This window comes from Arthrobacter sp. NPDC090010 (assembly GCF_044748305.1).
Lineage (GTDB): Bacteria > Actinomycetota > Actinomycetes > Actinomycetales > Micrococcaceae > Arthrobacter_E.
In genome coordinates, this window is the sequence record NZ_JBIVFT010000003.1 from 165926 (window position 1) to 221912 (window position 55987).

Here is a 55987-nt window from a genome sequence, read left to right on the forward strand (position 1 = left end):
CAGCACGGCCTTGAGTCGTTCCAGCTGCTGGACCTCTTGCGCCAGGAGCTTGTGGGAGTCGCGCCAGTACAGGCGGCGGAAGCCCCGAGGGGTGAAATCAAGGGCGTACCTGACCCTTGTCGACTCGCCCTCCGTGCTCAGGTAATAGCCGCCCCGGGTCCCGATCGGACCGTACAGCACGGCGAACTCGAGCTCTGCACCGCTGCGGGAGGCGGTGATCCGATAGGTTCCCGGAATGCCACTGACCTGGTTCGAATGGTACGACTGCTGATACACGGCGCCCACCTTGCCTGCGGCACCGCTGCGCAGCACCACCGAGCGGAGGCCATCGCGCCAGAGGCTGTTGTTGATCCCGTCCGCGAGGAAGTCGAAGACGGTCAGTGCATCACAGTGGATCAGCACATCGTGCGAAGCATGTACCACCGTCGTCCTCCTTCCATTCCGATTCGCGCCCGAATACGTGTTCTGCATCCAGGACCCCAAAAAGAATACGATTCACTTGCAGCTACAACCAGGGCGCGGCGCGAGCTTTTACCGAATGGTTATCCTTCGCGGCCGTCCAGAGACCTCCGTCACTCTCAGAGTGAGCTCCCAGCCTGAGCGGCACGAGATAGTTACCGGATCGTTCCCTGCAAATCCCGGGCATCGCGCGATCATGGCCTTGACACGCATCTTCAGGGGGTCCGTCATGCCAACACCTCGCCGGTCCACGCCCATCGCCCGGTGGCTCGGATGCCTCTTCGCGGCCTTCTTGCCCCTCACGATGCTTCTCGGGGCCGGGAACCCTGCACAAGCGACGGGCAATCCGCTTCCATCGGTGGATCCGGTCAGCACGGCCTCCAGCATCACCGTGCTGGTCAACAAGCAAAGGCCGCTGAACCCGCTCCAGTACTATCCCTCAGACCTGGTGAACTTCCGCGGCACAGGGCAGTATCTCCGGGCCGAGGCGGCGACCGCGCTGAACAATCTTTTCAATGCCGCCGGGGCTGCAGGCCGGCCCCTCACAGTCGTCAGCGCGTTCCGGAGCTATCAGACCCAGGTGAGCACATACAACTACTACGTGAGCCTGTACGGCGAAGCCTATGCCTCGACCATCTCCGCCCGCCCCGGCTACAGCGAACATCAGACCGGGCTGGCCGTCGACGTCGGCAACACCTACAACTGCGGACTGTCCACCTGCTTCGGCAGCACGCCGGAAGGCCAGTGGGTCGCGGCGAATGCCTGGCGTTTCGGCTTCGTGATCCGATACCCCAACGGATACACCGGCACCACCGGGTACGCCTACGAACCCTGGCATCTGCGCTACGTCGGCGGGGATCTGTCCACCGATCTCCGTGCCCGGCGGATCCCCACCCTTGAGCAGTACTTCGCCGGAAACCCCGCACGCTCAGCGACGGTGAAGAACGGCGGGGACATCCTCGCCGTCGACAGCGGCGGCGCCCTGCGGATCTACCGGGGCGCCAACGGCTCCCTGGCTCTCGCCGGAACGGTGGGCGGCAACTGGTCCGGACTGCGCGAAGGTCACCTGGTCGACTGGACCGGCGACGGCGTGTACGACGTCGTCGGGGTCCATCGCGACGGCCGTCTGCTCCTGTACCGCGGGCTCAGCGGCGGCGGATTCGCGGCACCACAGGTGATCGGGAACGGCTGGGGACCCATGACCCTGGCGATCGGCGCACTGAAATCGGGGCAACGGTCGGGCATTCTTGCGTACAACGCGGCAGGCAATCTCTACTACTACGCGAACACCGCGGGCGGGGCACCATCCGCTGCCGGCTATGTCGGCACCGGATGGAAGGGCACCATGCTCATGCTCAGTGACTTCACCAGCGATGGACAGACCGATGTCCTGGCCAAATTCCCGAATGGCGCACTGCGCATGTACACCGGCAACGGCACCGCGACCCTGCGCGGCTACACCACGATCGGCACCGCCTGGCAGGCCTTCAGTACCGCCTTCCCCGACTACGGATTCGCTGGCCCCGGGACCCGCGGCATCATGGCCAGAAAAGGGGACGGGAGCCTGGTCTACTACGGTTTCCGGAACGGACAGTGGCTTGCCCCGAGGACCGTCGGCTGGGGCTGGTCTCCGCTGAACATCTTCCGCTGAAGCTTCCCGGGCCCGGCCCCAGGACGGATTAGCACCGGCGCTCACGCTGCGCTAAGCTGGGGCGTGCTGCCGCAGGACTCTGCGGCTTCCGGGGCTGTAGCTCAATGGTAGAGCACCTGCTTCCCAAGCAGGTGACGCGGGTTCGATTCCCGTCAGCCCCTCCGACGAAGGCCCAGGCGGGGATCCGTCCGAAGGGTTCTGCGGAGCAGAAACCGCTGGCGATGAGCGAAGCGTCTCTCTAGTCTTCGACCATGACCTCTATTCTCTCTCCCGGCACCTATCCCTTGGCTGGCAGAAACGTTCTGCGAGTCGGCTTCGGCGCCATGCGCTTGCACGCCACTCCTCCACACTTCCAGGAGGCAAGGACTCTCCTGCAACGCGCCATGGAACTCGGCATCGACCACCTCGATACGAGTGATTACTATGGTCCTCACCTCGTGAACCAGGCGATCAGACATTCGCTCCACCCATACCCGACGCCACTACGGCTTATCACCAAGCTGGGTTGGCGTATCGATAAGGGTCGTTTCATTCCAGCCGCCGATCCCGAAGACCTACGACGTGGCGTGGAAGACAATCTCCGGAATCTGGGGCTCGATACCCTGGACGGCGCCTATCTGCGTCTCGATGAGCAAACACACGCGCGCCCGGGCAGCTTTGATGCCGCACTGGAAGAGCTGCGAAAGATGCAGGAGAGCGGTCTGATCCGACATCTCGGGATCAGCAACGCCTCGGCAGAACAGGTCCGCCACGCGCAGCGTCTGATCAAGGTGGAGATGGTTCAGAATCTGCACCATCTCTCCGCACTTCAGGACGACCAATTGATCGAAGAGCTCGCCGAACAAGAAATTCCGTACATAGCGTTTTTCCCATTGCACGGCGTCCCAGTCACTATGCGGCCGCAGATCGCGACGCTCGCACAGCAGCACTCCGTAAGTCCCTCAGCTGCTGTGCTAGCCCTACTGTTACGCCGTCACCCGAACCTTCTGGTCATTCCCGGGACCTCGAACCCTCAGCATCTGGAAGAAAACCTGCAAGCGCTACGGCTCCTCGATCCACCAGCGACTCAAGCGAAATCTACGCGCGCCCCTGCTCCGTGAGCGATCTCGATCGGTACGCATCGCGTGCATGTTGCGCGCTGCGATGCGGGCATGGAAAAGGCCGGCCATCCGTGCGGATGACCGGCCCTTCAGTCTCAGGTGGAAGCGACCCTCAGAGGGTCACGGACCTACCAGGAAGACTTGGTGATGCCCGGCAGCTCGCCCTTGTGGGCCATGTCGCGGAAGCGGACACGGGAGATGCCGAACTTCTGGAAGGTGCCACGGGGGCGGCCGTCGATGGCGTCGCGGTTGCGGACGCGGACGGGGGAAGCGTTGCGGGGCAGCTTCTGCAGACCCAGGCGGGCCTCCTCGCGTGCCTCGTCGGTCGCGTTCGGGTCGACCAGGGTCTTCTTGAGCTCGAGGCGCTTGGCAGCGTAGCGCTCAACGATGACCTTGCGCTGCTCGTTGCGAGCAATCTTGGACTTCTTAGCCATGTGTTTAGCGCTCCTCTCGGAATTCAACGTGCTGGCGGACAACCGGGTCGTACTTCTTCAGGACCAGGCGGTCCGGGTCGTTACGACGGTTCTTGCGCGTCACGTAGGTGTAGCCGGTGCCCGCGGTGGACTTCAGCTTGATGATCGGACGTACGTCCTTGTCCTTCTTTGCCATTAGAGCTTCACCCCACGAGCCAGAATCTCGGCGACAACAGCGTCGATACCGCGTTGGTCGATGACCTTGATGCCCTTGGCAGAAACCTGCAGGGTCACGTTACGGCGCAGGGACGGAACCCAGTAGCGCTTCTTCTGGATGTTCGGGTCGAACCGACGCTTGTTGCGGCGGTGCGAGTGCGAAATGCTGTGCCCGAAGCCCGGCTCGGCCCCAGTCACCTGGCAGTGTGCTGCCATGATCGACTCCTCGATGTTCAGTGATACCGGGACGGTTTTCCTTCCCGGGCGCTGCCGTCGCGTCCACGCACGTCACCCCTGAAAGGATGAGCACGGGAAACAGAAATGGCTGACTTGAGCCCCTAACTACCGGCGAGCTTGACCGCGAGGTCCGCTGCAAGCCGGAGCAATCAGGCACACTTCACACAACTGAGCGCTTATCAAGTCTAGCGACGTCCGTCAATTAAGGCGAATCGGCGCCGTTCAGGGACCGTGCTGCTCACAGGTGGGACGCCTCCGGGCTACGGCTCCTCCGGCCGAGTTCGTGGGTTCTGTCCGAGTTCGTCGGCTTAATCCACGAACTCGGACAGAACCCACGAACTCGGCCGGATCACTCAGACTCAATCTCCCAGCATGGCAGCATCCACCAGGTGCGGATAGCGCGGGCTGAGCGAATCACCGGACGAGGTCCCCGTCAGACGACGGCGGATCCACGGCAACGCGGCATCGCGGGTCCATTCCGCATTGGCTTTCAACGCATCGGCGGCCGGCAGAGGTGCGACGACGGGCAGGACAGGCGCTTGGAAAGCACCCGCCGGAGCGACAGGGGTCTGGCGTCCATTCAGGCGGTGAAACACCCGCTCAGCCATGTTCCGGTGACCGAGGGCCGACATGTGCATCCGGTCCTCACCCCAGAAGCGCCAGTCGTTGTACTCATCGAAGCGCCAGTAATCGACCACGGTGGCCCCGAAGTCCTCGGCGATGCCCCGCACCAGCTCGTTGTAGATGGCGGTACGCCCGCGCATGGCCCCGAAAACCTTTGAGGAACGCGCGTCGAAGCCGGTGAACATCAGTACCTGTGCGCCGGATTCACGGAGCCGCACCACTGCCTTGCCGTACTCGGCGAGCAGCGCGTCGATGTCGACCTTCGGACGCAGGATGTCGTTGGCCCCCGCGTAGATGGTGACCAACGTGGGGCGCAGCGCAAGCGCCGCGTCAACCTGTTCCGTCAGAATGCCTCGCAGTTTGCGCCCGCGGATCGCCAGATTCGCGTAGCCGACGACGCCGTCGCCCGCGTCCTGCGCGAGCATCAGTGCCAGCCGATCCGCCCAGCCCCGCACACCATTGGGGCGAGCGGCGTCGACGTCACCGACGCCTTCCGTGAAGGAATCCCCCAGGGCGACATATCGTGTGGTGAATTCAGGCATCGTGTTCCTCTCCGCAAGATTCCTTCAGCGCCTGGTTCTCCCGCAGGATCCAGTGCTCGCAATTCAGACGGGCGACGATTCTCTCCCCCACCCGGGCCAGATCCTCCACGTCACGCTCATCCAGGGCGTCGAAAACGAGTTCCCGGACCACCTCGACGTGTTCGGGGGCGAGGCGCACCAGGGTCGTGTAGCCGTCTTCGGTGAGGTGAGCCACCGTGACACGCGCGTCCTGGGGATGCGACTGCCGCTCCACCCAGCCCCGTCCCTGCAATTTGGTGACCACATGGGACAGCCTCGAAAGGGAGGCGGAGGTCCGGGCCGCCAGCTCACTCATCGGAAGGAACCGGCCTTCCGTCTCGGAGAGCATGGCCAGCACGTTGTAGTCGAAGAGCGAAAGCCTGCCCCGGTTGTTCAGATCGGTGTCCAGTGCCGCCGGCAGGAGCGTGCTCACGCTCACCACGGCGAGCCAAGCACGCCGCTCTGAAGGATTGAGCCACTGCACGTCCGTCATAGAGGAAATTCTAGTTCTCCTTCCGGGCGAGGTCAGCGCGGGGTTACGGAACATCGGGACAGTTAGACTCTCAGCCCATGGGGACCGGAGGACAAGTGAAGAGCTCACGCACCGTTTCGCATCTGCGGCGGCTGGGAACGACATGTCTGGTGCTTGCAATAGCGTCGGCCCTGGCGCACCTTGCCGGGCTGCTCGTGGTCATCGGGACGAACGTCCTGCCTTTCTGGACGATCAGCGGCATATTGCTGATCGCCTACCTGACGCTTCTCGTGGTCGCCTACCTGGCGGCGCGCGGCAGTACCGTCCCTCCAGTCGCTCGGAGCGTACTGGTGTTCCGCACCATCTCGATCTCTGCGCTGTGCCTCCTGTGCCTGAGCGGCGCGTTCAATGACTTCGGCGCCAGCTACAGGGTTCTCGATCCCCCGGCGGCCAACGGCTGCCGGGCCGTCGTACGAGAAGTCTCCTTCCTCTTCGCCGGCAGCGGCGAGGTGTACTCCGCCTGGCCTTTCGGAATCGCATCGCGCACGGGCTCCTGGACCGCGGATGACGGATACAAGCCGGTCGCTCATGGCTCCTACACCCTGAACTGGCACGGAAACGAAGGCGTCCTCCATCTCGTCGGAGACCACGACCCGGTATGGCCCGCACTCCAGACCGTTCGCTGCGGTCTGGTCTGATCCAGGCGCCTTACGAGCTCAGCAGTCCGTCGCATCCTGATCCGCCGGCTGGCGGCTCACCGCTGCGCGGAACGCCCGATTACCCTGGAAGCATGATCGTGGTCTCCCTCAGCTACAAGGTTTCGCTCGATGTGGTGGAATTCCACATCCCCGCCCACCTGGAATGGCTCGACGCCTGCTACAGCGAAGGTCTCTTCGTCGCATCCGGCCGCAAATCACCCCGGACCGGTGGCATCCTGCTCTCCACCGCCCCTCTCGACGAGGTGACGGCCGCGGTGCAGCGCGATCCGTTCTACGTCAATGGTGTGGCCGACTTCGACATCGAAGAATTCGTACCGAACCGGGTGGCGGAAGGCTACGAAGCGCTGCTTCCGGAATCCGGCACGACGACGGCGTAGGAGTCTCCGCCCCGAACCAGGAAGTCAGCCGACCAGAGCGTCGGCCTCATTGGCGTGGGCGGCTGCGGGTGCGGACCGTGCGAAGAACGGCCCGGACACCTCAGGGACCACCGGCTCAGGAGTCACAAGCGGAAGGCCCGTCACAGCGTCCACACGGCTGAGCCGAGGCCATCGGGCGGCGAGCGCATCGCCGCTGGAGACACCCCGGATCTTGCGGGACAGCCAGGGTGAGAAATCGCGGCGCAGCCACGCGACGTCGTCGGCGATCCGTTCCCGCAGACTCCACTCAGGAGAGTCCGATGACGTTCCGGGCTCTCCCGCCGGGCCCGTGCCGAGGCCGAGCAGTTCAAGCACCTTGTCCGCCATGTACTCGTGGCCGGCCACCGACATGTGCAGCCGGTCCGGTGCCCAGAGGGTCCGGTCCTGGAAGCGCTCGAAACACCAATAGTCGACCAGCACACAGTCCAGTTCCCGGGCGATCCGCCGGACGCGCGTGTTGTAGACGGCGTTGCGGAGCTTGAACGGCTCGAGCAAAGGGGACAGGGGAACGTTGTACCCCGTGAAGAGCAGGACCTGAGCCCCGCTCCGGCGCAGGGTCAGCACCGCCTGTTCGAGCCGGCGCAGCAGATCGTCCAGATCCAGCCGTGCCATGAGCAGATCGTTGCCGCCGGCGTACAGGCTGACCAGGGTCGGCTGCATGTCGAGCGCCTGACTCAACTGCTCCTCGACGATCCGGTCCAGACGACGCCCGCGGACGGCGAGGTTGGCGTAGCGGGTCTCCGGGTTGAGCCCGCTCAACCTCTGAGCCACCCGGTCAGCCCAGCCGCGGCAGCCGTGCGGGAAAGACGGCGCAACATCCCCGACGCCCTCCGTGAACGAATCGCCCAGCGCCACGAAACGGACCGGGCCGGTGAGTTCCAGCGTCATGAGACCTCCCTAGCCTTTCTCCGGGGATCCGGCGTGCGACGTCGCGGACTCCGCCAGCCGCCGTCGTACGAACTTGCGCAGCCCACCCTTGCGCGGCACCTTCACCGGTTCCGGGAAGCGCGGTTGCAGCGTGTCTCCGAGCGTGACCCCGCGGAGCTTGCGCCCGAACAGAGGAACCACCCAGTCATGGACCCAACGCCGCTGCTCCGCCTCCCACTCGCGCAGGCCTCGCCGTTGCATGGGTTCCCAGTTCTTCTCCTTGATGGCATGAGGAACGCCCAACTGCTCCAGGACCCGGGCTGCCAGATACTTGTGCCCCGCTTTGGACATGTGCAGCCGGTCCGAATCCCACATCCGGGGGTCGCCGTAAGCATCGAAGCACCAGTAGTCGATCAAGACCGCGTCGAACTCGGCGGCGATCTCGCGGACCCGGTGGTTGTAGAGGGTGTTGCGTTTCTTCAGCGGCTCCAGGAGGGCGGACACCTTCACGTCGTAGCCGGTGAAGAGGACTAGACGCGCACCCGTCGAGGCGAGGCGCTCCACGAGGCTCCGGTACTCCTCCATGAGACGGTCCATATCGGTGCCGAGGTCCAGGATGTCGTTGCCGCCGGCGTACAGCGTGATGAGCGAGGGGCGCATGGCCAAGGCGGGTTCCAGCTGCTCATCGATAATGTGGCGGAGCCGCTTGCTGCGGATCGCGAGGTTGGCGTACTCCCAGCCAGGCTGCGCTTTGGCCAGGCGCTCAGCCACCCGGTCCGCCCATCCCCTGACCCCGTTGGGCATGAGGGGGTGCCAATCGCCCACGCCCTCGGTGAAGGAGTCCCCCAGGGCGAGATACCTGCGCACCCCGTTCCTCTCGGTCACACTGGCAGGCTAGGCCCTCCGGGGAACGGCCATGGAACGGCTGCGGAACGAGATGGTGAACTCGCGACTTTGGTTCCAGGCATTCTCACGGCCGGTCTCGCGGTTCGCGTTGAACCCGTGAGCCCGCTGAACCCGCCCCGCCCGTGAGTTCGCTAGTTCTGTGCGAAACCGCTTCCGGAATGAGCGGTTTCGCACCGAACTAGCGGGCTCGGCGAAGCATCAACCCCTGGCGGACCTTCGTTGAACCAAGGGCGGCCGGGAAGCGCCGGACATGATTAAGGAGAACGAATTCATCGAAGAACATCATCGCGCCTCTAGACCGCGGACCTTCAGAGCGCAATCACCTGATGCCGCCGCTCGCACTTCCGAAGAATTTCTACCTGAGCAAGGCTGCCTACTCGTCGTATTCCGGCCTCCAACTGTCACTTTCTCAAAAATTTCCGGCTGGAACCCGTCTTCCAACCAGCCGTGCGATACTTTAGCAATGGCGATCGTTCAGTTCTCAAAGTTCGAGTAGATCGCAGCCGAAAACTGAAGCTTTATTGGAGCAGTTCATGACGGCGCTCGTGTGAATCATCTGACGTGCCAAGGGAAGTTGGGGAAGTCGTGCCTCGAGCCGTTCAAGTATCTGGCGGAGACAACGCGAAGCAATCGCATTTTCGGCGCGATATTCAAGGCCTCCGCGCCGTCGCCGTGCTCGTCGTGTTCTGCGATCACATGTTCGGATGGCCTACGGGTGGCTTTCTCGGCGTTGACGTTTTCTTCGTGATCTCAGGCTTCCTGATCACAGGGCTCCTGTTGCGCGAACACGAACGGACCGGGCACATCTCCTTCCGGAAGTTCTACGCAGGGCGCCTCAAGCGAATCGTCCCGTCCGCGACGGCTGTCCTGCTTTTCTCGGTCGCATTCACCTTTGTCTTCTCCACGAGACAACGTGCAGTATCGGTTTCGTGGGACGCGTTCTGGGCCTTCGTCTTCGGAGCCAACTGGAACTTCGCGGCGGCCGGCACCGACTACTTTCAGCAAGGTTCCTCGGTGTCGCCGCTGCAGCATTACTGGTCCCTCTCGGTTGAAGAGCAATTTTATTTTGTTTGGCCGTGGCTCCTGCTGGGATTGCTGGTCCTCGCAGCGCGATTCATGACAATGACCGCACGCAGAACTCGACTCATCGCCGGAGCGACCATCGGGCTCGTTTCCGTTGCGTCCTTCGGGTGGGCGCTCTTCCAGTCCACCAGCAGTCCGACCATCGCCTACTTCTCGACATTCACTCGAGGCTGGGAACTCGGCGTGGGCGCGCTGATCGCCATCGCCGCACCTGTTTTCACACGGATCCCGGCTACATTTCGGACGATTCTCGGATATGCAGGGCTGGTGGGCATTTTCGCTTCGTGTTTCATGATCACCCCGGAGTCAACCTGGCCTGCTCCATGGGCACTGCTGCCCGTCGCGGCGACCGGGATTGTGATCATCTCAGGAATAGGGGAGGCCGCACCCCGGATGGCTCCTCTCACCAACCGGGTATCTGTCTTCATCGGGGACATCTCTTACAGTCTCTACCTGTGGCACTTCCCCGTTATCGTGTTCGGCCACGCTCTGTACCCCGATGCAGGAGTGCTTGCATACATTGGATTCGTCATCGTGGGATTCGCTCTGGCGATAGGTCAGTACTACGCCCTCGAACTGCCAATCTGGAAGAGTCCTCTGTGGGGCAAATCTCAACGAGGCGCATGGATGCACTGGCGCCACGATTACAGCGAAAGCATCAAGTACGGCGCGGTGGCCTCTCTCATCACGGTGACCGCATCCGTGGTCGGAATCGCGTTCGTACCAGTTCCCGAGCCAAACTACGTGCCCACAGCTCACACGTCGATTTCGCCGAGTGATCGGCCAACCAGCACCACCCCGGCGGTTGACGCTGTCGGGGCTGCCGTGGCCACTTCGCTGGGCGCCACGACCTGGCCGTCATCTCTCACTCCCAGCATCGACACCGTCGGCAACGGCTCCAAAGCCAGCGCCTGGGTGAAAGACGGCTGTCTCGCCCTGGAACACTCAGGCGAAAGCGACCCCCAAGCCACTGCAGAACGTTGCGTCTACGGCACGCCCGGTTCCAGCGAACGGATCGCACTCATCGGCGACTCTATTGCCATCAGTTGGCTCCCGGCAATCCAGAAGGCATTCCCCAAAGCTGAGATCCACGTCATCACGATGCAGCAATGTCCATTCGCCGCCGTGTCGGTGAAGAAGGGCGATGGGACCACGTTCCCGGAATGCGATGACTACCACCGCTTCACCCAAAGCAAAGTGAAAGCGCTGTCACCGACACTCACTCTGCTCTCTCAGGCCGAGAATTCCTGGGAACGCCGCACCGGCGACACCGCAATGCCGGCCGGTTTGGACGCGACCCTCAAGGTGGTCACACAGTCATCTCGGCGTGTCGCCGTTCTGACACCCCCACCGCCCGGCCGGAGTATCACCGACTGCTACAGCACGCAGGGCCGCCCGAGTGATTGCGCGGGCAATCTCAGCAGCAAAGAACGTTCTCAGAGCATCGATGATCTGAGCTCGGCCATTGCGCAGTATCCAAAGGCACGACTCATCGACACGGCGCCCCTGTTCTGTCAGTCGGGACGCTGCACCGGAACAGCAGGTGGTTTCATCGTTCGCGCCGACACATCCCATCTGACACAAGACTATTCCGCGTATCTCGGCCCTGCGATCGGCGAACTGCTCAAGACTCAGAGTTGAGGGGCACACCGTGGCCTGAAACGGCTAGGCCATCCTCCCACTGAAACAGTGAGACGAACTCAGCCTGGGGAACGCGTCAGTCCAGGACCCTGCCGTGGCGCCAGTAACCCATGAAGGCCACCTGCTTGCGGTCCAGGCCGACGTCGCGCACCAGGTAGCGACGGACCTCCTTCACCACACCGGCCTCGCCCGCCACCCAGGCGTAGAACGGCAGGGCGCCGGACGGGGAATCCGGCACACGAGTGGCCTTGACCTCGGCGGGGTCCAGAAGCTGCGGCGTGTCCCAGAGGATCTGGGCGTCCACATCCACCTCACCGGGCTCGGTCCCCACCCCTGCTCCGGTCGCACCCCCCAAGCGTGTGTGACCGGGCAGGGGAATCGCGCGCCGGACGGCCTCCTGCAGAACCTCACCGTGCGGCCGGGACCGCCCGATCGAGGCCCCGCGGGCCAACCAGGTGATCTCGACGTCGGCCGCCGTACGGATGTCCTGGAAGTCGCCCGCCTCGGGCACCTCCAGGAAGGCGTGCCCGCTCAGGTAGGCCGGGAGGGACTCCAGGATGGCGCAGATCGCGGGAACGGCGGTCTCATCCCCGGCGAGCAGGACCCGCTGCGCCAGACCGGGCCGCCATTCGATGCCCCCATAGGTCTGGGCCGTGATGCAGTGCGCGGCACGGTTGTTCGGACCGATGATCGTCAACCGGTCCCCCACTTTCGCCTCGGCAGCCCACGACGCCGCAGGGCCGGCACCGTGGCCGGCCGGCCGGAGGCGCCCGTCGACGTCCGCTGCGGTGTCCGTGTCCGACGGCGCGCCGTCGTCGTCCACACCGTGCAGCACGAAGTCGACGTCGATCTCCGGGTAGGCGGCATCCAGCCGAGCCTGCCGCACCGAATAAGTGCGCATGAAGCCCCGGACCTCCTGCGGCAGGGCGAGCCATTGCTGGTACCAGCCCTCGTCGTGCGCATCGAACTCGGGCAGCTCAGCCCAGCCGCCGTCGATGCGGGGCGGGATGATCATCTTGATCCGGGCGTCCAGAAGTTCGCCGTGCACACCGAACTGCCGCAGGCTGTAACCCCCGAAGGTGATCCGACGGTAATTCGCGCCCACCTCCCGCACGGCGGTCACCTGGACCGGGAACGCGATGGCCATGGGCTCGACGGCGGACACTCCTGCGGCTGACGGGGTGCGGCTCATGCGTGGGCCTCCTGAGGTCGTACGCTGTGGTGCCGGCCGATCGGGACGATCAACGGGGTGCCGGACACGGGATCGGTGAGTACCTGGGATTCGAGGCCGAAGACCTCGGACACCAGCTCCTGGGTGAAGACTTCGCGGGACGGGCCCTGCGCCACGATCGCGCCTTGTTTCATGGCCACCACGTAGTGCGCGTAGCGGGCGGCGAGGTTCAGATCGTGCAGCACGATCGCCACGGTGGTTCCGCGCCGCTGGTTCAGCTCGGTGACCACGTCCAGCACCTCCACCTGGTGGGCCAGATCGAGGTAAGTGGTCGGCTCGTCCAGCAACAGCACCTCGGTCTCCTGCGCCAGGGCCATGGCGATCCAGACCCGCTGACGCTGCCCGCCGGACAGTTCGCTGACCGGGCGCTCGGCCAGTTCGAGGGTGCCGGTGACCTCGAGCGCCTCCTGCACGGCCGCCTCGTCCTCCGGGCCGGCTCCCCGGAAGAAACCCTGATGCGGATAGCGTCCGCGGCCCACCAGCTCGCGAACCGTGATCGCATCCGGCGCCAGCGGGTGCTGCGGCAGGAGACCCAATTCACGGGCCAGTTCACGGGCCGGACGGTGATGGATGTCCTTGCCGTCCAGACTGACCGCACCGCCGGCCGGCTTCAGGAGCCGGGACAGACCGCGCAGCAGAGTCGACTTTCCGCAGGCGTTGGCGCCCACGATCATGGTGATCCGCCCCTCCGGCAGGCTCAGGGACAGGTCCTCCACGATGGCCTTGTCCTGATACTGCAGGGTGATGTTCCGGGCGTCGAGCTGCGGCATCACGCCACCTTTCTTCCGGGGCGGCCCGCCGGGTTCACCAGGAGCCAGAGAAGGAACGGCGCACCGAGGGCGCCTGTCACGATGCCCACGGGCAGCACGGAACCGCCCAGAAGCATCGGCGCGACATTGGCGCCCACGAAGTCCGCCAGGACCACGATGGCCGCACCGCTCAGCGCGGCTGCGGGCAGCCCGGCTCGGGGGTCGAGTTGCCGGGCGAGCGGCAGAGCGAGGAAGGCCACGAACGCCAGCGGACCGGCTGCCGCCGTCCCGAAAGCGGCCAGCGCCACCGCGGTCAGCAGCAGGCCCATCCGCACCCGAGGGACGGAGACGCCCAGCCCGGCGGCGGCGTCGTCGCCCAGTTCGAGGATCCGCAGTGGCCTGGAGAGCCAGATGATGGCCGGGATCAGCACCAGCAGGGCCAGACCGAGCACGGTGATCCGCTCCTCAGAGGCCGGGTTGAGCGAACCGGAGACCCACAGCAGGGCGTCGGCGGCCGTCCGGATGTCCGTGCGCGCCATGAGGAACTGGACCAGCGCCTGCAGGGCCGCGCCCACGCCGATACCCGCCAGGATGAGCCGGAGACCGGCGTTGCCGCCGCCCAGGCTTCCGCGGGACAGGGTGTGGATGAGCAGAGCCACCAGCAGTGCGCCGATGAGTGCGGCTATGGAGACTGTGGCGCCGCTGGCCCCGAACAGCACGATCGCAGCGACGGCACTGGCGCTCGCCCCGGAACTCACCCCGATCACATCGGGGCTGGCCAGAGGGTTGCGCAGCATGGTCTGGAAGGTCGCGCCGGAGAGACCGAATGCGACGCCGGCCAGGGCTCCGAGGACGGCCCGCGGGATCTTGTTCTCCAGCACGATGAAGCTCGCCCCGGGGATGCCGGGCTCGCCCTGGACGTTCCTGCTGATGATGGTCACGAGGTCCGGGAACGTCACGGTGTAGCTGCCAAGCAGCACGTAGCCGAGCACGAGCAACGGGACCAGAACGGCCAGGACCAGCGTGAGAGGCCGGATCAGGGTGAGAGGCCTGAGCCGCGGACGACGGACGGCGGACGCGGTCCGCGGGTTCCGCCCGCCGGGCGCTGGAGCCGACTGGGCGGCGTCCGGCCGGCTCGTGATGGTCCGGCTCATACACCCACTCCTTTGCCCCGGCGCAGCAACGCCACGAAGACAGGAGCCCCGAGCAGGGCGGTCAGCACACCGGCCGGAACCTCCCCGGGCAGCATGACCACGCGGCCCACGACATCTGCCGCGAGCACCAGCGCCGGCGCCGCGAGCAGGCTGCCGGTCAGCAGCCAGCGGTGGTCGGGACCGGTGAAGCGGCGCAAAGCGTGAGGGACGACGAGCCCTACGAAGCCGATGGGACCGGCGATCGCCGTGGCCGCACCGCACAGCAAGACGACGGCGAACCCGGCAAGCCCGCGCGTCAGGCCGACGCGCTGCCCGAGCGCACGCGCGGCGTCGTCACCCATGGCGAGGCCGTCCAGGGGACGCGCGAGGCCCAGAGCCAGCACCGCGCCGATCAGAAGAAACGGGACCGCCGGAAGCAGCGCGTCCCAGTCCCGGGCGGCGACGCTGCCCAGCTGCCAGAAGCGGAAACGGTCCAGAGTGTCCTGCCGGGTCACGAGCGCCATGCTCATGAAGGAGAAGAGTCCGGCGGACAGCGCCGCGCCGGCCAGCGCCAGTGAGAGAGGGGTCGGCCCGCTGGAACCCTGAGCTCTGGAGGCCAGGGACGCCAGAACGTACACGAGAACCATCGCGATGGCCGCACCGAGGAAGGCCACCCACAGGTAGTCACCCACGGTCGCCAGTCCGAGGAACTGGATCCCGAACACGACCGCGCAGGCGGCCCCGGCGTTGACGCCCAGGATGCCGGGGTCCGCCAGCGGATTGCGGGTCACGCCCTGCATGACGACTCCGGAAAGACCCAGGGCCGCACCCGCGAGGACCGCCAGGACGGTGCGCGGCAGGCGGGCGAGGACCACCGCCTCGTCTCCATTGCCGCCGGCCGGGACGCTCGTTCCCGTGAGGAGGTGCCCCAGAGTTCCGAGCACCTCCTGCAGCGGGACGGCGCGAGCGCCGACGGCCAAGGAGGCGAAGACGGCGAGCAGGAGCACGACGGCGAGTGCCAGCATGAGGCCGCTGCGCCGTCGAACGCTCCCGCTCACTCGCGCGCGGGCGAGCGACAGGCGCCCGGAAGCGGCTGCTTCCGGGCCGTCGGCCCCGCGAGCGGTCTTTCGGTCCTCCATGAGGGACATGGTTTAGCTGCCGGCCTTCTTGGCCGCCGCTGCGATCTGTTCCAGGGTGGTGTCCAGGGCCCAGGGAAGGCTGAGCGGGGAGGACGCGGAGGTGGCCAGGGTGACCGTCTTGTCCTCGAAGGCCACGAAGGAACCCTTCTTGATGGCCGGGATCTGGCTGAGCAGCGGATCCTTCTTGATGGCATCGGTGGTCTTGGCGTCAGGAACCCAGGTCACGAAGACGTCGCTGGCGAGTTCATTGGCCTTCTCCGCGGACCAGGGAAGGAAGAACTCCTTGCTTCCCTTGCTCTTGTCCGCCACCACGGGCGCCAGGGTCATGCCGATTGCGGAAAGGAATCGCGGCCGGTTGTCGTTGGCGGTGTACACATTGACGCCGTCGCCCTTAGCCGGTTCCAGGTTGCCGTAGATGAAGGTCTTTCCGGCGATCTCCGGGTGCGCAGCGGCCTTGTCCTTGATCTGCTGCTCGACGTTCTTGATGAGTTCGGCGGCCTCGGATTCCTTGCCCAGCGCCTTGCCGATCATGGTGGTGGCTTCCTCCCAGGGGGTTCCCCAGGCGAGTTCCGGGTAGGCGACCACGGGGGCGATCTTGGAGAGCTTCTCGTAGTCCTCCTTGCTGAGGCCCGAGTACGCGGCAAGGATGATGTCCGGCGTGGTCTTGGCCAGCTCGGTGAAGTTGATGCCGTCCGCCTCCGAGTACATCGCCGGGGCCTTGTCGGTCCCGAACGCCGCGCCGAGCTTCTCGAGCGCCGCGTCCTTCCACGGGGAGGATCCCTTGTCGTTGCCGCCCCACTCGATCTTGGGCAGGCCGACGGGCACGACCCCCAGCGCGATCGCGACGTCGTCGTTGACCCACGCGACGGTGGCTACGCGCTGCGGCTGCTGCTTGATGACGGTCTCGCCGAAGGCGTGCTTGATGGTCACCGGGAACGCCCCGGCGGAAGGGGTGGTGGTTGCGCCGGCGGCACCACCCGCGGGGCCCGTGCTGCATGCCGCGAGAGCGACGGCGGAGAAGACCGCCGCGCCGAGGCCGGCTCCCGTTCGGAGCAGGGTACGGCGGCTGGGCTGGGGGGCGTCGGACAGCATGGGGGCTCCTCGGAAGGGTGAAAGGTGCTTAGGCAAGGCTAAGCTACTTCGACGAAAATACGTTAAGTTTTTATCACTTATTGGAGGCGGCCCGCCTATCAGACGTCATGATGTGATGAAGGACACAGTCTTCCGTCTGCCCCCGCGGCGTGTCCGCCCGCTCCGACGAACACTCCAGCCGCCACCGACCGCCCGATCAGGGGATAGACTGAAAAGGCCGGAAACGGCACTTTCACATCGCCCGGTTCTTCCGGGCCTGCAGAGGAGGCGAGCATGCGCACCATCACCGTGCACCGTGCTGCGGATCGCGGGGTGGCCATCATGGCCTGCTGCGCACCCCTGCCCTCCTCCAGCCATCACTGAACCATCGTCACGGTTCCCTCCTGTTCCTTTTGCGCCCGGATACCCGGCGCAATGGCCCTGCTTACCGGCCCAGACGGCGTCTCCGCTCCGGCGACGACGCGCACTGCGCCGGCACGCGGCGCGCATTTCCGCCGCGGCAGCGAAGGGAACGGATCCGGGCGGCGGTTCGCCTTCCTCTTCGTGAAAGTACAGAACCATGCAGCAACTCAGCGCTCAGAAAATCCGTTCCTCCTTCGTCAACGCCAGCCGTTCCGAGGTCGCCAAGCTCAACCTCCCCAAGGACTTCGACTCCTTGAACTGGGAGAACATGGAGCTCCTCGGCTGGCGCGACCCCAAGATGCCTCTGCGCGGCTATCTGGTGTTCCCGTCCGACGACGGCAAGGTCACCGCGGTCCTGCTCCGTGCCCCCGAGGCCGGTGCCCGGAAGAACCGGTCCGTGCTGTGCGAACTCTGCCGGGCGGTACATGCCAAGAACGACGTTTTCCTCTGGGTGGCCCGCCGCGCCGGACAGTCGGGACGTGATGGCAACACCGTGGGCACCCTCATCTGCGCGGACTTCGACTGCAACAGCAATGTGCGGGTCGAGCCGCCGAAGAATGAGATCAATCCCGACCCGGCCGCCGTCGTCCTGGACCGCATCGACGGCCTGAAGGACCGGACCCGCCAGTTCCTGGAGCGCGTCCAGGGCCGCTGAACGGGCTGGCCTCGCCCAGGTTCTCCGCTGACGCGCCATGGCCCAGGCCTGGCCTGTCCGTGGCCTCGCCCATCCGCCGAGTTCGTGGGTTTCGCGTGAGTTCGTGGGTTAAGTCCACGAATTCGACCGGAACACACGAACTCGGCGGGCTCAGGTGGGGGCAAGTAAGGCGGGCTCGGGTGGGGGTGGGGGCGAGGCCAGGTAAGGCGGCGGGCAAGGCTAGGCCCAGGTAAGGCGGCGGGCAAGGCCGGCCTCGGCACCAGGAGCAAGCTCAGGCCCGGCTGGCCCCTGCCAGGCGCCGGAACGCTGCCGGAGCAAGGACCACGAGCAGGCCCACGGCGGCACCGATGACGGTGTCGATGAATCGGTCGTGGAGCAACGCACCCGGCGCGACCGGTGCCACGAGCAAGGTGGAGAGCAACGCCAGCGGAGTCACACAGACCTGGGCCAGGAAGTACTGGCGGGTGATCAGCAATTCGGCACCGAACTGGCACAGGGCGATCAGGATGACCATCACCCACGGCTCCGGCCGCAAGGCGACGATGGCCCCGAGCACCGCCAGCCCCACCACGGTGCCGAACACACGCTGCAGACCCCGGGTCACGCGGTGCCGGGTGGTCTGACCCACCAGAGGCACGACGGCGGCGACCATCGCCCAGTAGTTGTGGCCGAAACCCATCGACTGGCCCACGACGGTCGCAGCGGAACCAGCGATGGCCGGCGCCACGATATAGCCGACCGACTCGATCCAGACCATTCGCCGCTCGGCCGGCGCCACCCTGATCCGCCGGACCCGGGCGAGTTCCTTCCAGCTCAGCGGCGTCCGGTGCGAGGCTCTCACCCGGGACAGCAGCCCGATGCCGAGGCACAGGGCGATGGTGAGCAGCGAGGTGAGTACGGCCTCCCAGAGCGGCGGCTGATGCGGCACCGACGCCACGGCGGCGAAGGCGAAGATGTAGAACAGGGAACCCGCGGGCCGCAGATGCTTCAGCCCTGCGATCACTGAACAGGCCCAGGCGACCACTGTCGTGGCCGCGACGCTCATCCAGGGATCCAGAACACCCCCAGGGCTCAGACGTGCCAAGAGGGTGGCCGCCAGGAGCACCGCGAACATCAACAGGCCGGCCCTGGCCTGCGTCACCAGACGCATCCGGTGCGGCTCATTGCGCCCGTAGATGCCGGTGAACGCCGAGAAGTTGGCGAAAATGGCCAGGTCCAGCCGGCCCATCACGGTCAGAATCAGCAGGGGCAGGAACAGCCCCAGAGCCACACGCGCGGCCGGGTGGTGGTCGCCTTGAGCAGGGCCGATGCTGAACAGCATCTCGCGGAAGAAAACGACGGCGGCACGGGACCTGCCAGACCCGGGCGGTCCGGTCCCGGACGACCCGCCGCGAGGCACACGAGCGCCGTCGGGCGCTCCTGTCGGGGCGCCGTCGTGCGTCACCGAGGGTTACTCCGCTGCGGCGAGCTGGCCGCAGGCGCCGTCGATCTCCTTGCCGCGGGTGTCCCGCAAGGTGGTCGGCACACCGCCGGCACGCAGCGTTTCCACGAACAGGTCCTGGATCTCCGGCTCGGAGGCCGTCCAGATGGAGCCGGGCGTCGGGTTCAGCGGGATAGGGTTCACATGGACCCAGCCACGACCACGCTGGTTGAGCTTCTTCGCCAGGAGCGCGGCGCGCCAGGCGTGGTCGTTCATGTCCTTGATGAGCGCGTACTCGATGCTCACGCGGCGGCCGGTCTTGCGGAAGTAGTCGTAGGCGGCGTCGATGGCCTCGTCCACGTTCCAGCGGTTGTTCACGGGGATCAGTTCGTCGCGGAGTTCATCGTCCGGGGCGTGCAAGGACAGGGCGAAGGTCACCGGAACGTCCTCATCCGCGAGCTTGCGGATCGCCGGGACCAGCCCGACCGTGGAGAGAGTGATGTTGCGGGCGCTCATGCCGAGGCCCTGCGGAACGGGGTCCACGAAGCGGTGCACTGCGGCCATGACGCGCTTGTAGTTGGCCAGCGGCTCGCCCATGCCCATGAAGACGATGTTGGTGACGCGCTCGTCGTCGTGTTCCTTCTCGCCCAGCGCACCCTCGGCGATGGCACGGTTGGCGGCCACCACCTGGTCCACGATCTCGGCGGTGGACATGTTGCGCGTCAGGCCTGCCTGGCCCGTGGCGCAGAACGGACAGTTCATGCCGCAGCCGGCCTGGGAGGAGACGCAGAGCGTGATGCGGCCGGGGTACCGCATCAGCACGGACTCGACCAAGGCGCCGTCGAACAGGCGCCAGAGGAACTTGATGGTGTTGCCGTCATCCGTGCGCAAGCGGCGGACCTCGGTGAGGAGCGGCGGGAACAGGGATTCCACGAGTTCTTCGCGGCCTACCTTGGGGAGGTCGCTCATCTGCTCGGGGTCCGTGGTCCAGTGCTGGAAGTAGTGCGTGGAGAGCTGCTTGGCGCGGAACGCGGGCAGGCCGCGCTCCTTGAGCTTCTCGGCGCGCTCGTCCAGGGACAGGTCCGCGAAATGCTGAGGGGGCTGCTTCACGCGCGGCGAGGCGAACTGCAGGACCGGGCGGCCTTCGGTGGTGCGGGCCTGCTCCCAGCCTTCCGCTGCCGGGCGGACCTGGGGCCGGTTCTCCTCCATGGCAACCTTGGCGACGGCCTCGCCGTGGGCGGAACCGGCCGTCTTTTCGCGCACGACGACGCCGCGCTGCGGACGCACGGACGCGTTCCCGTTGCTGGGGGACTCGGAGCTGGGGTTACGAGGAGAGGAAGCCATCACCTTCCATTGTCCCACGGCTGTCCAACGGACCGACAGCAGCCCAGAAAACCGAGCGGATCGAGCCCGTCAAAGCGCGAGCCCCATCGAACGGCGTGATCCGGCCCGTCCGGCGCACCCGAGTCTGGTCCATCCAGGCCACGCCCACCCCGGCCAGGCCCACCCCGGCCGAGTTCGTGGGTTCCGGCTGAGTTCGTGGATAAGACCCACGAACTCAGCCGGAACCCACGAACTCGCGGGCCCGCGCAAGCCACTGTTTCGGCAGGACGGACCGGGCTGGGACAGGACCGAAGCGGGGATGGGACCGAGACGAGGCCAGGCGGGGAGAGGCAGAGCCGGGCTGGCAGAGCCAGGCGGGGAGGGGCAGAGCCGGGCTGGGAGGGGCAGGGCCGGGCTGGCAGGACCAGGCCACGGGGCCGGACCAGGCTCAGGACCAGGGACGGAAAAATCCAGGAGGCCCCTACCCCAGCCGGATGTCCACGGGGTTCGCCTCGCTCCGGGGCTGACCGGGTACAGCCTTGCCACCCACCGGCAGGACACCGGAGCGGTTGGTGCGCCGGTCCCGCAGGATCTCCGTGACGGAACCGAGATGCCGGGACAGGTCGATCACGTTCTCCGGCGCAGCCAAGAGCAGCTGGAAGCCGAACTCGTGCAGCGCGGCGATGCCCTGACCTGCGAACTCCTCGCTGGCCAGGACGAACGCCTCGTCCATCATCACGGTCCCGTAGCTCGTGAAACCCTGCTCCGCGATGCCCAACTGGTAGCTCAGGGCCGCGGCCATGATGAACGCCGTGAAGCGCTGCCGCTCGCCGCCGGACATGGATCCGGTGTCCGAGTGCATGAACACCTCGGCGCGTGGCTTCGCCCCCTCGACACGCACCGTGCGGTGCTCCTTGCAGGCGATGAACAAGTGCCCACGCACGTCGAGCACCTCGGCCCGCCAGCGACGATCCTCCGGAGCCTGTGAGGAGAGCCTGGTGACCAGGTTCTCCAGGGTCTTGTAGCGGATCGTGAGCTCATCCTCGCCATCCGCAGCGGCAGCCGCGGCGTCGGCGGCCGAACGCCCGGCCCGCACCCGCAAAGCCCGTGAGATCGCATCCTTGAAGGCCTTCGCACTGGCCGGAACGGTCTGCTTGATGTCCAGCTCCAGATGGCTCCCCTCATGGAATTCCACCCCCGCCAGGATGCCGTTCAAGGGCAGGATGCGGCTCGTGATGGCACGCCGTTCCTCATCCAGCAGGTGCAGCAGCGTGGAGAACGACTCGTGGGTGCGCTGGTTGAAGAACGCCCGGAACTCCTCTTCCTGGGCGGGCAGGCCGTCGCGGACGATCGCGTGGTACCGCTCCTCGTACTCCGGAGCGGCGCCGATACCGGTGCCGTGGTCCACGGAGACGGTCCCACCCCAGGCCCGGCTGAAGACGTCGAAGATCCGGGTCAGGTTCTCCGCGGTGGCCTGGGCGGCGCTCTCCGCGCGGTGCAGCTCGTCCTGGAGTTCGGCCCGGACACGGACGGCGGCCAGGTCGAGCTCTGCGACATCGCCGAACTCGCCCATCACCTCGAAACGGGGCGCCAGTGCGGCGACCGTCTCCGGCGCGGGCGGATTCTCGCTCACGCGCTTGCGGGCCGCCGCCAGGAGCTTGTCGGCCGTGACGAGCTGGGAATCCAGCGCCTTGTACTCGTTCTGCAGCACCGCCGCAGCCTCAGTGCTGGTCTGGTGCTGGCCACGGGTCTGCTCCAGCCGTGCCCGCAGAGGCTCCAGATCCGCCTGCGCGGCCAGGGCATCAGCCAGCCGCCGTTCCAGCCGCCGGACCTCCTCCGCAGCCACCTCGGCGGAGACCTCGGACCAATCACGGTGATCGGCGGCCACCCGGCGCAGTGCCTCGATCTGCCGGGCCACTCCCTGATGGGAGTCTTCGCGGTCCTGCGCCACGGTCTCCGCGGCCTTGAGGCTTTCCTTGAGTTCCACGATCCGTTCCTGGATCATGGCGACCTTACTGGCGTTGTCGAAGCCGAGCACGAAGTCGCGACGGGCCGCGAAACGGTCGTCCTTCTCCACGGTGTGGCTGTTCCGCTTGACCACGCCGCCCAGGGACAGCCCTCGTTCCAGCCCGGCCAGCTCAGCGGGATCCTCCACGCAGGGGTAGGCGAAGTCCAGCGCGATCCGCGACCGCAGCCACTCCACCGAGGCCTCCCGGGCTGCCGAAAGGGACGGCGCCACGGCATCCAGGAACTGCAGCTTGGTCAGCAGCTCGCCGTCGTCGACGGCTGTCAACGCCGCCTGCGCGCCCGGCAGCACCCGCGAGACATCCACCGCCCGCAGCGCGCCGCGCACCGTGGTGGAGTCCAGGAATTCGGTGACCGCACCGAACAGCGATCCCGGGACCAGCAGTGTCGTGGCCAGGTTCCGCAGGGCCCGTTCGGCGGCGGGACGCCACTTCTCCTCGGTGGGCAGCAGGTCCATGAGCTCACCGGCGAACGGCAGCTCGGAAGCGTCGACGCCCAGGGCCGCGGCGATCGCCGCCCTGTTCTCCAAGGCCGGCTGGGGCATGAGCGAAGTGCCGGACTGGAGGGACTTCAGTTCCCGGGCAGCCTCCTCCAGCTCGCGTTTGGCCGTGGCGTGCGCGTCGAAGGCTTCGAAACGCAGGGCCCGCAAGGACTCCACGTCCCCGGCCAGTTCCGTGGTCCGGGACTCGGCCTGCTGGTGCGCCTGCGCCCAGCCCTCGGACGACCATTCGAGCTGCAGTCCGGCGTCGCGCAATTGCTTCTGCACGCCGGCTTCCAGATCGCGCCGGAGCCGCTGCGCCAGGCGGGCGTTCTCAAGCCCCGCCTCGATCGAGGCGATCGCGTTGCCGCCCTGGTTGTTGTAGTCGAGTTCGAGTTCGCGCAGCTGGGCGGCCAGCGCATCGCGGCTCATCCGTTCGGCCTTGAGCGCCACGGCCTTGTCTGCGGCGAGCGCCTTCAGCCGGGCCACGGTGCTCTCATGGACGACGACGGCGAGCGCCTGCCGCTGGGCGTCGAACTCGGTGCCTCCGAGGGTTCGGAGGCGGTTGGCCTCCAGAAGGTGCTGGGCGTAGTCCTTGTTCAGCTGGGGCACGGGGGCGAGCGCGTCACGCTGCCTGCGGACGTCCTCGAGGCGCTGGCGGATGGAGATCAGATTGCTGAACTCCTCGACGACGGCGTCGGCGGCCTCGAGCGTGGCCGGAGGGTCCAGCACCTGGTCCCGGAAGAAGGTGTTGACGCTGCCACCGAGGCCTTTTCCGGCTTGGATGACTCGCAGGAGGGGCAGGGCCTGATCGCTGCCGATGCCGAGGATGCGGCGGAACCGCTCGGCGAAGTTGCGGTGCACGTCGAAGACCTGCGAGCCGGGGAAGGCGTCTTCGAGGCTGGAACGTGTGAAGCGTTTGTGCGCCAGGGATTCGAGTGTCTCCAGGTCCAGGGGCTTGGAGTCGATCATGTAGTGCCGGCCCACATTGCCCTCGGTGCCGTTCTTGGGCAGGTCGAAGAGGGCGGCCAGGGTCACGGTGGTGCCGGCGGCGTTGTCGAAGGTGAGGGCAACGGCCGACCACGTGGCGCCGGGGCGCTGGAAGGCGCTCGTGGCGCCGTCGGAGGTGGCCCTGTCGCCGACCTTGCCGCGCATGTAGGTGTAGGTGGTGCGCTTGTCGTCCACGGCACCGCCCATCCGTGCCGCGGCGGCCTCGTTGGAGCGCGGCCGGGCGTCGAAGACGCGGAGCATGGCGTCGAAGAGGGTCGATTTCCCGACACCGGAATTGCCGGTGAGCAGTGTGCCGCGGCGGTCCACGTACATGACGTGGGCACCGTGGAAGGTTCCCCAGTTGACCAGCTGGACGCGGGCCAGCCGCATCTGGCCGGGGTTGATCTCGTCACCGATCGGCAACAGCACCGGGATGCTCACAGTTCCTCCTCGCCGGTTCCGCCGTCGACGGATTCATCGGGGCGGTCCACCGACCCGTCCTGCCCCGCCGAGCTCGCTGGATACGGGTCAATTCGCTCACTCTCTGCGCGATCCGGCACGAAACTCGCGAGTTCGGCGAGCGGTTCGTCTCGGTCCGCACCGTCGCCGGCGTGCACGTCCTCGTCCACATCCACGTCCGCACCGGTCTCCGCTTCGCCGTCGAGCTCCAGCAGCGCCTCCGTGCCGACGGCGTCCTCCGTGGCGTGCTTGAGGCGCTCAAGCTGCGCGGTGATCTCGGCGATGGAGTCAAAGGGCAGGGCGAGGGGCAGGGCTCCGCTGATGCCGTAGACGTTCTCCAGACCGGTGGGGAGGAGGAGCTGGCGGGCGCGGAGCTTCTCGACAGCGGTCTGGACGGTCTTGGCATCCCGGTAGGCGTCCTGCTCAGCGGCCGGCTGGTAGTGCGCCACGATCTCCGAGATCTCCTCCAGCGTCACGGTCGGCTCGGTCTGAGCCTCACTGTGCCGGTCCAGAAGGAGCCGCAGGCGCAGCACGACGATGGTCTCCACCCGGCTGAGGGACCGCTGCTGGCGCAGGAGGCTGGACCGTGCCCCGGCCCCGAGCAGCTCCGGGTCCACGGGGCGCAGAAGTGCGATCTTGCGCTCATGGTCCAGGTGCAGGCTGAGGAACATCTCGGACAGCCGCGAGCGCAGGATCTGCTGGTGGTCCGTCAGAGTCGTCCACAGCTTCTCGTCCCGTCCGCCGTCCACATAGGGGCCTTTGAGGAGACGGACCAGAGCATGGCGCAGGCGCAGCGGCAGCACGCCCGTGTCACCGGGGTACAGCTCGGCCCCGTCGACGAAGGTGTCCCGGGCGTCGACGCCGTGAATCTGTTCGCTCATTTCTCGTCCTCTCTGCGTTGCGTGCTCACTTGTGGCGGGCTGATCCCCTCGGAACCCGCCACTATTGAGCACTCAACGGTGGGGCGGGAGTCGACGGCGGCCCGACGCTGGGAAGCGTCACGAGCGGCAGCGTCGCCGGCCTCAGAGTGCCGTCCACCTGCTCGAACTCCACTCGTTCCTCACTCTCAGCGGAGAACACGGCACCCGTGTTCAGCGCCTCCGCCAGCAGCGCCCGGATCGAGTTGATGTGGCGCTCCTGCGGCGGAAGGGCATCCCACGCCCCGCCGACGGTGTCCGCACCGGCCAGGGCCGCCCTCACCAGGGCCGGCTTGGCCTTGGGCGTGCGCGGCGAGCGGGTCCGGGCGTCGTCCGCGAAATCGATCGGGTCCGCCAGGCGCGGCGGCTCCTCGAACTCGTCCGGATCGAAGAGATGCACCATGGACAGGGATTCCAGGACACCGCCGAAAAGCTCCGGCGCAGCGGCGAAACCGGGCCTGTCCCGTTCATAGGGCAGGACCCGAATGGCCTGCTCCGCCTTCCTCAGCGCCTCGCGCAGGCGAAGCGAATGCCGGAAGTCATCACTCTGCACATAGGTGTTCAGGCTCTCCGACAGCTTGCCGTAGATGCGCTGGATCTGGCCGTGCTGGGTCCGCAATTCGGCCACCAGGTTCTTCAGGGTCTCGCGGTCCTGAGCGGCCAGGGTGTCCGCGAACTGACGGCTCAGCACCTCGGCGATCGCCGAGCGGAAGCGCAGTTGCTGCTGAGGGTCTTCCAGGAAGGCCGTGAAGGAACGGAAGGTACGCCCTTCGGGGCTCTGCCGGAGCACCTTGTCCTGCTCCAGCACCTGGGCCATGGTGGCGCCCTTGCTGAGGGACTCCTCGATGATCTGGTTGCGGAGTTTGCCCACCAGGTCTTCGATGCTGTCACGCATCTTCTTGTAGTCCGCCGGCAGGCTTGCGGCGAGGTCCAGGATGTTCTCGGCGGCCTCCACGGCCTCATCCTCATCCAGGAGCCCGTCCAGCTCGCCGGAGGTGATGCCCTGGATCAGTTCCTCGCGCTCCCGGATCTCCTCGCGGAGGGACTCCAGGCGCGCCGTCTGGTCGGGGTTGGTCTCGTGGGCCAGCTTCTCGACGTCGCCCAGCAGCGTCCCCAGGCGGGAACCGGTGAGGGTGGAACGCGGAGAACTGAGACTGTCGAGGAAGGCGAGCACGCGGGAGGCCGCCTCGGTGAGCTCGTAGATGATCTGGCCCGAATGATGCCGTCGGGTGATGAACTTGCGGCGGGTCCACTCGTCGGCCACGGTACGTCCCGTGTTGGCCCCCGCCAGTGCCGGGTCCGTGGAACGCAGCTGTTCCAGGGCGAGATCGAGTTCGGCGTGGAATTCTTCGAGGGGCAGGCTGGGCCGGGTCCGCGTGAATGTGGCCTGCAGAACCGCGATCACCCAGGGGGCCGACCGGGTCAGAGCCCAGGCCGGGCCCTTCGTCAGGGATTCCAAGGTGACCAGACGTCGTGTGAGGTCCGCTGTGTCCATGCTTCGCACCCCGTTTCCCTCGATGGTCCGGGACGGGGTGTTCCCGCCACCGGCACGAAAATGGCCAGCTTTAAGGGTACGCGCCGTGCACCACCGCTCCGTTCGGGCCCTTTTTCATCACAAACGAACTACAATTCCGCAACAGTGTCGCCACAGTGGCCCTGAACACAGCTTCAGTGGTTAGCGTTTAATCCAGAGTTTTTCGTCAGGGCGCACGCACGTCCTGGCACCACGGTATGTACACCGCCAAAGGGGATGACGGCGCATGACATCGGACACCACTCTGGTCCTGAACCTGACATTCATGGGGACCTTGATGATCGCCGCCTTGCTGGCCGGCCTGGTGCTTTTCGCCGGCTGCATGGCGCTCGCCCTGACGGGCGTGGGCAGGCTGGCCTATCTCGGAGTCGCGCGCGCCGTCGGGCTGTTCAAACCTGCGACGGCCGCGGCCGTCACGGATGGTGAGCCCGCACGTGAGACTTCCAAGACCGGGACCGAGCTGGAGCCCGAGTGGAAGAAGGCCGTCCGTGAGGCCGATGCCCGGGCCCTGGCCAAGGCCACCGATTCCGGGGTGCTTCCCACAGTCGCCAAAGTCAGCAATCCCCTGCAAGACAGCACCGTGAAGGCACAGGAGCTCCTGCAGGCACGACCCTCCGTGAAGAAGGCCGCCGTCGCCGCCAGCGCAGGTGCCGCGGCCGTTCCCGAGACGACCGTCGCGCCGGCCATGACGGCCCCGCCGGTCGCGGACCGCACCGCCTGGAAACCGGGCAAGAAGTCCGTCCGCCAGGAAGGCATCGCCCGGAAGAACATGCCCGGCCTGCTGCGCCCGGCGGATCAGAACGAAGAACGGCACGCCAAGGGCGCATAATCAGTACCCATGGCAGCCCGTTCCGAGATCCCCTCACTCTCCAAGTCCTCCCCCAATGCCGTCCGGGTGGATGCCTGGCTGTGGGCCGTACGCGCCTATAAGACCCGATCCGCCGCCACAACGGCCTGTCGGGCCGGGCATGTGCGGCTGAACGGAAATCCCGTGAAAGCCTCGCAGATCGTGATCCCCGGCGATGAGGTGCGCGTCAAGATGCCCGGCTACGAACGCATTCTGGAAGTCCGCCAGTTGATCGCCAAACGAGTGGGGGCCGAAGCGGCGTCGCACGCGTTCACCGATCGCACCCCGCCACGTCCAGTGGCACCGATGCTGGGAATCCCGGTCCGCGACCGCGGTGCCGGACGCCCCACCAAGAAGGACCGGCGAGAGATGGATCGCCTCCGCGAACGGTAGGCCGCCCGAAAGCCGGAGCGGTGGTCATAGAACCGGCGATCCCTGAACCGTACCCGGGTCCTCCCCGCCCAGAAGCAGCGGGACCACCCCTGTGGACCGGCCCGCCCGGTCCAGTCGATGCCCCGACCGTTTGTCCGTCCGCACCACGGCCTGCCGGCCCAGGACCGTCGCCCCGGGGATCTGTTGCAGCACGCGCAGTTCCAGGGCATGAACCTCCAGAAGGTCCCGGACCCAGAAGGTGGCCAGCAGATTACAGCGGCCCAGGACCTGTGCGCTCACCCGGCAGCTCGCCTGCTCCGCGAAGAACCGGCCTGCGGGTTCCAGCTGCGCCGCCGGGACGCTGAGGATGATCGTCACCTCCCGGTGACGCGGCCGGAACGCCGTCGAGAAGTCGCAGCGCAGCGAGACCTGGCCTCCGGAGAGCAGCTGCTCCGTCCGGCGCCGCGCGGTCTGAGCAGAGACGCCCACCTGGGCACCGAGCCGTTCCCACCCGGCCCGGCCGTCCCGGCTGAGAGCCGCGACGAGCGCCGCGTCCACCGCGCCGAGGCGTCCCGCCTTCCGGTCCGGCGCACCGATTCCGAGCGCGCGTTCCTGACCTGGGTCGATGGTTCCGAGTCGCCATTGGGTGCCCTCCCGATGCAAGCGGGTGGCGAGCACCACCTCCCAGCGTGTCACCCCGGACAGTCCCGAAAGCACTGCGGAGACGGCGTCCATGAGCTGCTCGTAACCGGGGGCGAAGCAGTCGGCCATGACGTCGTATTCGCCCGTCATCCGGGAGACAGTGCCGAAGAAGGGGCTCGCGCAGAGCGCCTCCAGCACCACGTCCTGCCGTTCCGGTTCGGTCGAGAGGAAGAGGAACGCCGACGATCCGGCCTCCAGATAGCGGGGCCCCGGGGCCAGCGTCACCCAGGCGTCGCCGCGTTCCGTCAGCGCCGCCCAACGGCGGGACACCGTGCTGGGCGCCAAGCCCAGCGTCGCGCCGAGCACCGACCATTCGGCTCTCGGGTTGACCTCCAGGGCGCCCACCAGGGCGAGGTCAGCTTCGGATATTTCAGCGATTTCATTCATGTGATGGCCAATTGTGGAGGATTCGAGCATTTTCTCCGCAGCAACGGCGGATCCTCCTAGCTTAGTGATGTCCATCACGGACTTCCGTCAGCGTGATCCGAGAGTTGCCATCCATGAACACAGGCATTGCCACCCCGTCCTCCCCCGCCCGGACCAGTGTCCTGGGCCTGATCGTCGCCATGGCGTTGATCGAGGCCCTGTCCGGCATCACCCAGGGCTACCTGAACCCGATCCTCCCGGCGCTCGGCCCGGAACTCCACCTTGACGATCCCACCATCAACGGCCTGTTCCTCATCTCCAATGTGGCCTTCGCCGTCATGACGCCGATCATCTCCCGCCTCGGAGACAGCTGGGGCTGCCGGCTCGTCCTGCGGATCTCCACCGCCACGGTGGCGGCAGGCGCGGTTCTGATGGCCGTGGCTCCCAGCCTGCTGACCATCTCGGTGGGCGTGGTGCTGCTGACCTGCGTGGTCGGCTTCATCCCGCTCATGATGGGCATCCTGCGCGCCACCCGCCCGGAGAGCACCCGCAGCGGAGTGGGCGCCATGATCGGCACCCTCATGATCACGGTGGGTGTCGGCGGCCTCCTCGCCGGCATCGTGGGCGCCGAGCATCCGACGCTCGGATTCTGGATCGCGGTGCCCTTCGCCGCCGTCGCCCTCATCGCCTCCTTCTTCGTGCCGGAAGGGCTGCCGGCCACCCGGGAACCCATCGCCATCCTGCCCCTCGCGTTGTGCAGCCTCGGTCTGATCGGCCTCGTGACGGCACTGTCCATGGGGCCGGACTGGGGCTGGCTTTCGGCGCCGACGCTCGTCACGGGTCTGGCGGGAATCCTCCTGCTCGCCCTGTGGGTCCGGCTGGACCTCCGCAAGGCGACGACGACGGCGGCACCGCGCCGTTTCATCGACCTGCACCTCCTTGCGGTGCCCCGGGTCCGGACGGTCACCATCGCGACCTTCCTGTTCGGCTTCTCGTCCATCAGCTACTTCGGCAGCAACGGGCTCTTCCTGCACTCCGACTCCGCCGCGGCCGGCTTCGGGTTCGGCATGGGGCCGATGGACATCGCAGCGGTCCTGGCCGCGGCCTCGGTCCTCGGCTTCCTCTCCTCCCTGGCGCTTCCGCCACTCATGGCCCGTGTCGGCGAGCGCGGCGGTCTGGTCTGCGCAGCGGCCATTCTGGCGGCCGGCTTCCTCCTGATGGGTCTGCTGCACGGCTCGATGATCGGCTACGTCGCCGGTTTCGGGGTCTTCTACCTGGGCCTGGGGATGTATCAGGCAGCCACCCGGACGCTCAGTGTGGAAGGTGTCCCCGTCGAGGAGACGTCCACCGCAGCCGGCCTGAACGAGCTGGCCCTGTCCGTCGGCATCTCCATCGGGGCCGCCGTCGTCCGCCTCATCTCCGCCGCCTCCGCCGTGAACGGCAAGATCCCCCTGTCCGGCTTCGCCGTCATCTGGGTGACGCTCGGACTGGCTGCGGCACTGGCCGGCGTGGTCTCCCTCCGCTATCCGAAGCGCACGGCCGCCCTGGGGAACGGGGTTCGCGCATGAACGGCATGCACGCGGCCCGGACGGTCACCGCTCCCGAGGTCCACAAGGCCCTGGAAGAGTCCCTGGCCCGCTGGAAGGCGGAGCTCCTGGAACTGAGTCACGCCCTGCACGCCGACCCGGAACTCAGCGGCGAGGAGCACCGGGCGGCGGCACGGGTCCGTGCACTGCTGGCCGCCGCCGGGTTCCGCACCGATCTCCCACAGCCGTCCGCGCCGACCGCGCTCCTCGCCGAGGCCGGGGACGGGGAGCTGGTGGCGGTGTTCTGCATCGAGTACGACGCACTCCCGGGCATCGGGCATGCCTGCGGGCACAATGTGAATGCCGCGGCCACCCTCGGTGCAGCCCTCGCTCTCGCCTCAGTCGCCGAGCCGCTCGGGCTGACGGTGCGGGTCCTCGGCACCCCCGCCGAGGAGGCCGACGGCGGCAAGGTGGATCTGCTGGAGGAGGGCATGTTCGACGGCGCGGCGATGGCCTTCATGGTGCATGCGAGTGGCGAGGACGCCGTGGGGAACTCCTCGCTCGCCCTGGGCTGCTGGGACCTGAGTTTCAACGGCCGGGCCGCCCACGCGGCGACCGCACCCCAGGAAGGAGTCAACGCCCTCTCGGCGCTCGTCATCGCCCAGACCGCCGTCGGGCTGCTTCGCCAGCAGCTCCCACGCGACGTCGTCGTCTCACACATCGTCACCGACGGCGGCGCGGCCCCGAACATCATTCCGGACCGGACCGCGGCGCGCCTGGAGGTCAGAGCGCCGCGGCTGGACCAGCTGGAATCCGTGTGGGCCGCTGTTCGACGCTGTTTCGAAGCCGGGGCGCACGCCACCGGCTGTTCGCTGGAGATCACTCCGGCCGGAAATGTCTTCGCCGAGCTGAGGCAGGACGGCTTCCTGGCGCGTGCCTACGCCGAGGCGATGGTGCGCCGAGGGCGCGAGGTTCCCGTGCAGTCGGAGCCCCTCGCCTCGACCGACATGGGGAACGTCTCGCATCGGGTGCCCAGCATCCATCCGATGGTGGGGTACGAGGTGCACGGGGCCGTCCACCACACGGCGGACTTCGCCCATGCCGGGGCGAGCGCCTCTGCTGATCTCGCGATTCTGGACTCCGCCTACGGTCTCGCCGCGGCGGCGGCACGTGCTGCGCTGGATGACGGAGAGAGGGCCCGTCTGCTGGCAGCCGTGACGCATCGTGACCGCGGACTGTGAATTCCATATGCCGTTCGTGGGAGCTTCCCCTGGACGCCGCCGAACCGAGGTCACAGGCCGGAATCAGACCTCACACTGAGGGGTATGGCATCCACTGAAACAGCCCCGGCGACGCCCCTGACCACGGCTCGCCGGGCCTGGTGGCGAGCGTCCGCGAACGAACCCCGATATGCCCGGCCCGCCCTGCTGGCGATCCTGGCCATGGCGGCGCTCCTGTACGCCTGGGGCATCGGGGACAGCCCGTTCCATTCGTTCTACGCCGATGCGGTGCGAAGCATGTCGGAGAGCTGGAAGGCCTTCTTCTTCGGTTCCTTCGACCCGGCCAACTCCATCACCCTGGACAAGCTGCCCGGTTTCCTCTGGCCCCAAGCGCTCTCCGCGCGCCTCTTCGGATTCCACTCCTGGGCGCTCACCCTGCCCCAGGTCCTGGAAGGAATCGGCAGCGTACTGGTCATGTATCTGCTGGTGAAGCGGTGGATGGGTGTGAACGCGGCCCTCCTCGCCTGCGGAGCGTTCCTGTGCATCCCCGCCGCAGACGGCCTGTTCCGGACTCAGACCGAAGATCCGCTCTTCACCCTCTGCGTCCTGTTGGCCGCCCTCGCCACCCAGAAGGCCGCCCAGACCGGGGCCCTGCGTCCACTGCTGATGGCGGGAGTCTGGATCGGTCTCGGTTTCCAGGCCAAGATGCTGGAGGCCTGGGTGGTACTGCCGGCCTTGGCCGTCCTGTACCTGGTCATGGCCCCTGTGGCGCTCCGCAAACGCATCGCTCACGTGGCCACGGCCGGTGCGGTGACGCTGGCCGTCTCCTCGGTCTGGGTACTCGCGGTCACGCTGATCCCGGCAAACGACCGTCCCTATGTCGACGGAACCACTGACAACTCCGCTGTGAGCATGGTGGTGGGCTACAACTTCCTGAACCGCTTCTCCTCCGTGGGCCTGGACGCCAGCGGCACCGGAAGCATCAGCGCCACCCAGGGCGGTCACGGCGGCCGGGCCGGCGGCGGAGCGGCTCAGCACGACGCCGGCGCTGCGACCGGCGGAAGCGGAGGTGCGGCGGCCTCTGAAGCGGGCGACCGGGCCTTCCGCTCCGCAGGCGCGGCGCCGGACTCGGCACTCGGCGCGGGTGGCGGATTTCCCGGTGGAAGCGCCGACGAGAACGGCTGGGGAAAGATGTTCGGCTCCTCCCTGGCATCCCAGACGGGCTGGCTCTACCCTCTCGCCGCTCTCGCCGTCGTCCTGGGCCTCGTGTGGCGCCGTCGCGAGCCACGCACCGATCCGGTTCGCGGGGGCTTCCTGCTGCTGGGCCTGTGGCTGACGAGTTATTTCCTGGTCTTCAGCGCGGGCGCCGTCAACGGGCACACCTACTACATGGGCGTCATCGCAGTCCCATCGGCGGCCCTGGCCGGCGGCGGTGTCGCATTGATGTGGCGCGCCTATCGGGAAGGCGGCAGGCGGGTCTGGGCGCTCTCCACGGCTGTGGGAGGCACCGCGGTGTGGAGCGCCTGGGTGGCCGCCCAGTTCCCCGGCTACGGCGTGTGGCTCTCCCCGCTGTCCCTTCTGCTCGGGCTCGGGGCCGTGACGGCCCTGCTTCTGGGACGACCCCATCGCGCGCCTTCGTCGCCCAGGCCTCGCGGGCGCACCGTTGCGACCGTCGGGCTGCTCACCGGGCTCGCGTCGGTCCTCCTCGCCCCTGCCGTGTGGGCCTCACAGGTCTTCGCGCCCGGCAGTTCCATGTCCTCGATGATGGGCAACGTGGGCCCGTCCGCGAGCGGAGGGTCCTGGGGTGCCACCGGGCGGACGGCTCTGGCGTCCGGGCATCGCGGCACCCCGGACGGCGGACGTCTCACGGGCGCGTTCTCAGGATCCGGGGCTTTCCGGGGCGGCGGATCCCGCGACGCCGGAGACCGGCCAGGGTTCGGCGGGCGGGGCGGCCAGTCCGGGAATGGCACGCAGCTCAGCTCCGCACAGCAAGCGCTGCTCCAGTACACCTCGGCACACCGGGGCTCTGCCGAGTACGACTTCGCCACCACGAGCTGGAGTGCGGCTTCCCCGTACATCCTCGACGACGGGGCGCCGATCCTGGCCATGGGCGGGTTCAGCGGGCAAGTGCCGTTCCCCAGCCTGACGGGGCTGGAATCCCTGGTTCACGCGGGCCAGCTGAAGTTCGTCGCCATCGGTGGTGCCGGCGGCGCGATGAACGCCTTCCTGGGCGGTCAGTCTGCCGATGCGACCGGCCCGACTGCCGCCCTCACGGCATGGGTCACGGCGCACTGCGCAAAAGTCCCGGCCCAGGATTACAGCGGAGCGAATGCCACCTCGGGAACTTCCCAGACCTTGTACGAGTGCCTGCCTCAGGGGCGCACAAGCTGAGCGCACCGGGCGGCGAACGCGATGCCAGTCACATTTCCGCCGGGCCACCGACGCCCGGACACTGGTGACATGACCCTCAAGTTCGCCCGTTTCGGCGCCACCGGCGCCGAGGAGCCCGTGGTGGTTGTCGACGACGCCGATGGCCGCGCGCAGTACTTCAGCCTCCTGCCCCTGACCCATGACATCGACTCCGACTTCCTCTCCCGCGACTTCGTGGGAGTCACACAGGCGGCCCTCGACGCCGGAGAACTGCCCCGTGTGGTGCCTTCCGGCCGCGTCGGCGCGCCCCTGGCCCGCCCCGCGAATCTGGTGGGCATCGGCCTGAACTACGCGGCCCATGCCGCGGAGTCCGGCCTGGAACCGCCGTCGTCGCCCGTCGTCTTCCTCAAGCCGTCCAACTCGGTGGCCGGCCCGTACGACGAGTTCCCCGGTCTGCCCGGCGCCGGCAAACTCGACTGGGAGGTGGAACTCGGCCTGGTGATCGGCCGTCACGCCCATCTGCTGTCCGACGAGCAGGAGGCGCAGGCCGCCATCGTCGGTTATGTCCTGGCCAACGACCTCTCGGAGCGTGAGCTGCAGCTCGGCGGGGCGGGCGGCCAGTGGACCAAGGGCAAGTCACTGCCCGGTTCCACCCCGCTGGGGCCGTGGCTGGTACCCGCCACGGACTCCGACGGCGGCCACTTCGACGTGTCCTCCCTGCCGCTCTCGACGCGCGTCAACGGCGTCGAGTGCCAGCGGTCGACGACGGCGGACATGGTCTTCCGCGCCGCTCACCTGGTGCATCACGTGAGTCAGTTCATGGCCCTGGAGCCCGGAGACGTGATCATCACCGGCACTCCCGAGGGCGTGGCGATGTCGGGCCGCTTCGAATACCTCAAGTCCGGCGACGTCGTCGAGATCGAGGCTCCGGGCCTGGGCGCCCAGCGCATCGTCTGCGCCTGAGCCTCACCCGCTCTCGCGAGACGTCACATGAGCACAGTGTTGCCCTCCGGGACTGTGCTCATGTGACGTCTCGCGAGCTGCTTGGGTCCGCGTGGCACTTTCTTTGGTTGCCCACTGCAACTAGCCTGGGGTCATGACTCTGGATCTCACCGCCATTTACAAAGATCTGCACACCAACCCCGAGCTCTCCTTCCAGGAGACGCGCACGGCCGGCATCGTCGCCGGGCACCTGCGGGAGCTCGGATTCGACGTGACCGAAGGCGTGGGGCGCACCGGCGTCGTCGGCGTCCTGAGCAATGGCGAGGGCCCCACGGTGCTGTTGCGCGCCGATATGGACGGCCTTCCCGTCCAGGAACAGACCGGCCTGGAGTACGCCAGCACCGCCCGGGGAACCGATCCCGACGGCAAGGATGTCCCGGTCATGCACGCCTGCGGCCACGACGTCCACGTGACCTGCCTCCTCGGCGCCGCCGAACAGCTCGCCGCGGAGAAGGACGCCTGGGGTGGCACCCTGGTGACCGTCTTCCAGCCCGCCGAGGAAGCCGGCGGCGGAGCCTCTGAGATGATCGCGGACGGCTTCCTGGACCGTTTCCCGCGTCCCGATGTCGTTCTCGGCCAGCACGTCGCCCCTATTCCCGCAGGCTTCATCGGACTGACCCCGGGGCCGGCGATGGCCGCCGCCGACAGCCTGAACATCACCCTCCACGGCACGGGCGGGCACGGCTCCCGGCCCGAGGCCACCGTGGATCCCGTGTACCTCGCCGCCAATGTGATCAATCGTCTGCAGGGCGTGGTGTCCCGCGAGATCAGCGCCCTGGACACCGCAGTGGTGACGGTGGGCCAGGTCCACTCCGGGACCAAGAACAACATCATCGCGGATCACGCCGTGCTGGGTCTGTCCGTGCGCAGCTACCGCGAGGAGGTCCGCACCAAGGTCCTCGCAGCGGTGGAGCGCATCGCGCAGGCCGAGTCTGCCGCATCGAACGCCCCGAAGGAACCCACGGTCGAGTACTTCGAGCGCTTCCCCGTCACAGTCAACGACCCGAGCGCCAGCGAGCGCGTCGCCACCGTGCTGCGAAGCGTCCTGGGCGAGCACAGCGTGCTGAACCCGGGTCCGCTCTCCGGCAGCGAGGATGTCGGGGAATTCGCGACGGCGGCCGGCGTTCCGCTCGTGTACTGGTTTCTGGGTGGCGGGGATCCGGCTCTGGCCGAGATCGTCGCCAAGACCGGACGGATGCCGGATGAGGTGCCCTCCAACCATTCGCCGTTCTTCGCCCCGGTCATCGACCCGACCCTGGGCAACGGCGTGAAGGCTCTCGTATCCACGGCTCGCGAGTTCCTGGGCTAGGCGCTCCTGATTTCCTCGCGAGTCGGCACTTAATCACAGTCCGAGCGCCTCGGACTGTGATTAAGTGCCGACTCGCGAGCGCGGGGACGGCAGAGAGTTCATCTCACGGCCATCCCGGGCTCACCCGCCGACAGAAGCGGGCTGCTTACACTCCGGATGCACCCCTACGCTCCCCGGAGGACCGCCATGAATTCCACACTCCCCACCCGCCGCACCGCTGCCCGGCTGGGCGCGGCCACCGCCGTCGCACTCCTGGCCGCCACAGCCCTCGGACTCCCCGCCCAGGCGCAGGACACCACTCCCCAGCACGACGCCTTCAGCTTCGCCGTCATCGGAGACACCCCGTACGGCGAGCAGGCCATCCAGGAATTCCCGCAGCACGTCACCGCGCTCAACGCGGACAAGTCCCTCGACTTCGTAGTCCATGTCGGGGACATCAAGAACGGTTCCACGGTCTGCTCCGATGAGTATTTCGCACAGATCAAGACCCAGTTCGACCGCTTCACGCATCCCCTGGTCTACACCCCCGGCGACAATGAGTGGACCGATTGCCACCGCACCAACAACGGCGCATACAACCCGCTGGAACGTCTCACGAAGCTTCGCGAGGTGTTCTTCTCCCAGCCCGGCAAGACCCTGGGCGCCACCATGCCGGTCAAGAGTCAGGCGTCGCTCGGCCTGCCGGAGAACGTCTCCTTCTCACGCAATCGCATCTCCTTCGCCGTCATCAACGTTCCGGGCAGCAACAATTCCACGCTCCCCTGGTCCGGGCTTGGGAAGACAACCCCCACCCCGGAACAGCTGGCCGAGGTGAAGCACCGCACCGACGCCGTGGTGGCAGAACTGAAGCAGAGCTTCGCGCAGGCCAGGCAGCGGCACGACCGCGCCGTCGTCGTTCTGCAGCAGGCGGACATGTTCGATCCCACGTACGCCGTGCAGTGGGGGGACATCAGCGCCTTCAAGCCGATCGTCCAGACGCTCATCGACGAGAGCTCGGCCTTCGACGGCGAAACGTACCTTTTCGACGGCGACAGCCACGTCTACAACGCCGACCGTCCGCTCGCGACGGGCTCCCACTGGCTGACGGCCTACGGCGTGACCGGACATGCGGACAGGCTGCAGCGCGTGACGGTCGACGGCGCGGCGAAGGCCACCGACTATCTCAAAGTCAGTGTCGCCCCGAACGGTGCTGCCGGCGTCGGCCAGCCCGTCCTGAACTGGAAGAACGTTCCTTTCGACAAGTGAGGCGCACCCACCGCGAGTGGTCACTTGATCGCAATGTTTCAGCTCAGGACTGCGATCAAATGACCACTCGCGTATGAGGAGAGCGGATCAGGCCAGCGCGATCCCGGCCCAAGCTGCAAGCAGACAGAGCGCAGCGCCCCCGAGGCCGTAGAGCACGGCGCGCAGCGGTTCGCGGTTGTGCAGCAGACGAACCGTTTCCAGGCTCGCGGTGCTGAAGGTGGTGTAACCGCCGAGGAAGCCCGTTCCGGCGATGAGAAGCGCCTCCGGGCCGAGGCTGTGATGAGCCACGGCTCCGGCGAGCAGCCCGAGCACGAAGGAACCGCTCACGTTGATCAAGAGCGTGGCGAACGGGAAGTCGGTGGGCCAGCGTCGGCGGACGGCGCCGTCGAGCATGAAACGTGCGACGGCGCCGGCCCCGCCCGCGAGCGCCAGCCAGAGCCCGGTCATGGGCGGCCTCCAGGTTCCCGGTGCTCCTCGGTGCGCATCCGGTGCGCGATCTCTGCGATCCAGATGCCCAGGGCGGTCGCCGCCCCTCCGAGCAGGAGAGTCGCGGCCACATAGCCGAGCGCCTCGACGGCCCGACCGGCGCTCAGCAGGTGGACGGCATCGACGGCGAACGTGCTGTACGTCGTGAAGGCGCCGAGGAATCCCGTACCCCCGAGAAGCCGGAAGCGGCGGGCCCAGCCCACATCGGGTCCTCTCCGGACCAGGGCCTCCAGCAGAAGGCCCAGGAGAAACGCGCCCACCACGTTGATGAGCACCGTGGCCAGCGGCCAGCCTCCGGGAGCCGGTACGGCCAGGGAGACCAGGTAACGGGTCAGGGCCCCGAGCACGCCACCCCCGAACACCCAGGCGAGAGCCCGCGGATCCAGGTGGAGGGGCGCCATACGGCCATGCGCCGTGGTCCTGTCCGGACCTCTTGTCATATGCGTCTCGCCTCCTCCATGTCGCCGCGTGACGAGGGAAACCGCAGCACCGTTCCAGGCTATCCCGTACTCCCGGAAAGCCCCGGATTGTGGCGAGATCTGGCCTATCAGGACCGGTCTTAACGCCGCTTTTATTGATCAGACGCTCATCTGTAAATAGTTGACAATCTGAAATATTTGCTTGACGAAGCATGACTGATACTGCATTCTCAGTTCGGGTGCAAAACCCACTCTCACTCACTCAGGAGGAAACAATCGTGCGATCCACGTCGGGCCTCAAGCGCCTGGGAACCATCTGCGCTGTCGGCGCACTGACCACGCTTGGCCTATCCGCCACCATCGCCTCGGCTGCACCGGCAAACCCGGACAACGGCCAGGTCCTCACCTCGGGCTCCGGTCACGTCGAGAGCTTCGTCGCCAAGAAGAAGGCCACCACCGTCGACCGTCATGCCGTCAGCAACGAGCTGACGCAGACCTTCAACGCCGCCGCCGGCTCGACGTTCCGGCAGGTTCGCGATCAGACCCTCGGCACCGGTCACCTGTCCCGCTTCACCCAGGTCATCGACGGACACATCGTCGCCGGCTCCTCGGTGGCCCAGACCTCCGACAAGGACGGCGCGCTGATCCAGGCCATGGGTTCCGTGGCGACCGGCACGAGTGGCGCGTTCCCGAGCCAGGGCACGCTCTCCAAGGGTGAGAAGGCCGCCAAGGCCGCAGCCGCCGCCAGCGTGAAGCTCACCGGCGCCAAGACCAAGGTCAGCCAGACCGTCTGGTTCGCACCGGCCCTGACCGGCGCCAGCGACGCGAGCACCGTCGCGCAGCCGGCCTACCAGGTGCTGGTCAGCAACCACGACTCCAGCTACACGGTGACGGTCGCCGCCACCGGCGCTCCCACCGTTCTGGCCACCGCCACGAACACGCACGAACTCAACCGCGCCGTCTGTGACGCCAACCGCAAGAGCGGCGTCACCTACGCAGATCTCCAGTGCGGTGTCGGCACCAAGAACACACTGGCCCGCAAGGAAGGCCAGGCCGCGTCCAGCGTCGCCGACGTCAACAGCGTCTACAACTTCTTCGGAGACACGAGCGCGTTCTACGCCGCCAACACCAACGCCGGCGACCTGACCGCACTGGTCGGCGCCAACTACAACGACAGCATCGGCACCGCCATCCGCGGCAGCGTCCGGCAGTGCATCAGCGGCGAGTCCTGCCCCTACACCAACGCCTTCTGGTCCGATGAGATCAGCGCCATGGTCTACGGCGAAGGCGTCACCACCGACGACGTCACCGGCCACGAGCTGACCCACGGTGTCACCTCCAAGACCAACGGACTGCTCTACCAGAACGAGTCCGGCGCCATCAACGAGTCGATGTCCGACATCTTCGGTGAGTTCGTCGACATCAGCAACGGCAGCGCCGATGACACGGCCGCCAACCGCTGGAAGATGGGCGAGGGCAGCTCGCTGGGCGTCATCCGTGACATGAAGAACCCGAAGAACTACCAGCAGCCGGAGATCTACAAGGGCACCTACTGGGCCCCGACCAGCTCCACCCCGAACCAGAACAACGACCAGGGCGGTGTCCACACCAACAGCGGCGTGGGCAACAAGCTGGCCTACCTGATCACGGACGGCGCGACTTTCAATGGCAAGACCGTGACCGGCCTGGGCATCCACAAGGCGGCCGAGCTGTACTGGACCACGCAGACCCTGCTGCCGTCCAACGCCACCTACGCGTCCCTCAAGAGCGCTCTGACGCAGGCCTGCACGGCCAACGTCACGAACGGTGTTGCCGGGACCACCAGCGCGGATTGCACCCAGGTAGCCAACGCCATCGCAGCAGTGGGCATCTGACACCCGGCCACCCCATGAAGGGGTGACGATGACAGTGGGCGGGGGACTCCCCCGCCCACTGTCATGTCCGGGGTCAATCCACCGGACACGAGCAGCGCACCCGGCGAGGCCTCGGATACCCGCAGAGCCTCCGCGCCTGAAGAACCCTGTCGCCTGCAGAATCCCGGCGCCTGCAGAATCCCGGCGCCTGCAGAATCCCGGTGGCTACAGGATCAGCGCTCGCCCGACTCGGACCGCGCGCCGCTCGCGGCGGCCGCGTCCGCCACCAGATACGTTCCCGCACCGGATGCCACGAGGCCGCGGTCGTTCAGGCGCAGCACCTCGTTGACCAGACCGCCGACATGGTTGCGGTAGTTGATCACGACGAGATTCAGCCCGGTGTAGACGTCGACGACCTCGAAATGAAGATCCGGGATCCGCTCCAGACCCACGGACCAGTAGGCCCGAATCGCCTCCTTGCCGCGGAGCACACCCCCGGTTTCAGGGAGCAGCTGCGCTGCCACGGGGGATGAGAACTCGGCATCCTCGCTGAAGTGAGACAGGACGGCGTCCAGGTCGTGCGCGTTCCAGGCCTCAGCCCAGCGCCGGGCGAACTCTTGTGCGGCTGCGATCTCCATAGGGCCCGATACTACTCACGCATTGTCGACAGCCACGGGGTTCCTCCGGAGCAGGACCACACCGGTGAGGAGTTGCCAGGCGATGATCGTGTACACGGAGCCACGCTCCCAGACCCCGTCCGGCAGCTGGAAATGAGTGACGAGCAGAACGGCGAAAAGGAATCCGGCCGCGCCGAGCACCGTACTGACGGTCCGGTAGACGGCACGGTGCCGGACGGCGTCGTGGGACGAGAGCGCATCACCAAGTCCCGCGACGAGCGCGGCGGCGTTGCCCGCGCCGATCGCAGCGACAGCACCAAGGCCGTGGAAGGCCATGAGTCCGTTGGCCACGTTCGCCGGAGACCCGTGCACCAGGCCGACCACGGCGATCCCCACCGAGTGCACCAGAAGCAGGGCCGCAAGGACGCCGAAACGCCGCGACCGCCCCGCACCACTGGCGATCAGGAGCACGACGCCGAGAGTGATCAGAAGACCCTCACCGATGAAACCGGCATTCATCACCTCGGCCAGGCGGGAATCCATCGCCCGGCCTTCCAGTACTCCACCCGCGGGCACGCCCAGGTCACTGATGTAGTTCCGGGCATAGTCGTAGCCCGGGAATCCGAGCGCGGCGACCATCTCGCAGAACAGATACCAGCACGGAGCGAGAATGAACAGTACGCCGGCGGCGCGGTGCGCCGTCGTCGTGGATGGCGATGCAGGCACGATCGTTCGGTCCTCTCATGATGAGTTCGACGGCGGTGGCCCGGCATCCAAGGCCGGGCGGAGCGGGGCAGGCGGCGGACAACTCAGGCCGGCCCCGTTCAGAGGCTCAGTACTCGCCCTTGATCACGAAATAGGATCCGCGGATCTCACCGGCCAGCTTCGACTTCTGGCGGGCGAACTTGAAACGCGAGGCCAGCTCCTCGGGGACCTCCATGCCCATGGACAGCTTGAAGCCCACCGCGCGTTTGCCGCCCTCCTCGATGCTGTACATGACGTTGATCGCGAGCCCGGACTCGTAGAAGACGTAGTCCATGCGCAGACCGTCAACCTCGAAGGAAGACACCTCCAGGGGCGTGGAGTCGATGACGATCTCCCGCTCCTCGGCAAGAATGCGCTGCACGCGGGCCAGGCTCTCGGGGGCCTCGGACGCGGGCACCACCGTGAAGACGTGATCGTACTTGTTCTTGTAATAGCGGGCCTCATTCGCTCGCAACCCGGCGAGTGCCTCCACCACAGGAGAGGATTCCAGCCCCTCCGTCGAAACGTTCACGAAATCCACGGCGTACGACATGCTTACCCTCCAGTTGTTCGCATTCTCAGAACAACCATAGCGAGGCCGGGTGACACCGAGGCCGACCGGCTTCAGGAAGAGCCATAAACCCTCATCATATATCTAGCTTGCCTAGCTAACTAGACCCTTCCTTTCGGTCCCGGGCCCTGCTTGAGTGGACATGAGCGGCCACCGGCGAACGACGAACGGGGCGCAGCGGGGAAGTCACGAAGCGGATTGCCGTGACGACGACGCAAGAAGGAGTTGTGATGCCGAGCAGTCAAGAGGACGCCGCCGAAGATCCGGCCCTGAACACCGGACTCGCATTCGCCTTGCCGGCCAGGACCGCACGGACCATGAGCCGTCCGGGCTGAGACCCCCGCGCCGGCCTCCCCACGTCGGCCTCTCGACACGGTGCGGGCGGGAGCGCCTGCCATGGTGGCGACTTCTGCGGACGGAGTGAGCCCGTCCAGAATTGCCCAGGCAGCCTCCCGCGCCGCACCCGGAACCCGCGGACAGGCGGAACCCGCGGACCAGGGGGACCTTGAAGACTCACTCCAAAGCGCTGATCACCGAGCCGAGAAAGCGTTCAACGGTCTTCAATTCTTCGCCGCTGAATGAGCCCGCAGCAGTCAGCAGCGCACTCACCTGACGCTGCAGACTCGACTCGAGAAGCGTTCGCGCCGCCACCGTGGCCTGCAGTACGACGGCGCGCCGGTCCCTGGGGTCCGGTTCGCGCGTCAGATACCCCGCGGCCTGCAGTCTGTTCACCAAGGCGGTGGTGGACGCCGAGGTGATCCCGAGCCGTTCTCCCAACATCCGGGAGTTCACGGCTCCCCGCTCGGACGCTTCCAGGACGTAGCGAAGCGCTGCAAGATCATTGCTGTTGACCTTCAGATCGGCCTGGAGCGTCTCCCGGGTGCCGCTTTCGACCACGCGGAATTCACGCAGAAGGTGAAGGGCGGAGAGGACGTGATCCTCCCGGTCGCCTTCCAGCCAACTCTTATTGATCAGTTCAAGTGCCATCGAGCCTCGCTCCTCATCCCTGACAACTTGCTAGGCAATCAAGTAGGCCCCCATGCCTTCGAGTCTAGAACCGGTTTTCCCCACAATCGAGCCCCCGACCGACGCAACGGACTCGAAAAGCAGGTCTTGAATTTAGCTAGCTAGACGAGCTAATCTATTTTCAACGCGCCGACGTACCCGGACGCAATCGCTGTGCAGATGAACACCCAACTCAGGATTTCAGGCTCTTCTCACCGACCTCACCGATCCAGGAGTGACCATGCGACTCGTCAGCAAGACCCAGCACATCTACGACAACACGGTTCAACGTCAGTACGAGCTGTACCGCAACGGCCACGTCATGGGGACTGCCAGGTACCTCTTGGAAGGCAATAGGATCGTCTTCATCCTGTGTGAGACCGCCACGTCCTGCACTCCAGGCGAACAGCGGAACTTCTTCCTCACGGTGCTGCGGGATGCCCAGCATCGGCGGCTCGAAATCGACGTCACCTCCCGCGCCATGCTTGCCGAACTCCGCGACCGGCAGGCCTCCCCTGCGATCTCCCGCAGGCATGCCGGCCGCCGCGTTCCTGCACAGCTCTGACGGAGCCTGACCCGCAGGCTCTCGACAGCAGCACCGGACGGGGCCAGAGTGGAACCCATGAGCACCGACGAACCCGGAACACCCCAGGGCGATTCCGTCACCACGGCACCCGCCCACTGGGAGGAGGTTGAGCGGCTTTTCTCCCTCGGCGGGGACGCCTCCGGCTGTTGGTGTCAGTGGTTCAAGGTCACGGCGCCAGGATGGAAGGCGACAAAAGTCCCTGACCGCAAAGAGATGCTCCAGGAGCAATTCCGCAGCGAAGAACGCCCACCCGGACTTCTCGCCCTCGTCGATGGACGAGCCGTAGGCTGGGCCGCCGTCGCACCCCTCGAGTGCTATCCCCGGCTGGACCGGCTGCAGCTCGTGCAGCGCGCAGAGAAACTGCATACCGCGCCGGATGGCGAGCGGTGGGCGGTGACCTGTTTCGTGGTCGCCAGAACCCACCGCCGTCAGGGCGTGGCTCGCGCGCTACTCGATGCCGCGGTCGTCTTCGCTTCCGAGCACGGGGCACAATGGCTGGACGGTTACCCGGTGGATGTTGCCGCCCGCCCGAAGGCCAACGCCTCCGATCTGTTCCACGGCACGGTCAGCCTTTTCGAACAGGGCGGCTTCGAGCGCGTGTACGACGGCGTTCCCGGGCGCTCGCTCATGCGTCGCCGCCTCTGAGTCATCAGCGCTGCATGCTCGGACCGTCGCTTGCCTGAGCGCCCTCAGCTCACCGGCGCGGCGACCGAGGCGGCCGCCTCATGCTGCGCATCCCACCATTTCAGGACGCGCAAGGCCTTCAGAGTGACCCATCGCGAGGGCAGGCCAACGCCGTCGTCGAGAGTGAACCAGACCCGGCCCCGCAACTCGGAGTCGAGCAGCCAACGCCCGTCCTCCTGCCGGCGCGACCTGATGTGCTCCACCGCTTCCTGCATTCGCAGATCGGGAGCCTTCCCATCCCGGACCGCTGCGGACCGCAGATGATCCGCCGCACGCAGCACGTCATAGCGCCAACGCCTGGGGTAGCTCAGATCGAGATACTCACGATCCACCAGCTCGCCGGTACTGAGGCGGCGGAGCAGTGACCGTTCGAGCAGGTACTCCTCGCCGGCGGCACGGGCCGCAGACACCTCATCGCCGCCCTGGCCGGAGCGTTCCACTTCCAGCAGCGCCTCCACGGCGTTGATCGTGGTGTCGAAGGAGGACCGCACGGAACCGTTCTCCCGTTCGCAGTTCCATCCGCCGTCGGGCTGCTGCTCACGAAGCATCCACGCGGTCAGCTCCGTCAGTTCCAGGCCGAAGTAGCTACCGTCGGCCAAGGTCCGGGCATTGATGCAGGTGTCCACCTCGCCATCCCAGTACCGTTGCCCTTCGTGGTCCCAGCGGGAATTCTCGCCCACCAGGCGCACGATCTCACGGATCCGTGGCATGCCGGGATCGAGACCGAATTCCCGGAGCTGAGTGAGGCAGTAGGTGGTCGCCGTCCAGGGCTGCCCCTCCTGGCGCCACAGCTCAGGCGTGAACCCCTCGGGCACGAAGGAACCTCCCGCCCACTGGCCGTCCTGCCCCGCGAGAGCGAGGAGCCGCGCGCCGTCACCATCGCTCGCGACCCGGAGCCGCTCAGCCCGCCACGCATCTTCCGGGACGTCCAGTAGATCCCGCATCACCTGCCAGCGCAGGGAGGGGTCGCCCTCCAGCAGCCACTGCGTCACCGCAGCTCCGTCGCCAGTCGCCATCGCCGGTCACCGCCTCTCCGCCGTTTGCCGTTCTTTCCCTCATCAAAGGCCCAGGCCCCCTTGATTTCAAGGGGGCCTGGGCGGATCCGGAGAAGTCACGCATCCTCAGTGAGGACTGCGGATCAGCTCAGACCTTTGTCCTTCAGCCAGGCGGTGGCGATGTCGGCAGGCTGACGCTTGTCCACCGTGCTCTCGACGTTCAGCTTCACGAGCTCCTCGGTGGTGAGCTTCGCACTGACGGCATTGATCGCCTTGGACACCTTGTCCGCGACACCCTCGCTCGCGATCGGCACCACATTGGAGGACAGGATCATGTTCTTCGGATCCTTCAGGGCGACCAGGTCGCCCTTCTCGAAGGCCGGATCGGCGGAGTAGATGTCAGCGACCTGCACGGTGCCGGCACGCAGGGCGTCGAGGGTGGTGGGACCGGTGGCGGAGAACGCGAGGTCCACGCCGTAATCCGTCTTGGCAGCGGCCGGACCGTACGGCCGCTTCTCGAACTCCGGTGCACCGCCGACCGTCACTTTGCCGGGCATCTTGGCCAGGTCGGCGATGGTCTGCAGACCGTACTTGTCCGCATTCGCCTTGGTCACCGTGTAGGTGTCCTGATCCGCGGCCGGTGCGTAGTTCAGTGCCACGAGCCCCTTCGGCAGGGAGGACTTCAGCTCGGAGAAGACCGCGTCAGGACTCGTCGAGGACGTCTTTCCCTTGAGGTATTCCAGCAGGTTGCCGGTGTACTCAGGGAAGAGGCTGATCGCGCCGGACTTCACATCGGGCATGTACGCGTCACGCTGACCGATGTTGAAACGCCGGTCGACCTTCACCCCGTCCTTCTCCAGGCTCTGCGCGTAGATCTCGGCGATGATCTCGTTCGAGTAGTACGCCTGGGACCCGATGACGACCGTGTCGCCCGAAGCAGCCGAACCGCTCGACTGGTCCAGCGGGTTCCCCGATCCGCAGGCACTGAGTGCCAAGGTGGCGGCGAGCGCTGCGCCGGCAGCGGCGATACGGGCGATGCGAGTGGTGAACATGATGGTTCCTCTCTTCAATCTCTCTGCTGTCGGGGCACGGCCACCGTGGCGGGCCGCGGACGGGAAGTCACTCGGCGGCGCTCCCTGGGTTCTTCTTCACGTCGGGGGCCTCCTGCGGCACGCATCCCTGCGGGTACCGCGGCACGCTGGGCCAGAGCGAACAGGAGATCGACGATCAATGCCAGCCCGGCCACCAGGATCGCACCGGCAAGCACCTGATCGAAGCTGCGGAGCGGGATGCCTTGGATGATCGGCCACCCGAGGCCTCCGAGGTTGACGTACGCGGCGATGGTGACGGTGGCGATCACCTGAAGCGTCGCCGCCCTCAGTCCGCCGATCAGCAACGGCAGCCCGAGGCGGAACTCGACCTTCCAGAACACCTGCCAGGGCGTCATCCCCATGGCCCGGGCCGCGTCGATGACCCGCGGGTCGATCGCCTCGATACCGCTGTAAGCCCCGGCCAGCAGGGACGGGATGCCGAGCAGGACGAAGGTGACCAGCGCCGCCGCCGGGACCTGGAGGACACCGAACAGCAGCACCAGCAGGATCAGCAGGCCGAAGGACGGGATCGCGCGCGCCGCCCCGGAGAGCGCGACGGCGACTTCACGACCCCGGCCGGTGTGCCCGATCAGCCAGCCCGCGGGGACGGCGATGATCGCGGCGATCAGCACCGCGAGAACGGTGTAGAGCAGATGCTGGCCGAACAGCACGGGCAGCGCGTAGGTGCCCGTCCACTGTTCAGGATCGAGCATCCAGCGGATCGCATCGGCGAAAAGATTCATGCGGACACCTCCGCCGCTTCGGACTTCCGCACGCGCCCGGCCCGCGGCCGTGAGACCCGCAGCCAAGGCATCAGCAACCGGCCCGCGAGCGCGAGCAGCAGATCGATCAGGATCGCCAGCACGACGACGGCGGCGACACCGGCGAACACCTCCTCGACGAGCCTGCGGTCCAGGCCGTTGGTGAAGAGATAGCCGAGATTGGTGACACCGATCAGTGTGCCCACGGTGGCGAGCGCGATGGTGCTCACCGCGGCCACCCGGATGCCGGCCAGGATCACCGGAGTGGCCAGGGGCAGTTCGACGGTCCAGAAGCGCCGGGCGGTGCCGTAGCCCATGGCGGTCGCCGCACGGCGCACGTCGGGGTCCACCGAGTCGAGGCCGTCGGCGACGGAACGGACCAGGATCGCCACTGCGTAGATCGTGAGTGCGATGACCAGGTTCGGTTCACTGGTGGCCTGGTACCCCAGCACGGCCGGCAGCAGGATCAGCAGCGCGAGGGACGGGATCGTGTACAGCAGGCCGGTGAGCACGATGACGGGCCCACGCACGAGGCGGAATCGCCAGGCGAAGCGACCCAGCGGCACCGCCACCACGATGCCGAGCACGAGGGCGATCAGGCTCTGCCGGAGATGCACGCCGGTGAGGTTCAGGATGAGGCCGATGTTCTCGGCGATCCAGTTCACCGGGGCAGCCGATCCTGGGTGGCCTGCGCGCCGTCGTCGTCGATGAGCGCACCCTGAGCACGGCCCTCCGAATCGACCACCACCGTCCCCTGAGGCGTGTGCACCAGACGCAGGGCGCGCTTGCCGCGGTCCGCGCCGATGAACGCCGCGACGAAATCATCAGCGGGGTTCGCGAGGATCTCCTCCGGCGTGCCCTCCTGCACGATCCGTGCCCCGGCACCCAGGATCACGATCCGGTCGCCCAGCAGGAAGGCCTCCTCGATGTCGTGGGTGACGAACACGACCGTCTTGCCCAGTTCGGACTGCAGCCGCAGGAGTTCCTGCTGCAGCTCGGCGCGGACGATCGGGTCGACGGCACCGAACGGCTCATCCATGAGCAGGATGTTCGGGTCCGCCGCGAGACCGCGTGCCACACCGACACGCTGCTGCTGACCTCCGGAGAGCTGGCTCGGGTACCGGTCCGCGAGCGACTGGGCGAGCCCGACGGTGTCCAGCATCTCCCGGGCACGGGCATGCGCGGCGCTCTTGGAGGCGCCGTTCAGCCGCATGACGGTGGCCACGTTGTCCAGGACCGTGAAGTGCGGCATGAGACCGGAGTTCTGCATGACGTACCCGATGCCCCGGCGCAGTTCGACCGGATCCCGGTCGAGCACGCTCGCACCGTCGATCTCCACCACGCCCGTGGTGGGTTCGACCATGCGGTTGATCATGCGGAGCAAGGTGGTCTTGCCCGAACCCGACGATCCGACCAGCACCGTGGTCTGGCGCGGGGGGATGACGAGATTGAAGTCCTCGACGGCGTGTGCACCACCGGGGAACGTTTTGGAGACGGAGCGAAATTCGATCATCGGCCTGCCCTTCCTCAGGTCAATCCGACCCTACAGGGGGCCTCTGACATCCGCACGGAGGCGTACGGTTCATGCGGAGTCACGGCCGTAAGCCTCCAGCAGTCGCAGCCAGACCTCGCTCATCGTGGGATAGGAGGGCACCGCGTGCCAGAGACGCTTGACCGGCACCTCAGCTGCCACCGCGATCGAGGCAGCGTGGATGAGTTCGGCGACCTCGGGCCCGACCATCGTCACTCCGAGCAGCACCTGCCGTTCCTCATCCACCACCATGTTCGCGCGACCGCGGTAGCCGTCCTCGTGCAGCGAGGCTCCCGCCACCGAGGAGAACTCCACCTGCACCTCGCGGACCCGGCGCCCCGACTCGCGTGCGGCTGCCGAGGTGAGTCCGACGGCGGCCACCTCCGGCTGAGAGAAGACGACCTGGGGGACCGCCGAATGATCGGCGGTGGCCGCATGGCGGCCCCAGGCGCCGTCGTCGAGCGCATGCCCCTGGGCACGGGCGACGATGGCATCGCCCGCCGCACGGGCCTGGTACTTGCCCTGATGGGTCAGCAGCACCCGTCCGTTCACATCGCCGACGGCGTACAGCCAGTCGACCCCGGGCACCCGCAGGGTGTCGTCGGTTCCGATCGCCTCACCGGGTTTCAGCCCCACGGTCTCCGCTCCGATGTCCCCGCTGCGGGGGACCCGGCCGGTGGCGACCAGGATCTCGGCCGCCCGCACCTCCCCGTCGTCGGTGGTCACGGTGACGCCGTCGGCTCCGCGCGTGACGCTCTTGGTCTGCGCGCCGAGGCGTACATCCACACCGAGCGCCCGCAGGCCGTCGGCCACCAGTTCCCCGGCGAACGGTTCCACTCCGCCGAGCAAGCCGCTACGGGCCAGCACGGTCACCGTGGAACCGAGTGCCGCATACGCCGTGGCCATCTCCACGGCCACCACACCACCGCCGATCACCACCAGTGACGACGGCACCTCCTGGGCGCTCGTGGCCTCACGGCTGGTCCAGGGGTGCGCCTCCCGGAGCCCGGGGATTCCGGGGACCGCGGCGTCGGAACCCGTGCTGACGGCGACCGCGTGGCGGGCCGTGAGTGTCCGCTCCCCGCCGTCCGGCGTCGTCACCGTCACCTGACGCACACCGCTGAGGCGACCGTGCCCGCGGACGAGGTCGATCCCTGCGCCGCTCAGCCACTCGGCCTGGCCGTCGTCCTTCCAATGGCTGGTGAATTCGTCGCGTCGCGCCAGCACCGCCGCGACGTCGAGGTCCCCCGTCACAGCCTCCGCACTTCCGGCGACGTGACGGGCCGATCGGAGTGCCTGCGGGGAACGGAGCAGCGCCTTGGACGGCATGCAGGCCCAATAGGAGCACTCGCCCCCGACGAGTTCGCTCTCCACGATCACGGCGCTGAGCCCGCCTTGCACGGCGCGATCCGCCACGTTCTCCCCCACCGGGCCTCCGCCCAGCACGATCAGGTCATACTCGTCACTCATTGCGGCGCCGCCTCTTCCGGGTCAGTGATGATGCCTGCGCGGCGCCCGGATTCCGGAGCGCCCCTGGTCTTCCGAGCTCCCGCCGGCAGCACGCGCGTTCCGCGTGGTGCCACCGGCTCATTCCACTCAAGCCGATGCCTTCACCCGCCGTCAACAGGGCTGATACGCCGACGCACCGGTGCCGAGCCATCATTTGCGTCGTTTGAGCTCCCGGAACTGCTGACTCCACTCGCGCCGGGCGGCGCGTTCCTCGGACCGCGGCTTCGCTTCCAGGCCTCTGGACCGGCCGCGCGGGAGGGCCTTCCACCCGGCGTCAAGCACCAGAAGAGCACGCTCGGTATGAGCCGCGTTGCGCAATTGCAGCGCCGTCCCCTTGCGCCGGAGCACCTCGGCGAGAGTTGCTTCGGCGTCCTTGAACCGTCCCGTCTGCCGCTGAGCCCTCGCTCTGAGAAGCAGGAGCGCGGCGCTGAGCTCATCCCCGTTGCGGGCGCCCTCACTCAGCCCGATGACCGAGCCGTAGTCCTCCTGCAGGCTCGCCAGCTGTGCGAGGGCGAGAGCCTTGGCCGGTGAATGAGGCACCTGCTCAAGCTGCTCGACGGCGGCGGACACCTCGCCCACCTCACGCAGGGCGTGCGCGGCGGCGTAACGCAGGGCCTCATCCGAGTACAGGATGCGGGCGGCGAGCCCCTCAGAGAGCTCCACCTCGATGACCAGGCCGAGGAGGTGGCGTTCCATGAAACGGTGCGCGGTGTCGTCCACCAGCGTCGCCTGGCCACGGCGTAACAGCTCCACCGCCTGGGGATACTGCCGCGCCTGATACGCCCGGAGCCCGGCCAGGACATAGCAGAGCCCGGCGAAGCCACTGTGGGTGCGGGCCAGCTGGATGAGACGCTCGGGCCCGCCGCCGGCACCGAGCTCGGCGTGCAGCGCCTTCGCGAACTTCCCGGAGAACCCCGGAAGCCTGCCGGGCCCCTCCCGGAAGGTGAAGCGATTCACGGGGTCCAGGCCCCGGGAGGCCCGGATCCGTTCTCCCAGGCCACCGGCCAGCTTCCGCACGGAGACCTGGAACACCACACCGACGAAGGGCGTGATGTCCCGCCGCTCCCGGTGGACCGAGTGCGGTGGAGGACCCTGTGGCGACGGGGTGTTCATACGGATCAGTCCACGCCTTTGATCCGCACCACGAACACCGCACCCAGCAGACCGATCACGGCCGCCGCGATGTACAGCGAGAGATAGCCGCCCCAGAGGGTCACGAACGGCCAGGCGATGACGGGCGCGATCACCTGCGGGAGCGAGTTCGCGATGTTGATGACGCCCAGATCCTTGCCGCGGTCGCGGGCCTCCGGGAGGATCTGGGTGATGAGGGCGAAGTCCACGGCCAGATAGGCTCCGAAGCCGATCCCGAGGACGGCCGCGCCCACCAGTCCGCCGGCCCAGCTCGGCGAAAAAGCAAGAATCAGCGCGGAGACGGCGATGATCACGGAGGAGAGGATGACCATGGGCTTCCTGCGCCCCATACGGTCACTGATCCGGCCGCCGATGACGCTGGTGATGATCACGAACACGGCGTAGAGGCCGGTCAGGATCAGGACTCCGGTCTCGGCCGGGATCCCTTCGGTCTCCTGCAGACGTACGGCGTCGGTCAGGAAGAAGAGCAGGTACAGGGTGATCATGTGATTGCCGATGTTCACCAGGAGGCGGGTGATCCAGGCCCAGCGGAAGTCGGCGATGGCCAGCGGCCTGATGAACCCGAGCAGGAAGTCTCCCCAGGCCAGAGGAGGCACGGCCCCGCGCTGGATCGGTTCGTCTCCTGAGCGGAGCGCGTAGAGCACGACGCCGAGGACGAGCGCCAGCGCTGCCAGTGCGTACCCGAGGAAGAGGTTTCCGCTGACGACGGCGGCGATCACCGCTCCCAGCAGGATGCCGACCGTCTGGCCCATGGCGGCCAGTCCACCCACGGTGCCGCGGCGAGCCACGGGAACCCGGTCAGGGACGGCGGCCGTGATGGCGGCATAGGCGCCGTTGCAACCGGCCTGGACCAGACACCACGCCAGGGTCATGAGGGCGACGTCCGGCGCCCCGTCGATGGCCAGGAGGGCAAGTGCACCGACGACGGCGCCGCCCACCACCCAGGGGACGCGACGGCCGAAGCGCCCCGCCGTACGGTCGCTCAGGGCACCGAACAGCGGGTTCGCCACGAGAGACACCGCGGCACCGCATCCCGTGACGATGGCCAGGATGCCCTCCTTCTGGCCCGGATCCAGCTGAGCGGCCTGCAAGCCGAGAAGCACCTGCAAAGGGGCGAAGAAGGCGGCATTGATGCCCAGATTCACGAGGACCACGCCCGTGATCCACAAGGGTGTCACGGGGCTCCGCGGCTCTTCCCCGGCCGTCGGCGTTCCCTGGCCGGACGAGTCCCGGCCTGTCGGGTCCGCGCCGGACGGCACTGGCTGGGCAATGGACATGCGCGCTTCCTCAATCCCCCTGAGGTTCCTCGCCCAGCGTCGGAACGGCGGGCCTGTCGTGCCTCATCCTATGACGGGCCCGGCCGCAGCGCGCGCGTTCAGGCCTTCCAGTAGCCGAGGGCGTCGAGCCGCTCGCGGGGAAGCCGGTGCCGGGAGCGGAGTTCGCGGGAGAGCGCCCTGAAACTTGCGGTCTCGCAGGCGATCCACACGAAATCGTGCTCCGGGTCCAGGGCATCCTCCCCTTCGTTCCAGGCCTGGCTCACCTCCTCGACCAGGCGGCGACCGCCGTCCTCCCGGGGTACCCAGCGGAGGCGGTCCTGAGGCCGCAGGCGGAGCGGGATGTCGCCGTCGCTCTCGTGCTGGCGTTCCAGGACGACGACGGCGGGAGTGCCGCCGAGCGAGTCGAGCAGCGAGTTCAGGCCCGGGACCGCGGCGGCGTCGCCGATCGCGAAGACCCGCCGTGGTGCCGGCTCGGGAAGCCGGAACCTGCTGCCCTGCACCGTCACGTCGAGGCGGTCCCCCGGGGAGGCCGTGCGGGCCCAGTCGGCGGCCGGGCCGGCGTGCAGGGCGAACTCGAGAGCGAAGGCACCGGTGGCCGGATCCTGATCCACCAGGGTGTAGGCCCGTTGGTGGCCGCGGCCGGCGTCAGGGAACCAGACCCTGATCCAGGCCGTGGGGTGGTTTCCTACGGCGGCGAGGAGTTCAGGGCCGGTGAAGTCGACGCGGAGATAGTCCTCCGTGATGCGGCGGCCGCCCGTCACCTCGACCTGGAAATCCTTGCCGCCGAATGCTTTGAGGACCACGCCCTCCCAGCTGTGCTTGACCAGGGCCATCTGCTGTCCTCCGTCTCCGGGCTGAGTCTGCGGATCGGCCGATCCGAGCCATGCCGGAATTAGGATAGCTTAACCTTCCCTAATCGCACCGGCACGGCCCGGCTCCCCGAAGTGGCGTGAGTGCCGCATACCCGCGCTCAGGCGACATCAGGGCGCCGATCCAGCCCAGAGGGCACCCGCCCACGCGAGGTTCACGCGGCGGCGAACTCCCGCGAGCGCTTCGCGGCCTTGGCCCAGGGGTAGTACACGGCCGCCGTGACGAGAATGCCCACGATCCAGGAGATGTCCGTGCCCCCGAGGAGCTTCGTGATCGGTCCCGTATAGAGGGACTGGGAGAGGAACGGGATCTGGATGAGGACGCCGACGGCGTAGGAGATCAGGGCGATCTTGTTCCAGCGCCCGTAGCGCCCGTCCGGATTGTAGAGAGCCGCGACGTCAAGCCGGTGACCCGAGATCTTGTAGTAGTCGATCAGGTTGATGACCGACCACGGCGTGAACACCATGAGCAGCAGGAGGATGAAGTTCTTGAAGAGGTTCAGGAAGTCCTCCGATGCCACGAGCGCCACCACCACACTCAGGGCGATGACCACCAGGACCGACACCACGCGAACCATGGGCTTGACGCTTTCACGCCGCGTGAAAGCAGTGGAGATCGTGGCCGAGCACATGAAGGAACCGTAGGCGTTGAGGCAGTTCACGGTGAGCTTGCCGGTGACGATCATGACGTAGATGGCCAGCGCCAGCAGGCCTCCGCCGGCCAGGTCCCCCATGTAGCCCACCTGGTTCTTCAGGAAGCTGCCGCCGAGCCCGGCCGCGGAGAGCCCGCCGGCCAGCGCACCCAGGGTCATCGCCCACTGGGCGCCGATCGTCGACCCGGCGAAGGTGTACCAGAAGGTGCGCTTCTCGCTCGTGTCCTCCGGCAGATACCGGGAGTAATCCGCGACGTACGGGCCGAAGGTCAGCTGCCAGCCGGCTGCGACGGAGACGGAGATGAGGAAGGTGCTCAACTCGAAAGGCTTGGCGAAAAGCACCTGGGAGATGTCATAACGGGTCAGGATCACGATCGTGAGATACGCGAAGCCCAGCAGGCCGAGGACCGTGGCCACCCGGCCGAGGGCGTGGATGTACCGGTAGCCCATGATCGCCAGGATGGCCGTCAGCACCCCGAAGATGATGATGCCCACCGGACGGCTGTCCGTGCCGATGATGAGGTTGATGGCCTGCCCCGAAAGCACGGTCCCGGTGGCCGCGAAACCGATGTACATGAGGATCACGAACACCAGCGGGATGACGGCGCCGTAGACGCCGAACTGAGCGCGACTGGAGATCATCTGGGGCAGGCCCAGCTTCGGCCCCTGCGCCGAATGCAGCGCCATGACGGCGCCGCCGAGCAGATTTCCGAGCAACAGACCGACGATCGCCCAGAAGGCGTCCGCCCCGAAGACCACCGCGAGAGCACCGTCGACGATGGCCGTGATCTGCGCGTTGGCCCCGAACCACAGCGTCATCTGATTCCACGGACGTCCGTGGCGCTCCGTGCTGGGGACCTTGTCGATGGATCGTAATTCGATGGTGGCTGCCGCCATGTCGCTCCCGGGGTGAGGTTCCTACTCGCTTGGTCTTCCGCTCCATTGCACCCCGACGGCGGGCGGGTGTGAACCAGATCACGCCGGAAGCTGTCCGGCATCCCGGACGATGTCGGGCAACAGGGGCGACCGGCCCGTCGTCGTACCCGCACCGGAGCACCCACACGGCCCCGAGGTAACAGTTGGTGCCCCTTCCCGAGCCGGGAAGGGGCACCAACTGTTACCTCGCGGGGAGAGCGGGGTGTCCGGATCAGACGATATGCGGCTCGTGGGCGTTGAGGTACTTGCGGCCGGTGAAGATCGCCGCGATGGACAGGAACATGATCACGGCGGCCACGAAGAACGGCACCTGCGCCCCGAAGTGCTCACCGAGCTGAGCCGCGATGAACGGGGCCAGCGCGCCACCCATCCAGCGCA

53 protein-coding genes and 1 tRNA gene (2 of these 54 cut by a window edge) are annotated in these 55987 nt (G+C 67.2%); 18 read left to right on the forward strand and 36 right to left on the reverse strand.

Annotated elements, in window-relative coordinates:
• On the reverse strand, window positions 1–423 hold the 5' portion of the coding sequence (locus ACIPXZ_RS06180) for a hypothetical protein (RefSeq protein WP_400591404.1). The gene continues 27 nt to the left of window position 1, outside the view; the window shows 423 of its 450 coding nt (coding positions 1–423); the start codon lies at window positions 421–423; the stop codon falls past the left edge of the window.
• Window positions 424–688: 265 nt separating this feature from the next.
• Between ACIPXZ_RS06180 and ACIPXZ_RS06185 the strand changes: the two genes are divergently transcribed.
• The 3 genes from ACIPXZ_RS06185 (at window position 689) to ACIPXZ_RS06195 (ending at window position 3210) form a co-directional block, all read left to right on the forward strand.
• Window positions 689–2110: a D-alanyl-D-alanine carboxypeptidase family protein gene (locus ACIPXZ_RS06185; RefSeq protein WP_400591406.1), complete on the forward strand. Its 1422-nt coding sequence runs from the start codon at window positions 689–691 to the stop codon at window positions 2108–2110.
• A gap of 90 nt (window positions 2111–2200) precedes the next feature.
• Window positions 2201–2271: transfer RNA gene (locus ACIPXZ_RS06190), tRNA-Gly, on the forward strand.
• A 90-nt stretch (window positions 2272–2361) separates the two neighbouring features.
• Window positions 2362–3210, forward strand: a complete 849-nt coding sequence (locus tag ACIPXZ_RS06195) for an aldo/keto reductase (protein WP_400591408.1) — start codon at window positions 2362–2364, stop codon at window positions 3208–3210.
• Between the two features lie 128 nt (window positions 3211–3338).
• Here ACIPXZ_RS06195 and rpsN read toward each other — a convergent pair whose 3' ends face one another.
• The 5 genes from rpsN to ACIPXZ_RS06220 form a co-directional block, all read right to left on the reverse strand.
• On the reverse strand, window positions 3339–3644 hold the full coding sequence (gene rpsN, locus ACIPXZ_RS06200) for a 30S ribosomal protein S14 (protein ID WP_066213895.1): 306 nt from the start codon (window positions 3642–3644) through the stop codon (window positions 3339–3341).
• Between the two features lie 4 nt (window positions 3645–3648).
• Window positions 3649–3819: a 50S ribosomal protein L33 gene (gene rpmG, locus ACIPXZ_RS06205; protein ID WP_066213893.1), complete on the reverse strand. Its 171-nt coding sequence runs from the start codon at window positions 3817–3819 to the stop codon at window positions 3649–3651.
• Window positions 3819–4055 (reverse strand): 50S ribosomal protein L28, encoded by a 237-nt coding sequence (rpmB, locus tag ACIPXZ_RS06210; RefSeq protein ID WP_066214183.1) that lies wholly within the window; start codon window positions 4053–4055, stop codon window positions 3819–3821. Before rpmB ends, rpmG begins: the two co-directional genes overlap by 1 nt.
• A gap of 380 nt (window positions 4056–4435) precedes the next feature.
• Window positions 4436–5242: an SGNH/GDSL hydrolase family protein gene (locus ACIPXZ_RS06215; protein WP_400591411.1), complete on the reverse strand. Its 807-nt coding sequence runs from the start codon at window positions 5240–5242 to the stop codon at window positions 4436–4438.
• Window positions 5235–5753: a MarR family winged helix-turn-helix transcriptional regulator gene (locus ACIPXZ_RS06220; protein WP_400591413.1), complete on the reverse strand. Its 519-nt coding sequence runs from the start codon at window positions 5751–5753 to the stop codon at window positions 5235–5237. The genes ACIPXZ_RS06215 and ACIPXZ_RS06220 overlap by 8 nt, the downstream gene beginning before the upstream one ends.
• A 95-nt stretch (window positions 5754–5848) precedes the next feature.
• Here ACIPXZ_RS06220 and ACIPXZ_RS06225 point away from each other — a divergent pair, with 95 nt between their 5' ends.
• Window positions 5849–6430 (forward strand): hypothetical protein, encoded by a 582-nt coding sequence (locus tag ACIPXZ_RS06225; RefSeq protein WP_400591415.1) that lies wholly within the window; start codon window positions 5849–5851, stop codon window positions 6428–6430.
• 92 nt (window positions 6431–6522) lie between these two features.
• Entirely contained in the window at window positions 6523–6828 is a 306-nt protein-coding gene (locus ACIPXZ_RS06230) for a YciI family protein (RefSeq protein ID WP_400591417.1), read from the forward strand.
• A gap of 24 nt (window positions 6829–6852) precedes the next feature.
• On the opposite strand, the gene ACIPXZ_RS06235 is transcribed toward ACIPXZ_RS06230, so the two are convergent.
• Both ACIPXZ_RS06235 and ACIPXZ_RS06240 read right to left on the reverse strand, forming a co-directional pair.
• Window positions 6853–7755: an SGNH/GDSL hydrolase family protein gene (locus ACIPXZ_RS06235; protein WP_400591419.1), complete on the reverse strand. Its 903-nt coding sequence runs from the start codon at window positions 7753–7755 to the stop codon at window positions 6853–6855.
• A 9-nt stretch (window positions 7756–7764) separates the two neighbouring features.
• Complete coding sequence (locus tag ACIPXZ_RS06240) at window positions 7765–8619, reverse strand: SGNH/GDSL hydrolase family protein (protein WP_400591420.1); 855 nt, start codon at window positions 8617–8619, stop codon at window positions 7765–7767.
• A 606-nt stretch (window positions 8620–9225) separates the two neighbouring features.
• On the opposite strand from ACIPXZ_RS06240, the gene ACIPXZ_RS06245 reads away from it, so the two are divergent.
• Window positions 9226–11364: an acyltransferase family protein gene (locus ACIPXZ_RS06245; RefSeq protein WP_400591422.1), complete on the forward strand. Its 2139-nt coding sequence runs from the start codon at window positions 9226–9228 to the stop codon at window positions 11362–11364.
• A 76-nt stretch (window positions 11365–11440) separates the two neighbouring features.
• Here the strand turns inward: ACIPXZ_RS06245 and ACIPXZ_RS06250 are convergent, their stop codons facing one another.
• From ACIPXZ_RS06250 to ACIPXZ_RS06270, 5 genes are read right to left on the reverse strand one after another with little or no spacing between them, the layout of a single operon-like run.
• The gene (locus ACIPXZ_RS06250) at window positions 11441–12556 is read right to left on the reverse strand and encodes a siderophore-interacting protein (RefSeq protein WP_400591424.1); all 1116 of its coding nucleotides are present in this window, start codon (window positions 12554–12556) and stop codon (window positions 11441–11443) included.
• A complete protein-coding gene (locus tag ACIPXZ_RS06255) occupies window positions 12553–13365 on the reverse strand; it encodes an ABC transporter ATP-binding protein (protein WP_400591426.1) in 813 nt (270 codons plus the stop codon). Before ACIPXZ_RS06255 ends, ACIPXZ_RS06250 begins: the two co-directional genes overlap by 4 nt.
• Window positions 13365–14498 carry a FecCD family ABC transporter permease gene (locus tag ACIPXZ_RS06260; RefSeq protein ID WP_400591428.1) on the reverse strand — a complete coding sequence of 378 codons (1134 nt, stop codon included), beginning with the start codon at window positions 14496–14498 and terminating at the stop codon, window positions 13365–13367. Before ACIPXZ_RS06260 ends, ACIPXZ_RS06255 begins: the two co-directional genes overlap by 1 nt.
• Window positions 14495–15616, reverse strand: coding sequence for a FecCD family ABC transporter permease (locus ACIPXZ_RS06265; RefSeq protein WP_400591430.1), 1122 nt, complete (start codon window positions 15614–15616; stop codon window positions 14495–14497). The genes ACIPXZ_RS06260 and ACIPXZ_RS06265 overlap by 4 nt, the downstream gene beginning before the upstream one ends.
• Window positions 15617–15628: 12 nt before the next feature.
• Window positions 15629–16708: an iron-siderophore ABC transporter substrate-binding protein gene (locus tag ACIPXZ_RS06270; RefSeq protein ID WP_400591432.1), complete on the reverse strand. Its 1080-nt coding sequence runs from the start codon at window positions 16706–16708 to the stop codon at window positions 15629–15631.
• 559 nt (window positions 16709–17267) lie between these two features.
• On the opposite strand from ACIPXZ_RS06270, the gene ACIPXZ_RS06275 reads away from it, so the two are divergent.
• Window positions 17268–17765: an FBP domain-containing protein gene (locus ACIPXZ_RS06275; protein WP_400591433.1), complete on the forward strand. Its 498-nt coding sequence runs from the start codon at window positions 17268–17270 to the stop codon at window positions 17763–17765.
• A 271-nt stretch (window positions 17766–18036) separates the two neighbouring features.
• On the opposite strand, the gene ACIPXZ_RS06280 is transcribed toward ACIPXZ_RS06275, so the two are convergent.
• The 5 genes from ACIPXZ_RS06280 to ACIPXZ_RS06300 all read right to left on the reverse strand — a co-directional run bounded on the left by ACIPXZ_RS06280 (window position 18037) and on the right by ACIPXZ_RS06300 (window position 26872).
• A complete protein-coding gene (locus ACIPXZ_RS06280) occupies window positions 18037–19086 on the reverse strand; it encodes an FUSC family protein (protein WP_400591435.1) in 1050 nt (349 codons plus the stop codon).
• Window positions 19087–19215: 129 nt separating this feature from the next.
• Window positions 19216–20394 (reverse strand): 23S rRNA (adenine(2503)-C(2))-methyltransferase RlmN, encoded by a 1179-nt coding sequence (gene rlmN / locus ACIPXZ_RS06285; protein ID WP_400591934.1) that lies wholly within the window; start codon window positions 20392–20394, stop codon window positions 19216–19218.
• Between the two features lie 595 nt (window positions 20395–20989).
• On the reverse strand, window positions 20990–24442 hold the full coding sequence (locus ACIPXZ_RS06290; RefSeq protein WP_400591437.1) for an ATP-binding protein: 3453 nt from the start codon (window positions 24440–24442) through the stop codon (window positions 20990–20992).
• Window positions 24439–25341: a DUF4194 domain-containing protein gene (locus ACIPXZ_RS06295; protein WP_400591439.1), complete on the reverse strand. Its 903-nt coding sequence runs from the start codon at window positions 25339–25341 to the stop codon at window positions 24439–24441. The genes ACIPXZ_RS06290 and ACIPXZ_RS06295 overlap by 4 nt, the downstream gene beginning before the upstream one ends.
• A gap of 61 nt (window positions 25342–25402) precedes the next feature.
• A complete protein-coding gene (locus ACIPXZ_RS06300; protein WP_400591441.1) occupies window positions 25403–26872 on the reverse strand; it encodes a DUF3375 family protein in 1470 nt (489 codons plus the stop codon).
• A gap of 265 nt (window positions 26873–27137) precedes the next feature.
• Between ACIPXZ_RS06300 and ACIPXZ_RS06305 the strand changes: the two genes are divergently transcribed.
• Together ACIPXZ_RS06305 and ACIPXZ_RS06310 are read left to right on the forward strand one after the other, a co-directional pair.
• Window positions 27138–27740 (forward strand): hypothetical protein, encoded by a 603-nt coding sequence (locus tag ACIPXZ_RS06305; RefSeq protein ID WP_400591443.1) that lies wholly within the window; start codon window positions 27138–27140, stop codon window positions 27738–27740.
• 9 nt (window positions 27741–27749) lie between these two features.
• The gene (locus ACIPXZ_RS06310) at window positions 27750–28151 is read left to right on the forward strand and encodes an RNA-binding S4 domain-containing protein (protein ID WP_400591445.1); all 402 of its coding nucleotides are present in this window, start codon (window positions 27750–27752) and stop codon (window positions 28149–28151) included.
• A gap of 24 nt (window positions 28152–28175) precedes the next feature.
• On the opposite strand, the gene ACIPXZ_RS06315 is transcribed toward ACIPXZ_RS06310, so the two are convergent.
• Window positions 28176–29219 carry an AsnC family transcriptional regulator gene (locus ACIPXZ_RS06315; RefSeq protein ID WP_400591447.1) on the reverse strand — a complete coding sequence of 348 codons (1044 nt, stop codon included), beginning with the start codon at window positions 29217–29219 and terminating at the stop codon, window positions 28176–28178.
• Between the two features lie 113 nt (window positions 29220–29332).
• On the opposite strand from ACIPXZ_RS06315, the gene ACIPXZ_RS06320 reads away from it, so the two are divergent.
• The 6 genes from ACIPXZ_RS06320 (at window position 29333) to ACIPXZ_RS06345 (ending at window position 37870) form a co-directional block, all read left to right on the forward strand.
• On the forward strand, window positions 29333–30766 hold the full coding sequence (locus ACIPXZ_RS06320; protein WP_400591449.1) for an MFS transporter: 1434 nt from the start codon (window positions 29333–29335) through the stop codon (window positions 30764–30766).
• Window positions 30763–31965, forward strand: coding sequence for an amidohydrolase (locus tag ACIPXZ_RS06325; protein WP_400591451.1), 1203 nt, complete (start codon window positions 30763–30765; stop codon window positions 31963–31965). Before ACIPXZ_RS06320 ends, ACIPXZ_RS06325 begins: the two co-directional genes overlap by 4 nt.
• Window positions 31966–32049: 84 nt before the next feature.
• Complete coding sequence (locus tag ACIPXZ_RS06330) at window positions 32050–34335, forward strand: ArnT family glycosyltransferase (RefSeq protein WP_400591453.1); 2286 nt, start codon at window positions 32050–32052, stop codon at window positions 34333–34335.
• A 69-nt stretch (window positions 34336–34404) separates the two neighbouring features.
• Window positions 34405–35277: a fumarylacetoacetate hydrolase family protein gene (locus ACIPXZ_RS06335; protein WP_400591455.1), complete on the forward strand. Its 873-nt coding sequence runs from the start codon at window positions 34405–34407 to the stop codon at window positions 35275–35277.
• A 133-nt stretch (window positions 35278–35410) separates the two neighbouring features.
• Window positions 35411–36625, forward strand: a complete 1215-nt coding sequence (locus ACIPXZ_RS06340; RefSeq protein ID WP_400591457.1) for an amidohydrolase — start codon at window positions 35411–35413, stop codon at window positions 36623–36625.
• Window positions 36626–36811: 186 nt separating this feature from the next.
• A complete protein-coding gene (locus ACIPXZ_RS06345; protein ID WP_400591459.1) occupies window positions 36812–37870 on the forward strand; it encodes a metallophosphoesterase family protein in 1059 nt (352 codons plus the stop codon).
• Window positions 37871–37957: 87 nt separating this feature from the next.
• Here the strand turns inward: ACIPXZ_RS06345 and crcB (ACIPXZ_RS06350) are convergent, their stop codons facing one another.
• Window positions 37958–38317 (reverse strand): fluoride efflux transporter CrcB, encoded by a 360-nt coding sequence (crcB, locus tag ACIPXZ_RS06350; RefSeq protein ID WP_400591460.1) that lies wholly within the window; start codon window positions 38315–38317, stop codon window positions 37958–37960.
• Window positions 38314–38796 (reverse strand): fluoride efflux transporter CrcB, encoded by a 483-nt coding sequence (gene crcB / locus ACIPXZ_RS06355; protein WP_400591462.1) that lies wholly within the window; start codon window positions 38794–38796, stop codon window positions 38314–38316. Before crcB (ACIPXZ_RS06355) ends, crcB (ACIPXZ_RS06350) begins: the two co-directional genes overlap by 4 nt.
• Before the next feature lie 257 nt (window positions 38797–39053).
• On the opposite strand from crcB (ACIPXZ_RS06355), the gene ACIPXZ_RS06360 reads away from it, so the two are divergent.
• Window positions 39054–40649, forward strand: a complete 1596-nt coding sequence (locus ACIPXZ_RS06360) for a M4 family metallopeptidase (protein ID WP_400591464.1) — start codon at window positions 39054–39056, stop codon at window positions 40647–40649.
• 212 nt (window positions 40650–40861) lie between these two features.
• Here ACIPXZ_RS06360 and ACIPXZ_RS06365 read toward each other — a convergent pair whose 3' ends face one another.
• From ACIPXZ_RS06365 to ACIPXZ_RS06380, 4 genes are all read right to left on the reverse strand, one after another.
• The gene (locus tag ACIPXZ_RS06365) at window positions 40862–41266 is read right to left on the reverse strand and encodes a nuclear transport factor 2 family protein (RefSeq protein ID WP_400591466.1); all 405 of its coding nucleotides are present in this window, start codon (window positions 41264–41266) and stop codon (window positions 40862–40864) included.
• Between the two features lie 15 nt (window positions 41267–41281).
• A complete protein-coding gene (locus ACIPXZ_RS06370) occupies window positions 41282–41971 on the reverse strand; it encodes a DUF998 domain-containing protein (protein ID WP_400591467.1) in 690 nt (229 codons plus the stop codon).
• A 106-nt stretch (window positions 41972–42077) separates the two neighbouring features.
• Window positions 42078–42542, reverse strand: coding sequence for a phage tail protein (locus ACIPXZ_RS06375; protein ID WP_400591468.1), 465 nt, complete (start codon window positions 42540–42542; stop codon window positions 42078–42080).
• Window positions 42543–43073: 531 nt separating this feature from the next.
• Window positions 43074–43547, reverse strand: a complete 474-nt coding sequence (locus tag ACIPXZ_RS06380) for a MarR family winged helix-turn-helix transcriptional regulator (protein ID WP_400591470.1) — start codon at window positions 43545–43547, stop codon at window positions 43074–43076.
• A 259-nt stretch (window positions 43548–43806) separates the two neighbouring features.
• On the opposite strand from ACIPXZ_RS06380, the gene ACIPXZ_RS06385 reads away from it, so the two are divergent.
• Both ACIPXZ_RS06385 and ACIPXZ_RS06390 read left to right on the forward strand, forming a co-directional pair.
• Window positions 43807–44130: a hypothetical protein gene (locus tag ACIPXZ_RS06385; RefSeq protein ID WP_400591472.1), complete on the forward strand. Its 324-nt coding sequence runs from the start codon at window positions 43807–43809 to the stop codon at window positions 44128–44130.
• 57 nt (window positions 44131–44187) lie between these two features.
• Entirely contained in the window at window positions 44188–44796 is a 609-nt protein-coding gene (locus tag ACIPXZ_RS06390; RefSeq protein ID WP_400591474.1) for a GNAT family N-acetyltransferase, read from the forward strand.
• 44 nt (window positions 44797–44840) lie between these two features.
• Here the strand turns inward: ACIPXZ_RS06390 and ACIPXZ_RS06395 are convergent, their stop codons facing one another.
• The 11 genes from ACIPXZ_RS06395 to ACIPXZ_RS06445 form a co-directional block, all read right to left on the reverse strand.
• The gene (locus ACIPXZ_RS06395) at window positions 44841–45827 is read right to left on the reverse strand and encodes a hypothetical protein (protein ID WP_400591476.1); all 987 of its coding nucleotides are present in this window, start codon (window positions 45825–45827) and stop codon (window positions 44841–44843) included.
• Between the two features lie 146 nt (window positions 45828–45973).
• Entirely contained in the window at window positions 45974–46882 is a 909-nt protein-coding gene (locus ACIPXZ_RS06400) for an ABC transporter substrate-binding protein (RefSeq protein ID WP_400591478.1), read from the reverse strand.
• A 14-nt stretch (window positions 46883–46896) separates the two neighbouring features.
• The gene (locus ACIPXZ_RS06405; RefSeq protein ID WP_400591480.1) at window positions 46897–47664 is read right to left on the reverse strand and encodes an ABC transporter permease; all 768 of its coding nucleotides are present in this window, start codon (window positions 47662–47664) and stop codon (window positions 46897–46899) included.
• Window positions 47661–48347, reverse strand: coding sequence for an ABC transporter permease (locus ACIPXZ_RS06410; protein ID WP_400591482.1), 687 nt, complete (start codon window positions 48345–48347; stop codon window positions 47661–47663). The genes ACIPXZ_RS06405 and ACIPXZ_RS06410 overlap by 4 nt, the downstream gene beginning before the upstream one ends.
• Window positions 48344–49195 carry an ABC transporter ATP-binding protein gene (locus ACIPXZ_RS06415; RefSeq protein WP_400591484.1) on the reverse strand — a complete coding sequence of 284 codons (852 nt, stop codon included), beginning with the start codon at window positions 49193–49195 and terminating at the stop codon, window positions 48344–48346. The genes ACIPXZ_RS06410 and ACIPXZ_RS06415 overlap by 4 nt, the downstream gene beginning before the upstream one ends.
• A 69-nt stretch (window positions 49196–49264) precedes the next feature.
• On the reverse strand, window positions 49265–50683 hold the full coding sequence (locus tag ACIPXZ_RS06420; protein ID WP_400591485.1) for a dihydrolipoyl dehydrogenase family protein: 1419 nt from the start codon (window positions 50681–50683) through the stop codon (window positions 49265–49267).
• A 189-nt stretch (window positions 50684–50872) separates the two neighbouring features.
• On the reverse strand, window positions 50873–51835 hold the full coding sequence (locus ACIPXZ_RS06425; protein WP_400591487.1) for a hypothetical protein: 963 nt from the start codon (window positions 51833–51835) through the stop codon (window positions 50873–50875).
• Window positions 51836–51840: 5 nt separating this feature from the next.
• Window positions 51841–53151 carry an MFS transporter gene (locus tag ACIPXZ_RS06430; protein WP_400591489.1) on the reverse strand — a complete coding sequence of 437 codons (1311 nt, stop codon included), beginning with the start codon at window positions 53149–53151 and terminating at the stop codon, window positions 51841–51843.
• 98 nt (window positions 53152–53249) lie between these two features.
• Window positions 53250–53984, reverse strand: a complete 735-nt coding sequence (locus ACIPXZ_RS06435; RefSeq protein WP_400591491.1) for a siderophore-interacting protein — start codon at window positions 53982–53984, stop codon at window positions 53250–53252.
• Between the two features lie 191 nt (window positions 53985–54175).
• Window positions 54176–55570 (reverse strand): purine-cytosine permease family protein, encoded by a 1395-nt coding sequence (locus ACIPXZ_RS06440; RefSeq protein ID WP_400591493.1) that lies wholly within the window; start codon window positions 55568–55570, stop codon window positions 54176–54178.
• A 250-nt stretch (window positions 55571–55820) separates the two neighbouring features.
• Window positions 55821–55987: the 3' portion of an MFS transporter gene (locus ACIPXZ_RS06445; RefSeq protein WP_400591494.1), read on the reverse strand. The gene runs 1063 nt beyond the window's last position; the window shows 167 of its 1230 coding nt (coding positions 1064–1230); the start codon falls outside the window, past its right edge; the stop codon is at window positions 55821–55823.

Coding starts and splice junctions, on each gene's coding strand:
- ACIPXZ_RS06185 (WP_400591406.1), top strand. CDS start 689: ATGCCAACACCTCGCCGGTCCACGCCCATCGCCCGGTGGCTCGGATGC.
- ACIPXZ_RS06195 (WP_400591408.1), top strand. CDS start 2,362: ATGACCTCTATTCTCTCTCCCGGCACCTATCCCTTGGCTGGCAGAAAC.
- rpsN (WP_066213895.1), bottom strand. CDS start 3,644: ATGGCTAAGAAGTCCAAGATTGCTCGCAACGAGCAGCGCAAGGTCATC.
- rpmG (WP_066213893.1), bottom strand. CDS start 3,819: ATGGCAAAGAAGGACAAGGACGTACGTCCGATCATCAAGCTGAAGTCC.
- rpmB (WP_066214183.1), bottom strand. CDS start 4,055: ATGGCAGCACACTGCCAGGTGACTGGGGCCGAGCCGGGCTTCGGGCAC.
- ACIPXZ_RS06215 (WP_400591411.1), bottom strand. CDS start 5,242: ATGCCTGAATTCACCACACGATATGTCGCCCTGGGGGATTCCTTCACG.
- ACIPXZ_RS06220 (WP_400591413.1), bottom strand. CDS start 5,753: ATGACGGACGTGCAGTGGCTCAATCCTTCAGAGCGGCGTGCTTGGCTC.
- ACIPXZ_RS06230 (WP_400591417.1), top strand. CDS start 6,523: ATGATCGTGGTCTCCCTCAGCTACAAGGTTTCGCTCGATGTGGTGGAA.
- ACIPXZ_RS06235 (WP_400591419.1), bottom strand. CDS start 7,755: ATGACGCTGGAACTCACCGGCCCGGTCCGTTTCGTGGCGCTGGGCGAT.
- ACIPXZ_RS06250 (WP_400591424.1), bottom strand. CDS start 12,556: ATGAGCCGCACCCCGTCAGCCGCAGGAGTGTCCGCCGTCGAGCCCATG.
- ACIPXZ_RS06255 (WP_400591426.1), bottom strand. CDS start 13,365: ATGCCGCAGCTCGACGCCCGGAACATCACCCTGCAGTATCAGGACAAG.
- ACIPXZ_RS06260 (WP_400591428.1), bottom strand. CDS start 14,498: ATGAGCCGGACCATCACGAGCCGGCCGGACGCCGCCCAGTCGGCTCCA.
- ACIPXZ_RS06265 (WP_400591430.1), bottom strand. CDS start 15,616: ATGGAGGACCGAAAGACCGCTCGCGGGGCCGACGGCCCGGAAGCAGCC.
- ACIPXZ_RS06270 (WP_400591432.1), bottom strand. CDS start 16,708: ATGCTGTCCGACGCCCCCCAGCCCAGCCGCCGTACCCTGCTCCGAACG.
- ACIPXZ_RS06275 (WP_400591433.1), top strand. CDS start 17,268: ATGCAGCAACTCAGCGCTCAGAAAATCCGTTCCTCCTTCGTCAACGCC.
- ACIPXZ_RS06280 (WP_400591435.1), bottom strand. CDS start 19,086: ATGCTGTTCAGCATCGGCCCTGCTCAAGGCGACCACCACCCGGCCGCG.
- rlmN (WP_400591934.1), bottom strand. CDS start 20,394: ATGGAGGAGAACCGGCCCCAGGTCCGCCCGGCAGCGGAAGGCTGGGAG.
- ACIPXZ_RS06295 (WP_400591439.1), bottom strand. CDS start 25,341: ATGAGCGAACAGATTCACGGCGTCGACGCCCGGGACACCTTCGTCGAC.
- ACIPXZ_RS06300 (WP_400591441.1), bottom strand. CDS start 26,872: ATGGACACAGCGGACCTCACACGACGTCTGGTCACCTTGGAATCCCTG.
- ACIPXZ_RS06305 (WP_400591443.1), top strand. CDS start 27,138: ATGACATCGGACACCACTCTGGTCCTGAACCTGACATTCATGGGGACC.
- ACIPXZ_RS06310 (WP_400591445.1), top strand. CDS start 27,750: ATGGCAGCCCGTTCCGAGATCCCCTCACTCTCCAAGTCCTCCCCCAAT.
- ACIPXZ_RS06315 (WP_400591447.1), bottom strand. CDS start 29,219: ATGAATGAAATCGCTGAAATATCCGAAGCTGACCTCGCCCTGGTGGGC.
- ACIPXZ_RS06320 (WP_400591449.1), top strand. CDS start 29,333: ATGAACACAGGCATTGCCACCCCGTCCTCCCCCGCCCGGACCAGTGTC.
- ACIPXZ_RS06325 (WP_400591451.1), top strand. CDS start 30,763: ATGAACGGCATGCACGCGGCCCGGACGGTCACCGCTCCCGAGGTCCAC.
- ACIPXZ_RS06330 (WP_400591453.1), top strand. CDS start 32,050: ATGGCATCCACTGAAACAGCCCCGGCGACGCCCCTGACCACGGCTCGC.
- ACIPXZ_RS06335 (WP_400591455.1), top strand. CDS start 34,405: ATGACCCTCAAGTTCGCCCGTTTCGGCGCCACCGGCGCCGAGGAGCCC.
- ACIPXZ_RS06340 (WP_400591457.1), top strand. CDS start 35,411: ATGACTCTGGATCTCACCGCCATTTACAAAGATCTGCACACCAACCCC.
- ACIPXZ_RS06345 (WP_400591459.1), top strand. CDS start 36,812: ATGAATTCCACACTCCCCACCCGCCGCACCGCTGCCCGGCTGGGCGCG.
- crcB (WP_400591460.1), bottom strand. CDS start 38,317: ATGACCGGGCTCTGGCTGGCGCTCGCGGGCGGGGCCGGCGCCGTCGCA.
- crcB (WP_400591462.1), bottom strand. CDS start 38,796: ATGACAAGAGGTCCGGACAGGACCACGGCGCATGGCCGTATGGCGCCC.
- ACIPXZ_RS06365 (WP_400591466.1), bottom strand. CDS start 41,266: ATGGAGATCGCAGCCGCACAAGAGTTCGCCCGGCGCTGGGCTGAGGCC.
- ACIPXZ_RS06375 (WP_400591468.1), bottom strand. CDS start 42,542: ATGTCGTACGCCGTGGATTTCGTGAACGTTTCGACGGAGGGGCTGGAA.
- ACIPXZ_RS06380 (WP_400591470.1), bottom strand. CDS start 43,547: ATGGCACTTGAACTGATCAATAAGAGTTGGCTGGAAGGCGACCGGGAG.
- ACIPXZ_RS06385 (WP_400591472.1), top strand. CDS start 43,807: ATGCGACTCGTCAGCAAGACCCAGCACATCTACGACAACACGGTTCAA.
- ACIPXZ_RS06390 (WP_400591474.1), top strand. CDS start 44,188: ATGAGCACCGACGAACCCGGAACACCCCAGGGCGATTCCGTCACCACG.
- ACIPXZ_RS06400 (WP_400591478.1), bottom strand. CDS start 46,882: ATGTTCACCACTCGCATCGCCCGTATCGCCGCTGCCGGCGCAGCGCTC.
- ACIPXZ_RS06405 (WP_400591480.1), bottom strand. CDS start 47,664: ATGAATCTTTTCGCCGATGCGATCCGCTGGATGCTCGATCCTGAACAG.
- ACIPXZ_RS06415 (WP_400591484.1), bottom strand. CDS start 49,195: ATGATCGAATTTCGCTCCGTCTCCAAAACGTTCCCCGGTGGTGCACAC.
- ACIPXZ_RS06420 (WP_400591485.1), bottom strand. CDS start 50,683: ATGAGTGACGAGTATGACCTGATCGTGCTGGGCGGAGGCCCGGTGGGG.
- ACIPXZ_RS06425 (WP_400591487.1), bottom strand. CDS start 51,835: ATGAACACCCCGTCGCCACAGGGTCCTCCACCGCACTCGGTCCACCGG.
- ACIPXZ_RS06430 (WP_400591489.1), bottom strand. CDS start 53,151: ATGTCCATTGCCCAGCCAGTGCCGTCCGGCGCGGACCCGACAGGCCGG.
- ACIPXZ_RS06435 (WP_400591491.1), bottom strand. CDS start 53,984: ATGGCCCTGGTCAAGCACAGCTGGGAGGGCGTGGTCCTCAAAGCATTC.
- ACIPXZ_RS06440 (WP_400591493.1), bottom strand. CDS start 55,570: ATGGCGGCAGCCACCATCGAATTACGATCCATCGACAAGGTCCCCAGC.